Here is a 55,752-nt window from a genome sequence, read left to right as displayed (position 1 = left end):
CCTGGGTGCTCAACTCAGGGGCGTTGGCCGAGAACTGCAGCCTGTGCTCGATGAGCTCCTTCTTGCCGGTGGACGGGATCGCCCACAACTTCGTGTAGCCGGGGGCGTCCGACTGCAGCTCGTACCGCAGCTTGGTGTTGTCGCTCATCAAGGACACGCTCATGCGGACCTGGCTGGTCTGGCTGGGGAGCGGCGTCTGCAGACGTACCTGCTGCGCCTTGGTGCCGTCGAACGTGAGCGTACGGTCTGCGTCGAGCACTATGCCGGACTCCGCGCCGTACACGGCCTGGCGGACCTGCCCGTAGTCGGGCGTGAACCGGTAGGTGGACGACTCGAAGGCGTACTCGCCCCGCGGCAGGCTGAGCGTCATGGTGCCCGCGGTGCCCAGGAAGTAGTACATGTCGGCCGGCTTGGGGTTCTTGAGGTCGAACACGTAGACCATGCCGTATGCCGCAGGGGCTGGCGTCGTGTCCCGGTCCTTCACCGAGATCGTGACGTCGAACCGCTCCACGTCCTGCACGAACCCGACGGCGGTCGTGACAACAGCCTTGCCGTCGGCTGACGTGGCGACGACGTGTTCGCCGTACGAGCCGGTGGCCATGGTGCCGCCGGTCAGTGTGACCGGTACGTCGGCGGTGCCGTGGGCGGGGACCATCACCGAGTCCGCGCCGAGCTGGAAGGTTCCGGCCGGGACCGCGGTACCGGCTGCTTTCTGCGCCAGCGACAGGGTGATCGGCTTGTCGCCGTTGTTGGTGTAGGTCAGTTGCTTAGCGACCGGTGCGGTCGAGCCGAACGGGCGCATCCCGAAGTCGACGACACCTGACGCGGACACCTCCTGACGGAAGGCGCGGCTCACGTCGACGCGGCCGGCGCCCTGCAGGTAGACCGACGTCTCGGCGGTGGTCTTCGCCGTACTGACCAGCTGGTTCTTCAGCTGGGCGGGGGTCCAGTCCGGGTGCTCCTCGGCGAGGATCGCGGCCGCGCCCGCGACGTGCGGCGTCGCCATCGACGTACCGCTGGCCGTGGTGTAGTTGGCGTCCACCGGTGTGCCCATGGTGGTACCGGCCGCGCGGGCAGCGACGATCGCCGAGCCGGGGGCGGTGATCTCGGGCTTCAGGGCGCCTTCGGCCAGCGGGCCGCGGCTGGAGAAGTACGTGACCGCGTCGTTCTGGTCGACAGCGCCGACCGTCAGGGCCGAGGCCGCGTTGCCGGGTGAGCCGACGGTCGAGTCGGCCGGGCCCGAGTTACCCGCGGCGATCGTGAACAGGACGCCGGTCTGCGCGGTGAGCGTGTCGACGGCAGCGACCAGCGGGTCCTCATCCCTCGGGCCTGCTGATCCACCCAGGCTCATCGAGACGACCTTGGCACCGGAGTGCGCGGCCCAGTCCATCCCGGCCAGGATGTCCGACTGGGCGCCGGAGCCCGCGTCGGACAGCACCTTGCCGATCACCAGCTCCGCGCCCGGCGCGACACCGCGGTACTTGCCGCCCGACGCGGCACCGCTGCCGGCGACCGTGGAGGCGACGTGGGTGCCGTGACCGTGCCCGTCCTGGACCGACTCGCCCGGTACGAAGCTCTGACTGGCGACCACCTTGCCGGTCAGGTCCGGGTGGTTCAGGTCGACGCCGGTGTCCAGGATCGCGACCTTGACGCCGGTGCCGTCGTACCCGGCCTGCCAGGCGTCCGGGGCGCCGATCTGCGGCACGCTCTTGTCCAGCAGGGCGTGCATCTTGCTGTCCAGCCAGATGTGGTCGAGGCCCCCGGACAGCCGCGGCCCGGCGTCGTCGACCGAGTCCCAGAACGTGGCCGTCTTCGCCTTGTCCGCGGTGACGGCGGCGCCGCGGATGCTGGGCAGGCTGCGCTTGATCTTCGTGCCGGACGGGGTCTTGGTCTTGCCGGAGTACTTGACGATCAGCGGGATGGCGCCGCTGTGCGCGTCGTCGTACCCCTGGGCGATCAGGCCGGTGACGTTGAACAGCTTCTGGTCGAGCTTCCCGGACGCGATCAGCGGCTCCGCCTCGGGCGGGATGACGTACACGTCGTCGCCGACCGCGTAGCTGCGGAAGCTGGCCGCGGATCCGGCGTGCGGGGTGACCGCGACCGACGGCTTGCCGGCCGTCTTCGTCACGGTGACGACATCACCTGTGACCAAGGTGACCTTGGCCGCGGGCTGCTGGGACGCGCTGCCTGCCTGTGGGGTGACCGCAGCCTTGAGCGTCGCCGCGGCCGGGAGTGTCGCCGCGGCCGTGGGTGTCGCCGCGGCCGGGGGTGCCGGCGGCTCGGCGGAGGCGATCGCGCTGCCGGGCACCACGAGGGTGGCGGTGAGCGCGACGCCGAGCAGCATCGATCTTCTGGTTGCCATGGGGGGTGGCCCTCCTTCTTCCGGATTCCGTTCCGGTGCCGCACAGCCTCGCCAAGGCGGCCGGAGTGCCGCTACGGATCCGCTTGGCGATCACCCGACATGTCAGGTCGCCGCCGAGCTGCCGCTACTCAGCGTAGTTATCCACATACTTGAGGTCATCGGTCCGCGGGAGGGTGAAACGCGGCACTCTCTTGGGCAAGGAGATCGGCGGCGAAGGGGACGGGATGGGAGATCTGGACTGTGAACCGGCGGACGTGACCGCGCTGGTGGCGTACCTGCGCGACATCGGGCAGCACGACCTACTGACCTTGGAGGAGGTGAACGAGCATTCGTACTGGATCGAGGCCGGTGTGCTGGCGGCGGACCGGCTGAGCGGCGACCCGGGCCCGCACGACCCGGGCGACCTGCGCCAGGTCGTCGCGCTCGGGCAGCACTCGTGGCGCCGGATGATCGAGGGCAACCTGCGTCTGGTCGTCTCGCTCGCCCGGCGATACGGCGGGAAGGGCATCTCGCTGCTCGACCTGATCCAGGAGGGCAACATCGGGTTGATGCGCGCGGTCGAGCGGTTCGACCACCGCCGCGGGCACCGCTTCTCGACGTACGCGATCTGGTGGATCCGCCAGTCGATCGGCCGCGCGATCTCGGACCGTTCGCGCCTGGTCCGGATGCCGGCCCAGGCGTACGCCGACGCGTCCCGGGTGGCGTCCGCGCGCCAGGAGCTGACCCAGGAGCTGGGCCGCGACCCAGGTGCGCCGGAGCTCGCGCGAGCGACCGGCCTGAGCATCGCCCGGATCGAGCGGGCGCAGGCGTGGCGGACGCAACCGGAGACCCTCGACCTCGACGACACGGACCCGGTGATCGACGACGACCCGATCGTGCTGCGCGCCGCGCTCCGCCGCGACCTCGCCCACCACCTGCAGTTTCTCGACGACCTGCACCAGACCGTGCTCCACCGGCGGTATGGGCTGCACGGTCACATCCCGTCCACACCCGAGGAGATCGCGTCGCAGCTGGGCCTGAACACGGCGAAGGTCCGCGCGCTCGAGCGTGAAGCGCTCCGGCAACTCCGGCGCCGGGCGCTGCCTCAGCTCCGTGACTACGTCGCCTGACCGGCTCCTTGGCGCGACTGGAATGATGTGGGTGTGAGACTCCTGCGTACTCCCTGGCCGCGCGAGCTGGGCGAAGCCGTGTCGGCCACCGCCCGCGAGTCGACCGGCAGGAAGGAAGACGTCCTCGCCGCCGTCCAACTGACCACCGGCCGCTGGGTGGCCGGCACCCGCGCGGCCGTCTACCTGCCGTCGGATTCCGCGGACGCGGACCGCCGGGTCGGGTGGGAGAAGATCGAGCGCGCCAACTGGGACTCCGAGGCCTCGGTGCTGCACGTCTACGAGACCACCGACTTCGGCACCCCGCTGCGCGCCACCGAGCTCAAGGTCGACGACCCGGGCCGCTTCGGCCAGCTGCTCCGCGAGCGCGTGGACGCGAGCATCGTCGTCCAGCGCCACGTCCCGCTGGCCGGCAAGCGCGGCGTACGCATCGTCGGCCGCCGCAACCCGGCCGCCACCGACGCCGCCGTCACCTGGAACATCGTTCTGGACAAGGGATTGGAGCCCACCCAGCCCGGCATCGTCGACGCCGCCGAGGCGGCCCTCCGGCAGGTCCGCGACGAGTTCGGAATCTGACCCGGCAGCGTCCCGAATCCCGTTTTTGTAGTTCGCCGCCCGCCTGCTAACCTACTCAGGTCCTCGGGGATCGAGGACGAAGCACCACCCCGATCCCGCGTAGCTCAATTGGCAGAGCAGCCGGCTGTTAACCGGCAGGTTACTGGTTCGAGTCCAGTCGCGGGAGCAACAACCAGCCGGGCCTCCACTCGAGGAGCCCGGCTTTCTCATGTCACCCGGCCCTCTCGATGACTAGGTTCAGCGCATGAAGCGGTGGGGATGGGCAGGACTGGCCTGCGGGCTGCTGATGTCAGCCGGATGCGGCACCGAAACCGCAACAACGGCCGGCGGAGGACCGCCGTCCGTAAGCACGCCGGCGCCGAGCGTGGCGCCCAGACCAACGCCGACGCCTCCCCCACCCACCTGCCCGGCATCTGGCGCCTCGATCACCGTCGGCCCGGTCGAACCCGCGCTCGGCCATCGAGCCGTCGTACTCAAACTGACGAACTGCCGAACCAAGCCCCTGACCCTCAACGGCTACCCGCAGGTCGCCGTCCTCGACGCCCGCCGCCGACCGATGAACGTCACGATCACCCACGGCACGTCGTACATGGCAAGAGACCCCGGCCCAACCCCGATCCGCCTCCACAAAGGCGAATCCGCACTGGCGGCCGTCTCCTGGTCCAACACGGTCGAGGTGGCCGAGACCATGGCCCCAGGCACCTACCTCGCCATCGCCCCACACACTGGCGACCGCCCAACCACCCGACCCCTCGCCACCGACCTGGGCACCACAGCCAAACTCACCCTGACCGCCTGGTGCCTGAAATTCCCCAGCTGACCCCAAGCTCCACGAGGAGGTGCTACTTCTCCTTCTTCCGGTCGATCGCCCGCTGGATGCGGTGCTGCGGCTGACCGAGAATCTTCGCAAGCAACGGCACGCGGTACTTGTACGCCGCGATCGCGCCCACCACGAGCACCAGGAAAATGAACCAGCCCATCGGTGTTCCCTTCGTCCGGACCTGCCTCCATCATGCCCGGTCCACCCCACCCACCCCTCAGTCAAACCCCTGACCCACCCCTGGTTTCACACCCCACCCCCACCCACCAGATACGATCTGCCGCACACGGGGCGGTAGCTCAGCTGGTTAGAGCAGGGGACTCATAATCCCTGGGTCACGGGTTCGAGTCCCGTCCGCCCTACAGCGCGAAATGTATGAGTCCGGGTCATCCTTGACAGGTTGGCTCGGGCTCTTGCTTTACGTGGCTCCGGTAGATGCTTGACGGTGGCTTCGGTTGTTTCTTGACACTCGACTCATGCTGATGGCGGTGCCCGCGCGACAACGCACCACCGAGCTGTCGCTGCTGCAACGCCTCGAGATCGCCAACGCACGCAACCGTGAACTCGCCGAAGACAACCAGCGACTCCGCCAACAGGTCGCCCAGGCCCTCGGCGAGCTCCGGGCAGCAGGACGTACTCGGTTCGCGACTGACTAGCACCGGCTCGATCAGCGGGCGGCCACCGCGGTCAGCCTTGCGGTTACCGATCCGCACTGCGACGCTCGCCCAATGATCAGCAGCGTCGCATTCGCTCTGCTGGTGGGCGCACTTCCCCTGCAGTCCTCCGGCTTGGTTGCCAGTACGGCGTTCTAAGGTGTCAGCCGACCGGGAGCCAGGCGGCGCGGATCTCTTCTGGGGATAGGGTCGCAGCCAGGGACTCGTCGACGATGCGGCGTTCGGTGATGTGTTGTTCCTGCACGCGTGCCCGAAGGGCGCTTTCGGATGCCTCCAGCAGCGGTATCAAGCGGAATTTCCACCGTCCGCCTTCGCGGTAGAACGTGAAGGAGACCGGGTTCTCCTTGCCGTCCAGCTTCATCGACACTGTGCCGATGTCGCCGGAGACCTCGACCGTGCCCGCGGACAAGCGCTCCACGGCCGCGGCATTGAGTTGCCCTCGCCGCACCGAATGGGTAACCAACTGAGTCGTCGACCAACTCCGGATACTCTCCTTCGGGACCGTCGCCCGCAGGAAGATCACGGCCAGTTGGTCACTCATCCTGGCTCGCCTGAGATACGGCTCAGGTGCGGTCAAGGCCAGCTTCCTGATCGCTGCGAAATACTCGAGGCTCTCCGCCGTCAGCGATGCCGCCACCGTCTTGCCGTCCTTCGCCAGCAGGGCCTGGCGATACGAGGAGAACGCCTGCGCCACAGCGGCCTTGTCCGCAGCCGAACCAGAGACAGTCGACTGCGGCGTTTGCGCCGGCTCTGCTCGCTCCTCACCGGAACAGGCAACCAGCGCAACGCACAGGACTCCGGCCGTAACCAACCGACCCACAAACCGCTCAGGCACCCGAGCCTCCCCAGATAGCGCCCCACCGCCACACCAGCAGCCAGGAACCACATTGATAGGCCCCATCGGACTCGAACCGGCAGCCCCAGCTCAAAGCCGCGCGCAACGTTACAACGTCCATCTCCAGGCGCCACCACCAACCTTGCAGAGCCGCGCGGGCTCCCTGATCGCGGCCCAACAGAACGGAAAACTCGAACCGCTGCCCTGGCCACGCCGCCGCCGGAGCTGTACGACCCGTGAACTGGTCGCGCTGGCCCAAGGCATGGAATCAACAGTCGGCGAGTCCTACGAGATCGACCTCTGGGCGGCACAGCAACTGCCATCTGAGCACGTCGCGCTGCTGGCCGACCTCCCAAATCCCGTGATCCTGGACGTCGAGGCGGTCCTGCTTACGTCGGCCTCACGAACCAGGACCGCCTCGATGAGGACATCGTCCAAGGCGAAAACTCCCAGGTCACGGCAGCGCCCACGCCGGCGGCTCCAGATAACGATCGATTTGCGACACCCAGCAACTTCTCAAATCGGTGCTCGCGTTGATGACGTGACGCGGTTCGCGGCGTCCTGGCTGGGGGGTTGGATCGACCCGCGTCACCTTCGGTTTCGTGACAATTCCAGCCGTAGACCTGTATCGCACCTCCTCGTTCGGCGTGACAATGAGAGCGTTGGATCACTTGGGCAGCGAGCCCGCCCTTTTTCACCCCGGACGACCCGTTCCCATGGATCCGAAGGGGGAAGCGCTGTCATGGCAAAGGAACAGCTCGGCGTGATCCAGATCAGCAAGCGGATCATCCGAATCGGGCACCAGGACTATCCACTCGCGAACATCTCACGGGTCCAAACGCTGAGGATTCGGTACGGCGGCAGACTCGCCACGCTTGCCCCGTTGCGGGGGCTCATCGTTGTGGTCCTCGTCGCCCTGGTGCTCATCGCCGCCCTGGCAGTGCTACCCACGCTCGACCTGAACGCCGACTTCGACGTCGATACGGTGGCAACCGACATCGCGGGTATCATCAGCGCCCTCGCCGCTCTCCGGATTATTTATCTCCTGCTGGTGTTGTTCTACCGATTGTTCATCAGGAAACAGCGGTACGCGCTGATTCTCGAGACGGCCGGCACGCAGTACACCGCACTGTCCGGCACCGATCCCCACGAGATCACCCGGATCAAGAACGTGATAGTCGACGCCATCGAGAATCCCCCCGAGAGCGTCCGCAACGTCAGCATCAACGGAGACGTCGTCGTCGGTAACAAGGCCGGCAGAGACCAATATCTTCAAGGCGGTTCCGGCAACAGCATGACCATCGACAGATAGTCGTGAGGAGAGAGGCGGGGAGATGTCGGACTACGTATTCGGGAACAAGGCCGGACGGGACCAGATCATCCAGGGCGGCGAGCACAACACCCTCAATGTGTCCCGGGGTGGCGTATCCCAGGACGACGTGGACACCGCCGTGGCGGAACTGCGCGCGTTCGTCGCCGAGCTGACCCGCGCAGGGATCGTTTCCCCAGACGGCAGCGTCACTGACCCTGGCGCGGTCGTCGCCGCCGTACAGTCACACCCCAGACGCCTCAAGGCCCTCACGACCGCCCTCGCCGCCGGCGCCAAGGACACAGTCCTCGCGGCTGTCAAGAGCGGAGTAGCCACCCTGATCGTCGCTCTCCTCGGCCACCCGTGAACCACTGTGTGTGGGCACGCCAGGTCAGTCTTGGACAATCCGTCCAACCGGACCGCCGGGCGGCGGCGCGCTGCTCGCTGACAGCGCCGTGACGACTGTCACCGCGGCAGTGTGTCGACGTGGTCATCGACCCAGCTCGACTTCGGGGTCATCGCGCGTCCTCGGCTTTCTCGAGCGCGGTGATCGCGCGGTTGAGCGCGGACCGGGCGCCGCGCAGTTCGGCGAGCACGTCGACCTGCCGCGTGACCGGCTCGGTGCGCAGTGCGAACGCGCCGACACCTTGCCGGGTTTCGACGAGACGTGGGCCGAGTCGGACGTACGAAGTACGTCGGCATTCCGATGAGCTGGGGCGGTGGCGTACTGGTCCCACGTCCGGGGGCGTGGGACCAGTGTCGCCTCTGCTCAGGCCTGCGCCCGATCAGTGGTGCATGCAGATCGACGCGGGATTGCTGGTCTTGCAGAAGTTGGCGCGGAACACGATGTTCTTGCCCGTCCCGTCCCAGAAGATGTCCAGGTCGTTCTTCTTGAAGAAGTTGCGCACGACCGCGACGTTCTCCGGGGCATCCGAGCCGGCCAGCGATCCGTTGAGGACCGCGAGACCCGCTGACGGGATGTCGCCGGGCTTGGACGCGTTGTTGCCGACGATCTTGTTGCCCTTCACCAGCACGTGGTCGGCACCGAGAACGATGACGCCGTTGCCGGACACAGCCGGTCCGCCTTCCGGATCGGCCGGGCAGAACCGGTCGTTGTCGGTGACCAAGTTGCCGATCAGGGTCCACGCGCCGGCCGGACGGTTGACGCCGTCCGGAGTGGTGCCGTTGGGCCCGGTGTCGAGAACCAGGCCACCGATGCAGTTGGCCCGCATCACGTTGTGGGTCACCAGGCCATGCCGTGAGTCGCGCATGAACATGCCGATCGAATAGCCCTTCAGCAGGTTGTGCGCCACGTACGCTTTCGCGTTGTCGGTGTCTCCGACATACAGGCCGGCCTCGCCGCCGTTGCCGAGCTCGGTGTTGTGGGTGAAGACGACACCCATGGACTCGAACGCTGCCGCGCCGTACTCACCGTGCCTCAGACCGGTGTGATGCGACACCTCGATCCCGCGCTTGGCTTCGAACGCCACCACGCCGATGCCCGGGTGGCCGTCCGTGGTGAGGTTGCTCACCTTGGACCTGCGGTCCGGACCCGCGAACGCGAAGCCGGAGACCTCGTCCGGTGTCGCCCAGCAGGCAGACTTCGTGAACTTCTTGGGTGGTTTGACGACCGTACGACCCTGGCCGGCGCCGACGATCGTGAGTCCCTTGCCGACGACGCAGACCGCGTCGTAGTACACGCCCTTCTTCAACTTGATGGTGTCACCTGAGCGGGCCTTGTCGACCACCTTCTGTATCGAGTGGCCCGGTTTCACCACCCAGGTCCTCGAGTGGTGCGTTCCGGTGGCTGACGCCGTCCCCGCGCTCGCGACGATCAGCCCGACGACCGCGACCAACGTGACGACCAGCCACCGACCTGGTCGTCGCGTCGGCCCACCGCCGCGCGAGCTGCGTCCTGTTCCTGCTGAAGATCTCGACCACGGCTGAACGCGCATGGTCCCTCCCTGTGCCTCGATGGGCATGGTGGCCGCCCAGGCCAGAGCCCGGTGACCGCAGACGGTTAGCCGCAGTGCGAACAAATGGCGACCCCCCGCCATCGCCCAGCGACCAAGGCCAGGCGGAAGGGCGGGCACGGCCTACGCGTAGAAAGCCTGCAGTGTGCAGCCGAACAGTCCGACCCCCCAACACCGCGCAACAGCTACCCACCCCACTTCGGACCCTACGCAAGGAGGGCGCAAAGTCAACCCTTGAAGGGTTCTGGCCCCGTTGACATCGATGCGCAGGACTGCAGTTCCACGCCGGCTCCAAGCTGGGCAAGGAGTGGTTGCGGCTGCGAGGCCGGTACGCCACTGGATCGGCCTGTCGCTGGACCTCCCCGTGAACAAACGCTGGATGCAGGACAACGGCGCGCAGCTCCTCGCCTACTTCGTCGCGGTCTTCGTCGCCGCGCCGCTGGCACTCATGGCCGGAATCCCGAGGGCACCGTGGCGGCCGCCGGTGTGTTGGTCACTCTCCGAAGAGGAGTGGAGCGGTGCCGGGTTCGGCTGTGTGGCGGAAGTAGGTGGGGTCGGCGAAGGTGGCCGGCACCTTGCCCAGGCCTTGGATGACTGTGGCAGGGCCGTTTGCGTGGCCGATGGCGTACAGGTAGCCGGATCGGGTGTCCTTGTCGATGCCGAGGAGCAGGGTGCCGTACTGACCGCACTTCTCGGCGATCAGCGCGTCGAAGGCCTGCCAGGTGGAGCTGCGGACCATCTTCACGACCGGCTTCATCGGCGAGGTCAGAGGGAGCCTGATCGTGTAGAGGGCGCCGCCGCGGGTGGTGGCCAGGAAAGTGTCGTACGTCGCGGTCTGGCTGATGAGCGCCATCGTCTTGACGGCCGAGAAACCGGGCGCGGACTGCGGGTTGGTCCAGCCGAAGCCGCCCTTGCTGTCCCAGCGGGTAAGTGTGCCGTTGGAGCGCAGTGCGTAGTGGTTGACCAAGGCCCAGGGGTTCGTGTCGTGCGGGTAGCTCGTCTCGAGGAAGGTGGCGTCTCCCCAGCCGCCGCCGACGCGGAAGTTGTGCGCCTGTGTCCGGTCGACCTCGCCGGACTCGGTGAGGAAGTAGGTGCTGTCGTACAGCCCGGAGCCGATCACCACATGACCGGCGTACGCGCCGCCGAAACCGGGGACGTCAGGGTCGTTGAAGAACACGGTGCTCAGCCTCGGCAGGCCCTCGGGAAAGAGGTTGGTGTACCGGGGTCTCTCCTGCACCGTCGGCGGCGAACCGGCCGTGATCACCCAGTGGGTGTGATCGCCGGCGGCGGTCACCGACCCCGGCTCGACTTTGCAGGCCGCGGTGGCGGTCGCCCCGCCGGCCGCCGCCCCGCCCGGAGCCGCTGCCAGCAGCCCTGTCACCAGCACGGCGGCGGCCGTCATCCGCCCCGCAGTCCCGAGTCGTTTCGGCATGTTGCCCATCGCTCCCCCACCCAGCCCTTCGAGTCGCAGTAGCAGTCCTGCCCACTGTGATACTCACCAGACCCGGAAAGTTACGCGATCCGCGGGTTCGGGCGGTCGAGGAGGAAAGTTTGCATGGGGCCTTTGCCTTTGACTTCGATGGTGCCTCGGGGATGCGTAGTGAAGTCGGGGCCTAACGCCGCGGCGGCTCGGGCGGTGAGTTGGATGGCCCCTGCCTGGCCGTGGGACTCCATGCGGCTGGCGGTGTTGACGGTGTCGCCCCAGAGGTCGTAGATGAACTTGCGGCGGCCGATCACGCCGGCCACGACAGGGCCCGAGTCGATGCCGATGCGGATCGCCAGCCATTCTTGGCCGGGTTGTGCGGCGAGGCGGATTACCTCGTCGCGGAGTGCGAGGGCCGTGCGGGCGACTGCGGCCAGGTGGTCGGGCCGCGGGTTCGGAAGGCCGCCGACCAGCATGTACGCGTCGCCGATCGTCTTGATCTTCTCGACGCCCTCGGCGTCGGCGATTCGGTCGAAAGCGGAGAAGACCTGATCCAGAAGCGTTACCACGTCGGCCGCGGCCATCACCGCTGAGTGGGCCGTGAAGCCGACCAGGTCGGCGAACAGCACGCTGACCGAGTCGTAGTGTTCGGCGATCACTCCTGGCTCGGTTTTGAGGCGCTCGGCGATCGGCTCCGGGAGGACGTTCAGCAGCAGGTGTTCCGAGCGTTCCCGTTCCGCCTCGAGGGCTCGGTGGGCGCGCTCGCGTTGCTCGACGAAGTAGCTGAGCATGACGTACGCACTCACCATCGTCCCCGCGACGTTCATCACCAGGAACGTGACCACGAAACCGGACGGCAGTTCCGACGGCGACTCCGCAAGCCTGGAGTCGACGAGGCCGAGGATGAACAGCTCGATCAGGAACGCGATCAGCCACGGTACGGAGCGCCGGATGCCGAGCAGCGCGAGCGCGGCCAGCGGGGTGAAGACTGCCCAGAGGATCATCGCGCTCGAGGCGACGAAGCCGCCGAGTGAGACTTGCAGCAGGGCCGGCAGGATGAGGAACGCGAGCAGTTGCGTGGTGCGGAAGATCGCGAACCGTCGCGTGCGCGCCAGAACCGCCAGCCCGACGATCGTGACCAGCTGGTAGAGGGCAGGGATCGCGGCCGAGACCGGGTCGCCGTACGCGAGGTAGGTCGTGACCCAGATCGTGGAGATCACGGTGATCAGCAGCGACGAGAAGATGAGCGTGCCTTGGCGGAGGCGCTCGTCGTGCGTGTCCTCCGGCCGCGCGCCGAGGTCGGCCAGTCGCTCCAGCCAGCGGACACCGGTCCGCCCAGGGCCACGCCCGCGGACGCCAGCCTGGAGCCAGGAACCGGTCACCTCAGCAGCGTAGGCTCGCAAACCGCCGTCGACATCCTCCGAAGCCGCTTCCACGGCATGCTGGGGCCTGACGAAGGAGTGGTCATGGAGTGGAGGGATCTGCCGTACGAGGCTTCGCCGCGGGGTGGGGAGGTCGAGATGTTGCAGTTCGCGTTGGATCGGGTGCGGCAGCAGTTCGCCTGGAAGACCGGTGGGCTGGGGGCTGAGCAGTTGCGGCAGACGCATCCGCCGTCGGCGATGACGTTGGCCGGGTTGATCAAGCACATGGCGTTCGTCGAGGACGGGTTCACGGCGCGGGCAGCCTCGCAGCCGCTGGCGGCCCCGTGGGACACCAGGAGCTGGGTCGAGAACGATCGGTGGGGCTGGGAATCCGCGGTCGCTGACGATCCGGAGGAGTTGTATGCCCTCTGGTACGGCGCGGCCGCGCGCTCGCGTGCCGCGTGGCAGGTGCTGAGCGCCGACGGCGGGCTGGAGGTGGTCGTCGAGGATCCGGACCCGGCGTGGTCGGCAAACCGGCGGATGATCGCCTTCGACCTCCTCGAGGAGTACCTGAAGCACACCGGCCACGCCGACATCCTGCGTGAGGCGGTCGACGGCCTGACGGGAAACGATCCTGCCTGACGGCAGCGCCCGCGCCCGCCGCCAGCTAGATGGCGCCGGAGATGGCTCGGTTGCGGAGTTCGGCCTTGTAGGCCTCGAGGGCGATGAGTTCGCCGAACATGCGGTTGTACTCGTCGGGGCGGTCGATCGGGTTCGTCCTCTGGAGCTTGGACTTCAGGTCGAGGATGCGGCGTGCGCAGGTCAGCTCCTGCAGCCGTGCCAGCAACGCGAGTGCGTACGGCTCGTCGGGCTCGCGGCCGAGCCGGAGGGGGTCCACGGCGAGCGCGCCGACGACGGCGGCCGCGGGGTCGTTTCCGACTGCGTCGCGGACGGCTACCACCCAGGCCTCGCCGGGCGGCGCGGCGGACGGGCCGCCGGTCTTCGCCATCGCGGCCCGGATCGCCGCCAGCCACGGGTGGGTGAAGTCGTGGTCGTCGAGCTCGTCGAACGCGACCCCGACCAGCGCCGGGTACTGCATCGCGACCTTCAGCACGTCCCACTCGATCACGAACCGCTGGTCCCGCGGCGACGGAACGTCGTTCCTGACGACCTGCTGCGCGACGGGCGGCTGGTTGCCGGCCGCCTGCCCCGGCGCCCCGGCCTTGGACGCTGCGCGGTACACCTCCGCGCGGACCTGCTCCTCGTCCATGCCGAGCCGCCCGGCCAGCTCCAGCGAGAAGGACGTCACCTTCGACTTGTCGCGGATGCGAGCGACCAGCGGCGCCGCCTCGCGCAACGCGTCGATCCGGCTGTCGGCCCGGTCGAGGTCGTAGCGGGACAGGATGTTGGTGAGGACGAAGCGGTACAGCGGCACCCGGCGGCCGATCAGCTCGCGCACCGCGGCGTCGCCCTTCTCGAGGCGGAGGTCGCAGGGGTCCAGACCGTCCGGTTCGACCGCGACGTACGTCTGGGCGGCGAACGCCTGGTCGCCCTCGAAGGCCTTCAGCGCGGCACGCTGGCCGGCCGCGTCACCGTCGAAGGTGAAGATCACCTCGCCGCGGAACTGGTCGTGGTCCAGCAGCAGCTGCCGCAGCACCCGCGCGTGGTCGTCGCCGAACGACGTGCCGCAGGTGGCGACCGCGGTCTGTACGCCCGCGAGGTGACACGCCATCACGTCGGTGTAGCCCTCGACGACGACGGCCTGGCGGCCCTTCGCGATCTCGCGGCGGGCCAGGTCCACGCCGTACAGGACCTTGGACTTCTTGTAGATCGGCGTCTCGGGGGTGTTCAGGTACTTCGCTTCGATCCGGTCGTCGTCGAACAGCCGGCGCGCGCCGAACCCGATCACGTCGGACGACGCGTCCCGGATCGGCCACATCAGCCGGCCGCGGAACCGGTCGTACAGCCCGCGCTGCCCGTCGGCGGCCAGGCCGGACGCGACCAGCTCGGCGTTCGTGAAACCGCGACCGCGCAGGTGGCTGACCAGCGCCTCGCCGCCGCGCGGCGAGAACCCGACCCCGAACCGCACGGCCGCGTCCTTGTCGAAGCCGCGCTGGTCCAGGAACTGCCGCCCGAGGGAGGCCTCGGCGGCGCCGAACAGCTGGTCGACGTAGAACTCGGCCGCGACCTTGTGCGCCTCGACGAGCCGCGGCCGCTGGTTCCCCGGGCCGCGCTGCACCGGCGCGCCGGAGTCCTCGTAGCGCAGCTGGATGCCGACCTTGGAGGCCAGCGTCTCGACCGCTTCGGAGAACGTGATCTGGTCGACCTTCTGGATGAAGTCGATGACGTCGCCGCCCTCTTGGCAGCCGAAGCAGTAGAAGAAGCCACGGGACGGCGTGACGTTGAACGACGGCGACTTCTCGTCATGGAACGGGCAGAGGCCCTTCAGGTTGCCCCCGCCGGCGTTCTTCAAGGTCACGTACGAGCCGACGACGTCGTCGATCCGGGCTCGCTCGCGCACCAGCGCGATGTCCTCTTCCTTGATCCGGCCTGCCACGCCGTGAGTCTACGATCATCGGCAAGCAAACACGCCCGCGGGACGACGAACGGGTCCTAACCGAGCAGGGCCGAGTCGAGGAAGGCGATCACTCGCTGCTCCCATTCCGCGGGCGCGACCTGCAGTCCCGCGGTGTGCCCCGCCTCAGGTACGACCCACAGCTGGACGGAACCGGGTGAGCCGGCCCCGATGTACCGGCCGGCGTACTCCTCGTCGGGCAGCGCGCCTCCCGCGATGAGCAGGATCGGGCGTGGCGCGGCCGCCGCGGCGGCGTCGCGCAGCGAGATCGGCTGGTCGGCCGGCGTCAGCAGGTCGGTCACGCCGTAGGTCAGCCACTCGATGCCTTCCTGCAACGTCCCCCGCCAGCCGTACTGGTCCGAGAGCCACGCACGGTCCGCGGTACCGCGGTTGGTCGCGCCCTCGGCGACGACGGCGCCGATCCGCGTGTCCGCGGCGGCCGCGCCGATCGCTTCCTCTCCGCCCATCGACAGCCCGAGCGCGCCGATCCGGGAGCGGACGTCCGGCCTGCTCTGTAGATAGGACACGGCCGCGCCGACGTCCTCGTCGCCGTACCAGCCGAAGTCCATCGCCCGGCCCGCGCTCCGTCCGTGGCCACGGGCGTCGAAGAGCAGGACGCCGTATCCATGCCGCGCCAGCACGGCGGCTTGGCCGAGCGCGTCCGAGCGGGTGGATCCGGCACCGTGGAGTACGGCGACCGCGGCACCGTTGGTCGAAGGGATGTACCAGCCCGACAGCTTGACGCCGTCGCTGGTCTCGAACGTTGCATCGGTGTAGCTCAGTCCCCAATGACCCGGCGTCGTCGCCCCGACCGTGCTCCGGGGCACCTGCGTCGCCGCGACGGCCTGCCCGACCGACATGACGGCAACGAGCGTAAACACCAACAACGCCGGTACGACGAGGAGCCGCCACCAGCCACGCACCCGCCGTACCAGAACGACTGCGGCGAACCCGGTCAGCAACAGCCCGGCCACCAACGCGACCAGCCCGATGACCGCGCCGACTGCAGAGCCTGCCGTGAGATGCGGCAGCCCGAGTCCGATGCCGACGGAGAGGCTCACCGTGCCGGCCACGAGCGCGAGGACGGCGGACAGCACCGGCTCGGTACGGACCCCCACCGGCCGCGGCGTTGCCGTCTTCGTTGCCACCAGCACCCACCTCTTCGGAGTCACCGTACGAAGCGGGCTTCCGGCAGAGCAGGGCCGGAGGTCCCGTGCTGGACAGTCCTCTGCGGCTGCCGTTCGGTGCCATAGGTTGGTTGTCATGCCACGCACCCTGCGACCAGGTCAGCGCGCCGAGCTCTACGTCGTCGATGTGACCTCGGGCGAGCATCGGCTCGTCCACAGCTCCGGCACCATGCTGTTCGAAGCGCCCAACTGGACGCCTGACGGGCAGCTGATCGTCAACGGCGACGGGCGGCTCTTCCGCGTCGGCGACGGACTCGAGGAGATCGAGCTCGGCGGCGTGCCGGCGATCAACAACGACCACGTGGTGAGTCCGGACGGGCGCACCGTGTACGTGTCCGCGAGCGACGGGCACCTCTACGCCGTGCCGATCGGGGGCGGAGCCGGCCGGCGGGTGACCAACGATCGGGGGCAGGGGTTCCACCACTACCTGCACGGGGTCTCGCCGGACGGTACGACGCTCGCGTACATCGGGCTGGAATGGGTCGGCGAGCGGCGGATCACCAACGTCTGGACGATTCCGAGCGCGGGCGGCGCGGATGTCCAGGTGACCGACGACGAGTTCGCCGACGACGGCTCGGAGTACGGGCCGGACGGCGACTGGATCTACTTCAACTCCGAGCGCGCCGGGCACGCGCAACTGTTCCGGATCCGGGTCGCCGACGGGCACGCGGAGCAGCTGACCGACGACGAGCGGGTCAACTGGTTCCCGCACCCGGCGCCGGACGGGTCGGCGATCGCGTACGTCAGCTTCCCGCCCGGCACCGAAGGCCATCCCGCCGACATCGACGACGTACGGCTGCGGCTCCTGACCAGGGACGGCGAGGTCCGCGAGCTGACGAGCCTGTTCGGCGGCCAGGGCACGATGAACGTGCCGAGCTGGTCGCCGGACAGTGCGTCGTTCGCCTACGTCACCTACCCGCTCTAGACGTCGGCGAGGTCCACCGAGGTGTCGGCCAGACGGGCCGGGTCGACCTGCTTGCCGGAGCGGATCAGGCTCTGCACCGCGTCGATGGCGCCCCACGTGTTGACGTGCATGCCGGCCAGCACGTGGTGGTCGTCGGAGAGCCAGAACGCGACGTAGGCGCCGGACTTCGGGTCGCCGCGCAGGACGACCTGGTACGACGTGCCGCGCGGCACCTCCCCGGCGTACTCCATCCCGAGGTCGAACTGGTCGGTGAAGAAGAACGGGATCGCGTCGTGCGCCACGTCCTGACCGAGCATCGCCTTGGCGGCCGACGCGCCGGTGTCCTTCGCGTTCTGCCAGTGCTCGACCCGGACGAACCGGCCGAACAGCGGGTGGTCCCAGCGGACCACGTCGCCGGCGGCGTACACGTCGGCGACCGAGGTCTGCAGGTCCGCGCCGGTGACGATGCCCGAGCCGTTGTCGCGGGTCGCGACCTCGATGCCGGCCTCCTCGGCGAGCTCGGTGTTCGGCTGGACGCCGACCCCGACCACCACCAGGTCCGCCGGAATCACCTCACCGCCGCTCACCCGCACCCCGGTGACCTTGTCGGTCCCCTCGAAGCCGTCCACGCCGGTGCCGAAGCGGAACTGCACGCCGTGCTGCCGGTGGAACTCGGCGAACAGCTCACCGACCTCCTCGCCGAGCACCGACGCCAGCGCGGTGGACTGCGGCTCGACGACCGTCACCTCGCAGCCGCGCTCGCGGGCCGCCGACGCCGCCTCGAGGCCGATCCAGCCCGCGCCGACCACGACGACGCGCGGCTTCGCGGCATACGCATCGGTCAGCGCCTGCGCCTCCTCGGCCGTCCGCAGGTAGTGCACACCCGGCAGCTCCGCGCCCGGGACGTCGAGTGTGCGCACACGACTGCCCGTCGCGATCAGGAGCTTCGTGTACGGCACCTGTGAGCCGTCGTCGAGCGTGACCGTGTGCGCAGCCGGGTCGATCGCGGTGGCCGTGGTCCCGAGGCGGAGGTCGATGTTGTTGTCGTCGTACCACTGCTGGTCGTGCAGCTGGGCGGACGAGGTTTCGTCCTTGCCGAGCAGGACGCCCTTCGACAACGGGGGTCGCTCGTAGGGCAGCGACTGCTCGCTGCCGATCAGCACGACGGCGCCGCTCCAGCCGTCCTTCCGAAGGGTCTCGGCGGCGGTCGCCCCCGCAAGACTCGCACCGACGATCACGATCTGCTCTGCATCAGCCATGCAACGAACCTTAGTCCTCGCCGACCCCTTGCCGCGGTCCCCGCGAGTCGCTAGCTTTGCGCGGACATAATACGTCCTATGTCCTCCTTGGGAGAGCCATGCGCGTACTCACACCGGCCCGTCTCGCGGCCGCCGCCCTGCTGCTGTTCAGCAGCCTCACCGCCCCTACCGCTCACGCCGGCGAAGCCGCCCCCTTCGTCGAGGACAAGGTGCTGTTCCAGCAGAAGACCGAGGGCTACTCGTGCTTCCGGATCCCGGCCGTCGTGCACGCGACGAACGGCGACGTTCTCGCGTTCGCCGAGGGTCGCGTCGCGGACTGCGGCGACGACGGCGACATCGACATCGTGCTGCGCCGGTCGACCGACGGCGGCAGGACGTGGGGCCCGTTGCAGGTGGTGTCCGACGGCAACGGCAGCACGCACGGCAACCCCGTGCCGATTGTTGACAATCAGACGGGCCGGATCGTCCTCGTGTCGACGCACAACGGTCCGGAGCCCTGCACGAACGGCTGCGACCGCGACCCGTACGTCCAGACCAGCGACGACTTCGGCGCGACCTGGACCGCTGCTCGCGAACTGACCGACGCGAAGCTGCCGAGCTGGAACTTCTGGTACGCCACCGGCCCGATGCACGGCATCCAGCTCCAGCACGGCCCACACGCCGGCCGGCTGATCGTCGGCGCGAACTTCGAGACCTACGACGGCGTGGGGCCGCATGTCTACGGCACCCACCTGCTGTACTCCGACGACGCCGGCGAGACCTGGCACATCGGGGCGGCGACGTCCCGCGACGACGGGACGGTGATCGCGCAGGAGGTCACTGTCGTCGAGCGAAACAACGGGCAGATCTACGCGCTGGCGCGGGAACGCGGCACCGATCCCGGCAACCGCGCGTACGCGATCAGCAGCGACGGCGGCGCGAGCTTCGACGCGCCGTTCCGGACGATCCCCCGGTTGGCGATGCCCGACGTCCAAGGATCGCTGCTGCGGTTCGGCACGCACCGGATCCTGTTCTCGGCGCCGGCCCATCCGGCCGCGCGCGAGGTGATGACCGTGCGGTCGTCGTACGACGAGGCGCGATCGTTCGGCACCTGGGAGCAGGGCAAGGTCTTCTACTGGGGCCCGTCGGCGTACTCGGACATGGTCCGGCTCGACGGAGATCAGGCCGGGCTGCTGTACGAGGCCGGCGTCGCGAACCCGTACGAATCGATCCGCTGGGCGCGCTTCAACGAGGCCTACCTGTCGACGCCGAACGGGACGCCGCCGGGGATCCCCGGTCCGCCCGCACCGGGGCCGTTGACGCCTGACACCGGCCCGGCGCACAACCCGGCGTACGTGCGCGGCGGCGCGACTGTTGCCGCCGGCAAGTTCGGGAACGGGCTCGCGCTGGACGGCGTCGACGACTATGTCGAAGTGCCGTACGACCGGTCGATCGATCTCGGCGCAGACGACTTCACGCTGATGACGTGGATCCGGTACAGCGCGACGACCGGTTCGCACGCGATCCTCTGGGCGTACCGGACCGGCTCGGGCAGTACGCCGCAGGTGTGGTTGCGGGCGGAGCCGGAGAGCAAGCGGATCCGCGCGCTGTTGTCGGTCGATCGGTTCAACGTGACGGTGCAGTCCGCGTCGGCGTACAACGACGACCAGTGGCATCACGTCGTCCTGCAACGGGCCGGCGGGAAACTGCGGCTGGTGATCGACGGCGCCGAGGTGGGCTCGGCGACGGCACCGGCCGGCTCGGTCACGGCGGGCAAGGAGTTCGGCGTCCAGGGCATCCACGTCGGCCAGCGCGTCGACGGCGCCAACCGGTTCCACGGCACCCTCGACGAGCTCCGGGTCTACCGCCGGGCGCTGTCGGACGCGGAGCTCACACAGATCCGCCTGACCAACAAGCCCAGCGACAACCGGCTGGGACTCGACCTACCGTTCGACGAGGTGGGCGTGCCAGGCCTGGGCTGAGGGGTCGGTGAGGGAGGCGACCTGGTCGATGACGACGCGGAGGCGGGCGTTGTCGTCGGCCGCCTCCGCGAAGTCGGACCGGAACGGCGCGTCCAGGTGCCGCGGCGCCGTTTTCCACAGGGCTTCCACGAGCTCGGTGAGGAGTTCGCGCTGGGTGGCGCGGCGGGCCTGGCGTTCCGGGGAGTTGAGGACGTGGAACATGCCGACGCCCTTCAGCAGCCCGATCTCGGTACGGACGCCGTCCGGGACAACCAGATCGGCCTCGTAGCGGATCAGCCCGGAGCGGCCGAAGACGGCATGGGTCGCCTGCTCGGCCGCGGTGGCGAACCGACCGATCAGCTGACTGGTGAGGTCCTTCAGCCCGCCCAGCGCCCGCCGGCTGTCGTCGAACGCCGCCCCGGGCCAGTAGTGCAACGACTTCAGCCGCGCCCAGCCCTCGTCCAGCTCGGCATCGGTTGCCTCCGGCAAGTACATCTGCCGGACCGTCTCCCAGTACGGCGCCGGCTCCGCGTCGACCGCGGCAAGATCGATGTGGTGCGCGACGATGCCGTCCTCGACGTCGTGCACCGAATACGCCACGTCGTCGGCGAAGTCCATCACCTGCGCCTCCAGGCAACGCCGCTCCCCCACGCCCGGACGCAACCAGGTGAAGACCGCGAGATCGTCGTCGTACACCCCGAACTTGCGCTCGCCGGCCCGCCGCGGCCACGGGTACTTCGTGGCGGCGTCGAGGGTCGCCCGGCTCAGGTTGAGCCCGACGCTGCGGCCTTCGGCGTCGAACGTCTTCGACTCCAGCCGGGTCAGCAGCCGCAGCGTTTGCGCGTTGCCCTCGAAGCCGCCGATGTCCGCGGCGACCTGGTCCAGCGCACGCTCGCCGTTGTGCCCGAACGGCGGATGGCCGAGGTCGTGCGACAGGCAGGCGGCGTCCACGATGTCCGGATCGCAGCCGAGCGTCGCCGCCAGCTCACGGCCGATCTGCGCGACCTCGAGGCTGTGCGTCAACCGGTTCCGGACGAAGTCGTCGCTGCCTGCCGTCACGACCTGCGTCTTGGCCGCCAGCCGGCGGAGTGCCGCACTGTGCAGCACCCGCGCGCGATCACGAGCGAAGGCCGTCCGTCCCGGCCTCTTGACCGGCTCGGCGACCCATCGCTCGGCATCATGCTCGTCGTACCACTCGTGCTGCTTCCTCATCACCGCTCACAGTAGCGGCGCCCACCGACAGTCGGGGCCGGACCGCGTCAGCCCCAACCGCCCTGAACCATCGTCTGGAACTTCCACTCGCCGGCGACCTTCACGAGCAGGTCGCCGTAGCGGATCGGCTGGGTGTGGCCCTGGTACGTCATCGTGCCGTCGCTGATCACGAACACCAGGTCCGCGGACAGGAAGTGCGGCGTCCGCGTGGTCTCGAGCCGCACGTCGGCGGCGCCGCTCATCACCTGCGCCATCTGCGCGACGTACGCCGCCCGGCCGAGTTGCTCGGCCCGCCCGTTGCCCTTGCCGTCGTCGGACACCTCGTTCAGCGGGAACAGCGCGACGTCGGCCATTCCCTCGTAGTCCTGCTCGGCGGCCAGCGCGTCGTACCGCTCGAACCACGCGAGCACGCTCGCCACGTCCGCCGCGCCCGGCTCGAATCCACCCGTTGTCGGCACGTTCTCGGTCAATCCCGCTCCTCACTCGCTGAAACTTCGTACAGTGTACCCAGTTTAACGGCAGGACCGAGCCCGAAGTTCCAGGCGTCAGCGAGAAACGCAGTACCGGGTCCAGATGACGCCGTCGCGGAACACCTCGGTGCCGGCGTGACGCAGGTCGAGACGGCCGGTGTCGTACCAGCGGTCGCCGCCGATCAGCACCGGATGGACGAGCAGGGCGAGCTCGTCGACCAGGTCGAGCGCCAGGCAGGTTCTCAGCAGCACGCCGGACGAATCGACCCGCACGGTCCGCACCCCGCGGCGACCGAGGACGTCCAGCGCCTCGGCAAGGTCGACCCGGTCGTAGCCGGTGATCAGCTCGGGCGTCGTCGCATCCGGCGGGCGCTCCGGCGTCTGGTCGGCATACAGCGCGAGGACGCCGGACCAGTACCCGAGCTCGCGCAACAACTCCCAGCTCCGGATCCGGGCTCGCTCGTCAACCACCGCGAGCAGCGGACCCTCCGCGCGGGGCCCGCGCCGCGGAGCCGCGAGCAAGGCGTGCTCCTGGGCGAGGATCGCGCCGGCGTCGATCAGCGTCACGTCCTCCTGCCACAGCGTCGCCAGCGCATAGAACCGCGCGAGGTCGACGTCGAATCCCGACGTCACCCCGTCCAGCGAGACCGCCAGCTGAGCCACCACATGAGGCCGCATACCGCCCAACCTAGGGACGGCCACCGACAGAATCTTGTTGCAGAGACTTCTCTGCAGAGACTACGCTGCATTCATGCGACGGATTGATGCCCGGAGTCTGCGCGGACTCGCCCACCCGCTCCGGATGCGCATCCTGGAGGCGATCGAGCTCGGCGGGCCGGCCACGTCGAGCAAGCTGGCGACGCGGCTCGGCGAGAACACCGGGACGATCAGCTGGCACCTGCGGCTGCTCGCCGAGCACGGCTATCTCGAGGAGGATCCCGACCGCGGCACCAAGCGGGAGCGCTGGTGGCGCATCCCCGGCCGCACCTTCCTCGACCCGGCCGAGTTCCTCGACGACCCGGAGACCCGGCGCGCGCTCGACGTGTACCTGCGAGATCTGGTCGAGCGCTACTACGACCGTGTCCGGACGTACGTCGACGAAGACTGGCCTGCCGAATGGCAGCACGCAGCCGGGCTCTCCGACTGGCGCGACCTTCGCCTGACGCCGGAGCAGCTGCACGACCTCAACGAGGAGATCGGGGCCGTCATCGACCGCTACACCGAAACCGCCCCGGCCGAAGGATCGGAGCGCGTGATCGTCCAGCTGCAGTCGTTCCCGCGCCGCTCATGAGTCTGCTGCGCACGCATCGCGACTTCCGGCTGTTCTGGGCCGGCGAGACGATCAACCGCTTCGGCAGCGCCACCTCGTCGGTCGCGCTGCCGCTGGTGGCGATTTCGATGCTCGACGCAACGACCTTCGAAGTCGGCCTGTTGACCGCGGCCTCCTGGGCGCCGTGGCTCCTGATCGGACTGCCGACCGGCGCGTGGATCGATCGGGTACGGCGGCGTCCGGTCATGCTCGCGTCCTCGGCGGTCTCGGGGCTCCTGCTCGCCGCCGTACCGCTGGCGGGCGAGCTGCTGACGATCCAGTTGCTGCTGGTCGTCGCCGGACTGGTCGGAGCCGCGGGAGTCGTGTTCCAGACGGCGTACACCGCCTATCTCCCGACACTGCTCGATCCCCCGGCTCACGCCGAGGGCAACGCCAAGCTGCACGGGAGCGCGTCGGCCGCGCAGATCGCCGGTCTCGGGTGCGGCGGTCTGCTCGTCCAGTTCGCCGGGGCGGCAAACGCGTTGCTCGTCGACGCAGCCAGCTTCCTGGTCGCCCTCGGCTGTCTCGCGGCGATCCGCTTCCGGGAGCGTCGCACGGACGTCCCACGCCGGGCCGGCGCGATCCGGGAAGGCATCAGACTCGTCGCGCACGACGTCTGGCTGCGGACCCTGACGATCTTCGGCGCGGTCTCGAACCTCGCCCTGATGGGCTATCAGGCGATCGTCGTCGTCTTCCTGGTTCGCGAGGCCGGGCTCACCGCGGCGACGGTCGGCACGCTGGTCGCGGCCGCGTCGAGCGGCGGCGTCGCCGGCGCGTTCGTCGGCCGCCACACCCTACGGTTCGGTACGGCGCGGGCGCTGCTGCTCTGCGAGCTCGGCCTGCCGACGCTTGCGCTGCTCATCCCCCTGGGCGCGCGGAGCCCGTCGTTCTATCTGGTCGGCGCGTTCGGCGTGAGCCTGGGTGTGGTCGGCGGCAACGTCGTCAAGGCGACCTTCCTGCAGTCCTACTGCCCACCCGATCTGTTCGGGCGGCTCACCGCGACGACCGCGTTCGTCAACTACGGCACCATTCCGCTCGGCGCACTGCTCGGCGGGACGCTCGGTCAGTACTTCGGCCTGACAACGGCACTCTGGATCACGACCGCCGGCGTACCACTGGCGGGACTCGTCCTGCTCGCGTCACCGATCCGTCGGCGCCGCGACCTCCCGACTCACCAGGGCACCGGCGTGCCGGGGACGACGGCCGACGCCAACCGGATCCGCACCGCCTGACGCGCGCGGTCGTACCCGTTCTCGTCGTTGTGCAGGATCGAGGCGAGGTTCGCGGCCTCGTAGTACGCGTTCAGGTCGAACGCGAGCTGCGCCGGGTCGTCGGCGAGCTCGCCGCGCTCCACAGCCTCCGCGACCGCGGTCTCGATCAGATCCATCCACTCCTGGTGGACGGCGGCGAGGTACTCGTGCACGGCGCCCCCGCGCGCGGAGAACTCGTGCGAGACCTTCTGGAAGAAACAGCCGCCCGGGAACACGCGGCTGCGCGAGTAGTCCAGCCAGTGCCGGCTCAGCGCCCAGACCCGCCCGAGCCCGGGCTCGATCTCGTACGCCGGGACCACCACGTTGTCCGCGTAGATCCGGCGCGCGGCCCGGACGGTCGCCAGCTGCAGCTCCTCCTTGGACCCGAAGTGCGCGAACAGCCCGCTCTTGCTGATCCCGAGCTCGGTCGCGAGCCGCCCGATCGACAGCCCCTCGAGTCCGTCGACCGACGCGATGTCGACCGCACGACGCAGAACAGCACGACGCGTCTGGTCACCCCGCGCCAACCGTCCGTCCACCTTCTCCACGAGTCCCGATCCTAAGTCCATTGACTGCTACGCTGACGGAAACTAATAATACGACCGTTCGTATAGTTTCCGGAGGGGTTTCCATGCAGAAGCTGGTCAGCGTCGGATTGCAGACAATCGGAGTGTTGTCGCCACGACTCGGCGGACGGCTCGCGTTCAAGCTCTGGCGCCGCCCGCTCGCCCGCGGCCGGGTCCGCGCGGACGAGCAGCTGGTCCACGACGCCGCGCGGGTGGAGATTGTCGACAATGTGAAGACCTACGCGTGGGGCGACGGACAGCGCCCGGTGCTCCTGGTCCACGGCTGGCGCTCCCGCGCCTCGCGGTACGCCGGATTCGTCACGCGTCTGCTCGAGCTCGGCTACAGCCCGGTGTCGTACGACGCTCCCGCGCACGGGGACTCCGACGGCGAGGTGGCGTCGATCCTCGGCCACCAGCGGATCATCCGCGCGCTGGAGGAACGCCACGGGCCGTTCGAGGGCGTGATCGCCCACTCGCTCGGCGTACCGTTCGCGCTCTACGCCGTCCGGGAGGGCGTCGCGGCGAAGCGGCTCGTGATGATCAGCGGCATCGCGGACTTCGGCTACCTGGCGGACGCGTTCTGCGCCGTGCTCGGACTGGGCCCGAAGATCAACCGGGAACTGCGGCGGTCGATCGAGCGCGGCTACTTCGACGGCGATGGCGGGATCTGGACCCGGTTCTCGGTCACCACCGGGAAGGCCGAACTGCTGGTGATCCACAACGACGAGGACGACGTCGTGGACCCGGCGCAGGCCGGCCTGCTGCTCCGCAACTACGGCGAGCGGGCGCACTTCCTGCCGACGACCGGCCTCGGCCACCGCAGGATCCTCTCGGACCCCGCGGTGATCGCCGAGGCGGTCGCCTTCCTCCAGGACTCAGCCCAGGACTCAGCCCAGGACTCAGATGTCCCTGAAGGTCTCGATCTGAGCGCCTAGCGAGTTCAGCCGGGTGGCGAGGTCCTCGTAGCCGCGGTTGATCACGTAGACGCTGCGCAGCACCGACGTGCCCTTCGCGGCCATCATCGCGATCAGCGTGACGACGGCCGGCCGGAGCGCCGGCGGGCACATGATCTCGGCGCCGGAGAAGTGCGTCGGCCCCTCCACCATCACCCGGTGCGGGTCGAGCAGCTTGACCCGGCCGCCGAGCTTGTTCAGGTCGGTCAGGTAGATCGCGCGGTTCTCGTACACCCAGTCGTGGATCAGCGTCTGCCCGGTGGCGGTCGCCGCGATCACCGCGAAGAACGGCAGGTTGTCGATGTTCAGGCCCGGGAACGGCATCGGGTGGATCTTGTCGATCGGGGCGTGCAACTTCGACGGCCGGGTGGTCAGGTCGACGAGCCGGGTGCGACCGTTCTCGGCCAGGTACTCCGCGCTGCGCTGGTAGTCGAGCCCCATTTCCTCCAGCAGCGCGAGCTCGATCTCGAGGAACTCCACCGGCGCCCGCCGGATGGTGATCTCGGACTTCGTCACGATCGCGGCGGTGAGCAGGCTCATCGCCTCGATCGGGTCCTCCGACGGCGCGTAGTCGACGTCCACGTCGATGTCGGGCTTGCCGTGCACGGTCAGCGTGGTGGTGCCGATCCCGTCGATCCGCACGCCCAGCAGGTCCAGGTAGAAGCACAGGTCCTGGACCATGTAGTTCGGGCTGGCGTTGCGGATCACCGTGACGCCGTCGTGCCGTGCGGCGGCCATCACCGCGTTCTCGGTCACGGTGTCGCCGCGCTCGGTCAGCACGATCGGCTTGCCCGGCGCGATCGCCCGGTTGACCAGCGCGTGGTACTGCCCGCCGGTCGCCTTCACCTCGAGGCCGAACGGGCGCAGCGCGGTCAGGTGCGGCTCGACGGTGCGGGTGCCGAGGTCGCAGCCGCCGGCGTACGGCAGCTCGAAGGCGTCCTCGCGGTGCAGCAGCGGGCCGAGGAACATGATGATCGAGCGGGTCCGGCGGGCCGCGTCGGCGTCCATCGAGCCGAGGTCGAGGTGCGCGGGCGGCACGATCTCCAGGTCGCCGGCGTCGTTCAGCCAGGTGGTCCGCACGCCGATCGAGTTCAGCACCTCGAGCAGGCGGTTGACCTCTTCGATGCGGGCCACCTTGCGCAGCGTCGTCCGGCCCTTGTTCAGCAGCGAGGCGCAGAGCAGCGCGACACCGGCGTTCTTGCTCGACTTGACGTCGATCGCGCCGGAGAGCCGCCGGCCGCCGGCCACGCGAAGGTGGACCGGGCCGCCGCCGAGAGAGACAATTTCGGAGTCGAGTGCTTCGCCGATCCGGGCGAGCATCTCGAGGGTGAGGTTCTGATGACCCTTCTCGATCCTGTTCACCGCACTCTGGCTGGTGTTCAGCACTTCCGCGAGCTGCGTCTGCGTCCAGCCGCGATGCTTGCGGGCGTCCCGGATGAGATTTCCGATCCGGCTCAGGTAGTCATCGGTCATGCCCCGGACCATATCTCACATATGAGATATCACTGCATCGACCCGCCGGTGCCAGCGTAGCGAACGTCACTCGAGGACCGGACAGGACCCGTGCGACCTGGTGAAACGCCCGCAGCCTACAGTTACCCCCAACTCCCGCCGCCACCCGGAGAGGACCCACCAGATGCCCGACGACACCTCCGCCGGCGTGGTCAGCGAGTTCGAGGCTGAGTCATGGCCGCTGGAGGCGGCCGCGGACAGCTTGCACCAGGTCATCGACGGGTTCCACAACGGCGACACCAGGCCGCTGGTGATCGGCGACGGCGACCAGCCGGTGCTCGTGGTGCTCGCGATCGCCGACCTGGCCGACTTCCGGGCCCGGATCGCGGAGCTGCTCGGCAACCCGGTGGACGCCGGCTGGCTGCGGTACTACCTGCGCTCGAACTTCGACATGAGCTCGGAGCGCCTCGTCGAGCTGCTCGGCGTCGACGCGGACCACGGCCTGTCGTCGCTGGCCAGCCAGGTGAACGTCGAGCAGGCCGCGACGCTGATGCCGGACCACCTGCGCCGTACCGAAGCCGGCGGGAACCCGCTGATGCTGATCGGCGACGGGACGATGGCGACCGCGGCACTGCTGTCCTTCCAGGCCTTCCAGGTGCTGCTCGCGATGGACGGCGACGGCAAGACCGAGGACGACTCCTGCGCGCACGACGACGAGGAGAAGCCGACGACGCCGCTCGAGGCGCTCGCCGAGCGGATCGGCCCGGTCTCGACGCAGCTGGTCGCGCAGATCAACGCCGGCCACGAGCCGGGCCTCCCGCGGTACGAGCTGCACTTCGAGGACGAGCTGATCGAGCACCTGCGCGATCTCGAGGCGCGCGCGCAGAAGACGCCGGGCGGCGGGGCGTACGACGAGCTGAACGGCCTGCTGCACCAGTTCGACCGGATGCGCAGCGGCCTGGTCCAGGCGGAGGCGGCCGACGAGCCGGACGAGGCGCCGTACCTCGAGGCGACCGATCTGAAGGCGGCGATGCCGGACATCCGGGACGCGTTCCGCGAGGGCGCCGACGATCCGTACCTGGTCGGCCTGGACGGGCGGCCGGTCGCCGGGCTGATCTCGTTCGACCTGTACGAGGAGCTGCAGAAGGTCTCGGTCGACCTGGGCGGCACCGACGAGGCGCCGGTGCTCCCGCTGCCCGAGCCGCGCTGGGAGAACGGGCCGCGGCTGCTGCCGTTCGACGTCGCGCTCGAGATGTGCGAGGCGGTCATCGAGGACCTGACCAACGGCGAGGCCTCGATGCTGTTCATCGCCGACGAGGACGACGAACCCGAGCTCGTCCTGGCTCCCCTGGCCTGGCTCTGGGCGTACGTCGACCACCTCGACCTGGAAAACGCCGAGGCCTGACAGCCGGGCAGCTCGCCTCGCTGCAGCGTCAGCTGAACGGGAAGAGCGGCTGCCACTCGGCGAGGGTGCTGATCTCGTAGACGCCGGCCGGGGTGTAGGGGTCCTTGGCGAGGATGTCGCGGACCTCGGCCTCGTCGGCGACGTCGTACACGAGCAGCGCGCCGGTCTGGTCGGTGAACGGTCCGGCGGCCACGAGCTTGCCGGCCGCCTTCAGCTCGGCGAGGTACTCGCGGTGGGCCGGACGGACCTCCATCCGGCGGTCGGTCTCGGCGACGTCGAAGCGCAGCTGCACGACAAATTGGGCCATGCGCAGAACTCTACAAGGCCCTTGGAAACAAGAGGATTTGGTGCGGGAGAGGGAGTCACGAGCCGCCACAGCGGCTGGTTCAGGTCAGACCCGAAAGTCGACGAGTGATCTCCCTTCCCGCCCGGATATTCTCACCAGCCGACCGCCCGCTACGCAAGGGTTTGGTTAAGGGAATTTCCTACGGATAGTTGATTCAGGTAACGCTTCGTGATCGAACCCCCGGCCGCGTCGATGTGAGCGCCGATGCAGTCGTACAGTCCGTCACGCCGGTCCGTTGTCAAGGCCCGATGACCCGAATACGAGGACAGAAGTTCGAGATATTCGGCCGTCGAATAGTCCGCATCCCAGACGAACCTGTGGGACTGCACAGACCCGAAAAGCCCTGTTTCCGCAAGGTTTGCCGGATCCTCGGGTATGTCGTCCGCGGCCGGCAGCCCGTCCACCGTCGGGTCGTCGGTGAACCGTTCGTAGCAGGACTGCACGTCGGCGAAGAACTGCTCGGACCCACCCGCGACATGGTGCGTCGACACGACCGCCAACGCTCCGCCGGGCCGCAGCAGGTCCACGCAACGCTGGATGCGCGTTCGAGCATGGCGGCGGTTGCCTGGCCGGTGCCGGGGCCGATCTCCAGGACCTTCGGGCGGCCGCCGACGATCCGCGCGAGCTCGTCGAAGAGCTCGCGCGGGTACGACGGCCGGACGCGGTCGTACAGTTCTGGATCCTCACCGAACGTCGTACGTAGGCTCACCGCCGCACGGTAGCGCGCCCCGGCGTCAGTCCAGCGTCGCCCGGCCGGCCTCCAGGCGCGCCACCGGGATGCGGAACGGCGAGCAGGAGACGTAGTCGAGGCCTGCCTCGTGGAAGAAGTGGATGCTGTCGGGGTCGCCGCCGTGCTCGCCGCAGACGCCGAGCTTCAGGTCCGGCTTGGTGGCCCGGCCGCGGTCTACCCCGGTGCGGACCAGCGCGCCGACGCCTTCGCGGTCGATCGACTCGAACGGCGACACCGCGAAGATGCCCTTCTCCAGGTACCGCGAGAAGAACGCGCTCTCGACGTCGTCGCGGCTGAAGCCCCAGGTGGTCTGGGTCAGGTCGTTGGTGCCGAACGAGAAGAAGTCGGCCGCCTCCGCGATCTGGTCCGCGATCACCGCGGCCCGCGGCAGCTCGATCATCGTCCCGATCGGGATCTCCCCGGCCATGCCGGCCTCGGCGAGCACGCGTTCGACCTCGTCGCGGGCCAGGTGCAGCTCCTGGATGGCGCCGACCAGCGGGATCATGATCTCCGGCCGCGGGTCCTTGCCGCGCCCGCGCAGCTCGACGGCCGCTTGCGCGATCGCCCGGACCTGCATCGCGAACAGACCGGGGATCACCAGCCCGAGCCGCACACCGCGCAGCCCGAGCATCGGGTTCTGCTCGTGCAGCCGCTCGACGGCGGCCAGCAGCTTGGCGTCGTGCTCCGGCTCCTCGCCGCGCTCGCGCGCCACGGCGACCTTGACCGCCAGCTCCTCCATCGACGGCAGGAACTCGTGCAGCGGCGGGTCGATCAGCCGGATCGTCACCGGCAGCCCGTCCATCGCGTCCAGCAGCTCCACGAAGTCCCCGCGCTGCAGGGGCTCCAGCTCGGCCAGCGCGGTGTCCCGGTCGGCGTCGTTGTCGGCGAGGATCAGCCGCTCGACGGATTCGCGCCGCTCCCCCAGGAACATGTGCTCGGTCCGGCACAACCCGATCCCTTCGGCGCCGAACCGCCGCGCCCGCGCCGCGTCGTCCGCGGTGTCCGCATTCGTCCGGACGCCGAGTCGCCGGACCTCGTCCGCATGCGTGATCAGGCGGTGCACCGACGCGACCAGCTCGTCGCCGGCGTCGGGCGCCAGCGTGCCCTCGAAGTACTGCACGACCGGGGACGGCACGACCGGGACCTCGCCGCGGAACACCTCGCCGGTGGTGCCGTCGATCGAGATCAGTTCACCAGCCTCGATCACGGTGCCGTTCACCTTGATGGTGCCCTGGGCAACATTCACGTCGAGCTCCTCGGCGCCGCAGACGCAGGTCTTGCCCATGCCGCGGGCGACCACGGCCGCGTGCGAGGTCTTGCCGCCGCGGCTGGTCAGGATGCCCTGCGCCGCGATCATGCCGTGCAGGTCGTCCGGGTTGGTCTCGCGCCGGACCAGGATCACCTTCTCGCCGTTCTCCGCGGCCTCGACAGCGGCGGCCGACGTGAACACGACCTTGCCCGACGCCGCACCCGGCGACGCGCCGATCGCCTTGGTGATCCGGTCCTTGCCGGCGTCGGCGTCGAACCGCGGGAACATCAGCTGCGCGAGCTGCGCGCCCTTGACCCGCCGCAGCGCCTCGTCGGTGTCGATCACACCCTCGTCGACCAGGCTGGTCGCGATCCGGAACGCGGCCGCCGCGGTCCGCTTGCCGACCCGGGTCTGCAGCATCCACAGCTTGCCGCGCTCGACGGTGAACTCGATGTCGCACAGGTCGCGGTAGTGGCCTTCGAGCGTGGCCATGATGCCCATCAGGTTGTCGTACGACGCCTTGTCGATCTGCTCGAGGTCGGCGAGCGGGACCGTGTTGCGGATGCCCGCCACCACGTCCTCGCCCTGCGCGTTCTGCAGGTAGTCGCCGTACACACCCTGCTGGCCGCTCGCGGGGTCGCGGGTGAAGGCGACGCCGGTGCCGGAGTCCATGCCGAGATTTCCGAACACCATCGAGCAGATGTTGACCGCCGTGCCGAGGTTGCCGTCGATGCGTTCCTGGCGGCGGTAGAGGACCGCGCGCTCGGCGTTCCAGGAACCGAAGACGGCCGCGATCGCGAGGTCCATCTGGGTCCGCGGGTCCTGCGGGAACTCGCGGCCGGTGTGGTCGTGTACGGCCCGCTTGAAGGTCTCGACCAGCGCCTTCAGGTCGTCGGCGTCCAGATCGAGGTCGGTCCGTGCGCCCTTCGCCTCCTTGGCGGCGTCGAGCGCCTCCTCGAACACCTCGCCGTCCATGTCGAGCACGGTCTTGCCGAACATCTGGATCAGCCGCCGGTACGCGTCCCAGGCGAACCGCGGGTTGCCGGACTGGTGGGCCAGCCCGTTCACCGAGTCGTCGTTGAGGCCGACGTTGAGAACGGTCTCCATCATTCCGGGCATCGACGCGGCCGCGCCGGAGCGCACCGAGACCAGCAGCGGGTCGTCGGCCTGGCCGAGCTTCTTGCCCATCTTCTGCTGCAGCAGGTCGACGTGCCGGTCGATCTCCTCGGCCAGCTCAGCCGGCACCGCGCCGGTCTCCAGGTACGCACGGCAGGCGTCGGTGGTGATGGTGAACCCCGGCGGCACCGGCAGGCCGAGGTTGGTCATCTCGGCGAGATTCGCGCCCTTTCCGCCGAGCAGCTCCTTCATGTCCTTGTTGCCTTCGGCGAAGTCGTAGACGAGTTTCGGCACGGTCACTCCCTGGGTTGCAGGCGGGTGTTTGCAGCGTGTTTCAGGCACGGGAAGATGGCCCGCTGGCCCGTCGACTCCGGCGGCGGGGGCGTGCTTTCAGAGTAAGCCCAAAAATCAGTCCAGTTGAACACTGGTCTCACTATCGCGACGTGACGCTTCCCACAGCTCGAAGGCCGGAAAACCCTTACAGCGTTGACAACGCAGGACAACCGACCCTGTTTCCAACGATTCCCAGTCAACCAGCGATCCGCCCACAACGCAGCGGACCTTGGACCGGGATGTCCCGGGTCCAAGGTCCGCTCTTCTCTGTTGGGCTACAGCTTGCGGCGAGTCCGGAGGTAGTCGCCGACCACCGCGGCGCCCAGACCGTCGGCGTCCGGCGCGACGACCCGCCCGCCGCTGCGGCGGGCCAGCAGGTCGACGAACGCGTTCAGCCGCGGGTCGTCGCCGAGCCGGAAGACGGTCAGCGAGGCGCCGAGCTTCGCGAGCCGGTCGACCTCGAAGATCGTCTTGCGGAGCGTCGCCGGCTCGGGCGGGTACGAGAACTCCGCCGTACCGTCGGGCTCGAGGTGCGCGGTCGGCTCCCCGTCCGTCACCATCAGCACGACCGGTTGCGCATCCGGGTGCCGCCGCAGGTGCCGGCCGGCGAGGAGCAGCGCGTGGTGCGCGTTCGTGCCCTGCTCCCAGGTGCCCTCCATGCCGATCAGCTGTGGCAGCTCGACCACCCCGGCGTACCGGCCGAAGGTGATCAGCTGCAGCGCGTCGTTGCGGTACCGCGTCGAGATCAGCTGGTGCAACGCGAGCGCCGTCCGCTTCATCGGCAGCCAGCGGCCCTCCTGCACCATCGACCACGACGTGTCGACCAGCAACGCCACCGCGGCCCGGGCCCGGTGCTCGGTCTCCGCGATCTCCACGTCCGCGACGTCGAGCTTCACCGAACCGCTCCGCGAAGCAGTCCGCAGTACGGCGTTCCGCACGGTGCGCGGCACGTCCCACGGCTGGGTGTCGCCGAATTCCCACGGACGTGATGACCCGCTCAACTCACCGGCCGCGCCCGCGTTGGCCGCGTCCCGTTCACCGGATCCGCGAGCGGTCCGCAGTACGTCGGCCAGCGCGGTCTGCCCCAGCTGACGCAACGCCTTGGGCGACAGCCGCAGCGAGCCGTCCGGTGCCCGCTCGATCAGCCCCTGGTCCCGCAGTTGCCGCTCCAACTCGCTCAGCCGGCGCGCGTCGACGGTCGCCTCGTCGCCCAGTTGACGAGTGAGCGCGTCGAGATCGATGTCCTCCAGCCGCGCCCCCGGATACGACTGCGCCAGCTGTTCGGCCAGCGCGTCGAGCTCCGCGAGATCGGACATCGCCCGGGCGCCGTCGGCGAGACCGAGCGGATCGTCACCACTCATCTGCTCCGACCCGTACCAGTCCTCCCCCGGCCGCAGCGCCTGCAGCTGGGCGTCCAGCTGCGACAACTGCTGTGCGAGTTGCGGACTGCCGAACGCCTGCTGCGACAGCTCCATCAGCTCCGCCCGCTGCTCGGGCGTCATCGAGTTCAGCATCCGCTGCGCCGCGGCCGCCCGCTGCGCGAGCACGTCGATCAGCTCGTCGACGTTCCGCGGGTTCTCCGGGAAGAACTCGCCGTGCTTGGCCATGAACTCGTCGAACAGCTCGGGTACGTCGGGACGCCCCTGCGCATGCGCCGCGAGCAGCGCGTTCAGGTCCGTGAGCATCTCGTTGATCCGCTCGACATCCTCGGGCGTCGTCTGCTGCAGGGCCTCCTTCATGCCCTCGAACCGCGACCCGAGCAGCTCCTTCCCGAGCAGCTCGCGGATCTCCTCGTACTTCTGCCGCGCCTCCGCCGACTCCCACTGATAGTTCGCCAGCTCCCGTACGGCGGCCGCCGTACCGGACGGGAGTGCGTCGAGCTCTGCTTCCTTGAACCGCGCGTCGTCGGACGGGTTCGGGAACAGCTCGCGCCGCTCCGCCTCCAGCGCCTCGTTCAGCAACCGCTGGACGTCCTGCAGGGTGCCGTCGAGGTTGTGCCGCTGCTGGATCTCGCGGCGGCGCTCCCACAACCGGCGGGTCAGGTCGTCGAGGCCCTGGGTGTTGCGGGTGCCGCGCCGGAGCAGTTCCTCCAGCGCGGACCGCGGCGACGAGCCGTTCATGACGTCCCGGCCGATCTCGTCCAGGGCGTCCCGCAGGTCCGCGGGCGCCTGGAGCGGATCCGGCCCGTCGTGCCACGGCCCGTAGGACCAGCCTTCCGGGATGGACGCCGACATGTCAGGCCCCGTAGATCGTGGTGTCGTTGTCGGCGTCCTTCGCCACCCGTTTCGACAGGTAGAGCATCTCCAGGGCGAGCTCGACCGCGGCGGCGATCCGGCCGGAGGAGTCGTCCGGCTCCACGCCGGCGCGCGCGGCGACGTCGTGCAGGACCGGCAGCTCGGGCAGCGCGGCCAGCACCTCCCGGCCGGGCACCCGCTCACCCGTCGTCACAAGGTTGCCATCAGCAACAGCGTGGGCCAGCGGGGTGAGGTCGAGACCCGCGAACCGCTCGCGGGCGGTGTCGGCGACGGACCGGCGCAGCAGGTACTCGAGCAGCTCGATCTCGCGCCCTTCCTCCCCCGGCTCGAACTCGAGCTTGCCCCGCAGTACGGCGGGCACCGCCTCGAGGTCGACCGGCCGGGCCACCGCGGGCTTCTCACCGGTGATCGCGGACCGGCGCAGCGCGGCCGCGGCGATCGTCTCGGCCGCGGCGACCGCGAACCGGGCGGACACCCCGGACCGCTGGTCGATCGCCGTCGACTCGCGCAGGTGCCGGACGAACCGGGCCAGCACCTCCAGCAGCGGCTCGCCGACCTCGGCGGTGAACTCGGCCTCCTGCCGGATCACGTCCACCTCGGCGTCGATGTCGAGCGGGTAGTGGGTCCGGACCTCGGCGCCGAACCGGTCCTTCAGCGGCGTGATGATCCGGCCGCGGTTGGTGTAGTCCTCGGGGTTGGCCGTTGCCACCAGCAACACGTCGAGCGGCAGCCGCAGCGTGTATCCGCGGACCTGGATGTCGCGCTCCTCCATCACGTTCAGCAGCGCGACCTGGATCCGCTCGGCGAGGTCGGGCAGTTCGTTGATCGCGACGATGCCGCGGTGCGAGCGCGGCACCAGCCCGAAGTGGATGGTCTCCGGGTCGCCGAGACTGCGGCCCTCGGCAACCTTCACCGGGTCCACGTCGCCGATCAGGTCACCGACCGACGTGTCGGGGGTGGCGAGCTTCTCGGCGTACCGCAACGAGCGGTGCAGCCAGGCGACCGGCAGGTCGTCGCCGAGCTCGGCGGCCCGGCGGCGGGAGGCGGGCGTGATCGGGTCGAGCGGGTGCTCGGGCAGCTCGGCGCCCTCGATCACCGGGGTCCACTCGTCGAGCAGACCGACCAGCGTGCGTAGCAGCCGGGTCTTGCCCTGACCGCGCTCACCGAGCAGGACGACGTCGTGCCCCGCGAGCAGGGCGCGCTCGAGCTGCGGGATCACCGTGCGGGTGAAGCCGACGATGCCGGGCCAGGGATCACGCCCGGCCCGGAGTTCTTTCAGCAGGTTGTCACGGATTTCGGCCTTGATCGACCGGGGAAGATATCCGGCGGCCCGGAGGTCACCGGCCTTACGAGGAAGTTCAGCAGGTGCACTAGTCACCCTGATGACGTTAGCTCGGTCACCCCAAATCGCGAGCGGTTTATCTCACCGCCTGGGCGTGACCCGGCCCGAGGTGAACACGTGCGTGGGCCGGAACGTGACCGGCACCCACGGATGCGCGGGCGACTCGCGGGTGACGAAATGGTCGCCGTCGGCCGGCGCGGTCGGGCGCAGCTCGTACTCGTGCTCGGGGTCCTCGGAGAACAGCAGCCGGTCGCCGGTTGCGGTGTAGACCATCACCAGCTCGTCGTCACGCTTCGCGACGTCGAGCCGTACGCTGGCGCGTTCGTACCGTCCTGCGTGACGGTCGTCGACGGGTACGTCGATCGGCTGCGGCGCGGGCGGATGCGCGACCCCGGCGTAGTGCGTGAACATCTCGGACGCGAGTGGCTCGAAAAGGCGGGTGCCGTTGCCCGAGTTGGTCAGCAGACACATCACCAGCCGCGCCTCCGGATCGATCCGCAGGAAAGCCAGCTGCGAGATCGTGGACCCGTCGTGCCCGAACAGCCGGCGACCGGCCCAGTCGTAGATCCGCCAGGTCAGGCCGAGGTCGACGAAGCCGCCGATGCCAGCTGCGTACGGGACCTGCGGCTCTTGCATGACCGCGTACCGCTCGTCGGTCAGGTGCATCCGGGCGAACTCGAGCAGGTCGGCCGCGCTCGCGCTGATCGTCCCGGCCGGCCCGATGCTGCGCGGCAACTGCCACGTCTTCACCCGCGAGCCGTCGGTGGCCAGGTGACCGACCGCGGCGCGTTCCAGGATCGCCTCTTCCGGCAGTGTCACCGTGTGGGCGAGGCCGAGCGGCTCGACCAGGCGGGCCTTCAGCGACGCGTCCCAGGTCCGGCCGTCGAGCACCTCGATCAGCCGGCCGAGCAGGACGAAGCCGGCGTTGCAGTACGAGTACGCCGTACCGGGCTCGAAGAGCTGGTCGACGCCGGCGAGCAGAGCGACGTACCGCTGGAGGCAGTCGTCGCCGCGACCGGTGTCGGTGAACAGGTCGCCGTCGATGCCGCTGGTGTGGGTCAGCAGGTGACGGATCGTGATCCGCCGATCGACCGGCGCTTCGGGCAACAGTTCGACGATCGGGTCGTCCAGCCGCAACCGCTCCTCGGCGGCCAGCTGCACGATCATCGACGCGGTCCACGGCTTGCTGATCGAGCCGATCTGGAACAGGGAGTCGGCCGTGGTCTCAACGCCGGTCGCCGCGTTCAGGACGCCGTACGGCGCGATGGTCGTCTCGCCGTCGTGCCAGATCCCGAGCACCGCGCCGGTGACCTCGGCCGCCACCGCCAACTCGCTCAACCGCGCAGACCAGTCAGGCATGCGCCCAACCTACGTGCTGATCGGCCGCCGATCGTGGTGGGGCGGTACCGTCTGGCGCGTGGACGGGATTCCGGATGTGATCGCCCCTGGGTTGCGGGTGCTGTTCTGTGGGATCAACCCGGGACTGATGTCGGCGGCGACGGGGCATCACTTCGCCCGGCCGGGGAACCGGTTCTGGCCGGCGCTGCGCCTGAGCGGGTTCACACCCCGGCAGCTGCACCCGAGTGAGCAGCAGGAGTTGCTCAGCTACCGGCTCGGGATCACCAATGTCGTCGACCGGCCGTCGGCGAAGGCGGCCGAGCTGACGCGGGCCGAGCTCATCGCGGGCGGCGAGAACCTGGTCAAGAAGGTCCTCGACGTCCAGCCGGAATGGCTGGCGGTCCTCGGCGTCACGGCGTACCGGGACGCCTTCGAGGAGCGGGCGGCGACAGTGGGCAAGCAGGACCGGACGATCGGCACGACCCGAGTCTGGGTGCTGCCGAATCCGAGCGGCCTGAATGCCCACTACACGTTGCCGAAACTCGCGGAGGCGTTCGCGGAGCTCGAACGGGTCAGTTGAACGCCTTGCGCAGGGTCGAGATCGCCAGCTCGATCGCAGCGTTCGCGGCGTAGGTGTCGCGGAGCGCGTCCAGCATCACGAAGTCGTGGATGATCGCCGCGAACCGGACCGCGGTCGTCGGCACCCCGGCTTCGAGCAGCTTGGCCGCGTACGCCTCGCCCTCGTCCCGCAGTACGTCGGCCTCACCGGTGATGACGAGCGCCGGCGGCAGGCCCTGCAGCTGCTCGGTCGTCGCCCGCAGCGGGGACGCGGTGATCTGGTTGCGCTCGTTCTCGTCGGTCGTGTACTGGTCCCAGAACCACTTCATCCCGTCCAGCTGCAGGAAGTACCCTTCGGCGAACTCCCGGTACGACGCGGTGTCGAAGGACGCGTCCGTGACCGGGTAGAACAGCACCTGCTGGACGAACTTCACGTCGCCGCGCTCCTTCGCGAGCAGCGTGACGGCGGCCGTCATGTTCCCGCCGACGGAGTCGCCCGCGATCGCCAGCCGCTGCGCGTCCAGGCCGTGCTCCTTGCCGGAGGCAATGATCCAGCGAGCCACGGCGTAGCTCTGCTCGAGCACGTGCGGGTAGCGCACCTCCGGCGAACGGTCGTACTCCGGGAACACCACCGCGGCGCCCGCGCCGACGGCGAGCTCACGCACCAGCCGGTCGTGGGTGTGCGCGTCGCCGAACACCCAGCCGGCACCGTGGATGTAGAGGATGACCGGCAGCACACCGGTCGCACCCTGCGGCTTGACGATCCGCGCCTTCGTGCCGTCCGCGGCGGTCACCCACTCCTCGTCGACCGGGAGCTTCGGGTAGTCGGTGGTCTGCGCCTCGTCGACGGCCTTGCGGCCCTCCTCGGGTGACAGCTGGAACAGGAACGGGGGCTTCGCGGTCGCATCGGCGAAAGCCTGGGCGGCGGGCTCGAGAACGGTCATGGTCATCCTCCTGTCGATCGCGGAGAACGCTCGTTCTCCGGTGCGTTTGCTACTGTAGGAGAACGATGGTTCTCCGCGCAAGGTGGCGCGGGTCACCCCGGGAGGCGGGAATGGTTCTGGACACGGCGACGGCGCAGCAGCAGGTGCTGGACGCGGCCGACGCGCTGTTCTACGAGCGTGGTGTGCAGGCGGTCGGGATGGACGCGATCCGGGCGGCGTCCGGGGTGTCGCTGAAACGGCTCTACCAGCTCTTCCCGTCCAAGGACGCCCTCATCGAGGCGTACCTGGACCGCCGGGACGCGCTCTGGAAGTCGATGCTCGCCGAGCACGTCGAGGCGCAGACCGATCCGCGCGAGCGCATCCTCGCGGTGTTCGACTTCCTCTACGACTGGTCGAGCCAGCGCGACTACCGCGGTTGCGCGTTCATCAACGCGTTCGGCGAGCTCGGCGCGGTATCGCCGCGGGTCGCCGAGATGGCCTCGCGGCACAAGGAAGGGTTCCGGCAGGCCCTCACCGAGCTCGCCCAGGAGGCCGGCGCGGACGATGCCGACCGGCTCGCGGACCACCTGATCCTGCTCAGCGAGGGCGCGATCACCCGGGCCGCGATCTCCGGCTCGGCCGACCCCGCGTTGCGCGCCCGGGAGGCCGCAACCATGATCCTGGACGCGTCGACGAAGGCCTGACACCACCCATTGGGCAGGATGGGCGCATGCGCCTGCCCGAGCTGTTGCGATCGATCGACGGACTCTCGCGCGGACAGCGCGTACGCCTGCTCGCCGACCGGGCGCCGGAGCTGACCGGGCTCCTCGACGAGCTGGCTCGCGGCCCGGCCTTCGAGCGCGTCCTCGGTCTGCAGATCGCCGAGGTCACGCGCCAGGCGGCGTACGTGAGCCGGATGCTGCGCGACCCGGATCCGGCCGTGCAGAACCGGGCGCTCGCGGCGGTCGCCCGCGGGGTGCCGGTCACGGACGACGAGCTGCGCATCGCGTACGACGACGCGCCCGCGGCGCTGCGGTCGAAGCTGGTCTCCCTGGTACGGCGACAGCGGCGCGAGCACCTCGCCGTACGGCTGATCGACGAGCACCGCGCGCGGTGGGGCGACGTGGCGGCGACCGCACTGCTCGCCGCAACGGACCAGGAGACTGTGGCGCGGCTGCTTCCCGAGCTGGCGTACTGCGTGACGCCAGGTGGTTGGCGTCAGCTCGCGAAGCACCACTCGGACGCAGTACTGGCGTTTGCGCGCCGGACGCTCCCGGCTGACGACGAGTGGTGGCAGGGCGTCGGCCACGGTGTCACTGCAGCGCTCGACGTAGAGCTGATCAAGCAGGCCGTCCCCGCACACGACCTCCCGATCGCAGTGCTCGACGTCCTCGGTCCGCTGACGGACCGGGATCCCGAGGGCGTGCTGCAGCTGCTACTGGCACCTGACCGGCGCCGTACGGTGTCGCGGGCTCTCACGCCGGCGTTCCGGCGTCGTCTGCACAGGTACTCCGATGAGGACCTCGTCAGTCTCGGCCGGGTCCTCTGGCCACAGCTCGCCGGTGTCCTGGGCGTGCTGCCACCGTCCCGGCGCGCTGTCATCTTCGCCGCGGTCACAGAACATGTCGACCTGGGTCAGGCGCAGCTGAGTACTGAGCTGTTGGAGGCACTGCCACACGCTGTGCGTGCTGAGCAGACACGCCGGATGCTGACACTGCCAGCCAGCTCAGATGGGGCGTGGCGGCGCAGTGTCGCCGGTCATCTGCCCTTTGACGAGGCGTTTGCGCTGCTCGAGCCGGACGTCCGTGATCCCGATGCGGCAGTGCGCAGTTCGGTGTACCAGGCAGCGATCCGGTCCGCCGGGTACGGCAGGCAGCCGGAGCAGGTCGTGCAGGCTGTCACGTGGGTGGCCGGCCGGGTCCGCAACGACCAGGACACGGTGCGACTCAACGCCGTACAGGCTGTCGTGGAGTTGCCGCCGACGCTGTTGACGGACGCGCTGCTCGAGTCGCTGGACTTGTTGCTCACCGATGCGCTGGCGGCGCGAGACGTCTCTTGGGCGACGCGGCGGGCGTTGACGCAACTGGCCGAGCACGCCGTCGTCCGCGGCGCCGTCGATGACCGGCCCGGCGTACTGGAATGGGGGCTGCAGGCGCACGCGCGGTTGTCCGAGAACACGGGCTCGCTCAGCCTGTACGGCCTGGTCAATGGTCTGCCGCGCGGGCGTGAGGTCCAGGTGTACGACGTACTGCGGCCTTCGATCGAGGCGGCGGCGAAGCGGAACGAGTTCGGTCTGGCGCTTGCGGTGGCGGGAGCCTTCGGCCGTCGCGCGTGGTCGTTGGAGCCGTTGCAGGAAGTGCTGGAGCAGGCGGTCTGGTCGAACCAGGAGTACACCGTGCAGTCCGCGTGCCGGTACTGGCTGGACGCACCGGCTACGCGCTCGGCCCGCGTTGAGCAGATCATTGCTCGCGACGTACGGATGGCCCGCTGGCATCCGGTGTGGTGGGTCGTCACCGAATTGCGCACCGACCTGCTCGACCAGGTGTTCGCGGCGGCGGACCGGATCCGCCGGTTCGACCGGAACAGTGCCGCGTGGGAGGTGCCGAGCTACGCGCTGCGGCAGTGGTTGCCACGACAGCAGGCCCGGTACGCCGAGTTGCTGGTCGGCGTCGCACGTGACGAGCGGATGCCGGAGTGGTACCGGGCGTTGGCGGTGAAGACGCTGGGGCGCGTGCCGGTGGCGGGGCGGGCCGCGTTGGACGAGTTTCTCGCTAGTTCCGACGTACTGCTGCAGGAGGCCGCGCTGGCCGCGTTGGCGTGGACGGAACGACCTGACTTGGCTATGCCGCTGCTGCTCGCGCATGTGGGGGACGATCGCGCGCGGGTTGCTGTTTACGCCGCTGCCCGGGCGGCGCGGTTCGTGCGGCCGAGTCGGCTGCCCGGGCTGCTCCAGCCGGTGCTTTCTGGCGACGGTGTGAAGATCACGTCGCGGAAAGGGGCCGTGCGGCTGCTCGGTGAGCTCAGGGCGCCGGGGGCCGGCGCCGTACTCACAGAGACGTGGTCCGGTGCGCATCGGGATGTGCGCGCGGCTATTGCGCGGACTGTGTCGCAGTACTTGCTGTACGACCCGGCGGCGTGGGCTGTGTTGGAGCAGGCAGTTCACGATTCGCCGGCTACCGCCACGGCGTTGACTGCACGGCGCCCGTACGACGTACCTGTGGTGTATCGCTCGCGGTACGCCGACCTGCTGATCGCCGTGACGACACGGGCCGAGCCTGAGGTTGTCGGGGCGGCCTTGCACGCGCTGCGGGGGTGGGCGCGGTACAACTCCGCTGCAGCTCGGGTGTGTGCGGACTTCATCAGCCGGCTGGAGTTGCGAAGTCGCGTCTGGCGGGACGCGGTCTCGGCTTTGGTCTCCTTCTTGGCTACCGATGCGCCCGCGGGGCTGGACGAGGTGGTCGAGGCTGTCCGGCTGCTGGTGCGTCTCGAACGGGATCCATCGCTGCCGGACGCGTTGCCGGACCGGGATCACCCGGCGCGGCAGCGGCTCACGTATCTGGTGCGTCAGCTGTCTGCTCACTTCGCCAACCGCTCCGCCGACGTCCGCAGCCACCTGCGGGCCGTCGCTTCTGAGCTTGTCGGCGCGGACCTTCTCGAGCTCCGTCTGCAGCTCCTGGTCCTCTCGCATGACGACTTCCGCGTCCTCGCCAACGAGCTCCGCGAACTCGTCGCCGACGACGTCCTCGCCGCGGCCACGGCCGCCGAGCTCGTCCGCGCCCGCCTGTCCGCAACAGAACCGACCTGGACACCCGCCGCCGTGCTCCCCGTCGCCGAGTCCCTCGTCCGATCCCCCGACCTGGCATCCGGCCTGCTAGCCCACGCCGTCCTCACCACAGCCAGCCCCCGAGCCGGCTGGCCACCCGACTGGCGAGCCCTCCTAGTTGCCCTCCGCAACCACCCGACACCACCAGTCCGCCGCCACGCCCTCGACCTCACGACATCCGAGGAGTAACCAAACTCCCACCTCACACACCTCACGCCCCCTCACCGAAGCTGGCATCGACACACCTCGCTGGGCCGGGCGTCGGGGCGGTGCGGGTGCGGATCAGGTGGGTGGATTCTCCTGTTCGGCCTCGCGGGCGCGTTTGCGGCGTTTGCCTTCGTGCATGGCGGCGACGCGGGCGACCGGGATGGCGCGGCCTTCCTCGAGTACGTCGTCGGGGATGGCTTGTGGCGCGGGGAGCTGTTCGGCCCAGGGGTCGCGGTCGGCGAGGAGGGCGGGAGCGTTGCGGACGGTGAAGTCGCGCGGTGCGACGTTCTCCAGGTCGTCCCACCCGACCGGGTACGACACCGTCGCACCGGGACGGACTCGCGGGCTGTACGCCGCGACCACCGTCGCACCGCCTGACCGCGTCGAGTCGACGAACACCTTCCCGTGCCGGTCCTCCTTGATGTACGCCGTGGTCGCGATCGACGGATCGATCTTCTCGGCGCGGGCAGCGATCGCCCGCGTGGCGGCCGCCGCGTCCTCGATCGTCACAGTGTCGACAATCGGCACGATCACATGCACGCCCTTCGCGCCGCTCGTCTTCACCGCCCCCGCCAGCCCGGAGTCGGTCAGCGCCTGCCGCACCAGCAGCGCGGCCTGGACGGCCATCGCGAAGGTCTCCCCCTCCTGCGGATCGAGGTCGAGCACCAGGTGCGTGACGCGGTCCCAGCGCTCGGCACGCATCAGCGTCGGGTGGTACTCCACAGCGCGCTGGTTCGCGAACCACAGCAGCGTCCGGCGGTCGTCGCACAACGCGTACGAGACCTGGCGTTTCGACGCCTCCGCCCACACCTGCACGGTCTGCACCCAGTCCGGCGTGTACTTCGGGACGTTCTTCTGCATGAACTTGGGCTGTCCCGGCCGGATCCGCACGACCGACAACGGCCGCCCGCGCAGCTCCGGCAGGATCCGTTCGTGCACGGCGTCGAGGTAGTCGACCAGGTCCCGCTTCGTGGCGTCAGCCCCGTCGAACAGCGGCTGATCCAGATTGGTCAGGTCGACCCCGTCCCGCGTCTCATCCGGCTTGCTGGCCATTCTCCGAGCTTAGAAGGCGCACCAGTGCATCGAGAACCACCTTTCCTCTCCGGGTTGCAACGCCTGCGGGGGCGCGGTGTGCTGGAACAGCGCGTCGCGAGCGCCAGGTCGGGATCGTGCGGGATTCGTTCAAGACGCGGACGGCGTACCGCTCGTAGCGTCGCGGCATGATTCTTGTGACCGGTGGGCTCGGCATGATCGGCGCCCATACCGCCCGCGCGCTGCTCGATCTCGGCGAGGACGTCGTCGTCACGTCGCACCGCCGAGGTGATGTGCCGTCGTTCCTCGACGGGAAGGTCGTGGTCGAGTCCTTGGACGTGACCATCCAGGCCGCGTTCCTCGCGCTCGGGGAGCGGTACGCCGTCAGCGACATCGTGCATCTCGCCGGCAGCGTCCCGGCCGACGATCCGGTCGCGTACTTCCGGACCGACATGACCGGGCTGTTCAACGCGCTCGACGCGGCGCGGGTCTGGGGCGTACGGCGGTCGAGCCGATCACCACCCACGCTCTGCAGGGCACCGGCGTACACCCCGTCGTACTGCGGATCGGGTCGACGTGGGGGCCGCTGATGGATCCGGAGTCCCCGTTCAACTTCATCCCGCCGTACGTCAGCGCCGTACTGCGGGGCGAGACGCCTGCACCGCTGTACGCCGAGGACGGCGGCGACTCGTGCTATGCGCCCGACGCAGGCCGCGCGATCGCCCTGCTCATCACGGCCGACCGGCTGAACCACACGACGTACAACGTCTCCAGCGGTCGGCCGATGCGCAACGGCGACCTCGCCGACGCGCTCAACGTACCGAGCAAACCCGGCGGCCAACCGGGCCCGCACCTGGATATCAGCCGCCTCACCGCGGACACCGGTTTCATCCCGCAGTACGACACGGCCGAGGCCGTCGCCCACTACGTCGCCTGGCGCTCCGAGAACTCCCGCTGACAGAACCGGGAACACCAAATGGTGTGTGGGGACAAGGTATTACTTGTCTCACGTCACCATCACTTGTCGTCGGTTCGTGGGGATGGGTGGTTGGGTGTTCGGTGTGAGGCTCGTTCTGCTGTGTGGGAAGTCGTTCTCCGGGAAGAGCACGGTGGCGCGCGTGCTGGCGCCGCGACTGGGGGCGCGGGTCGTCAGCCTCGACGAGATCAACGTGCGGCGCGGGCTGTGGGGCGGTGACGGCATTCCGGTCGAGGAATGGATCCGGACCCACGAACTGGCGTCGGACGAGGTTCTCGGGCTGCTGACCGCCGGGACGTCGGTGGTCGTCGACGACACCAGTTCGCCGCGGTTCCTGCGGGACGGGTGGCGGTCGCTGGCGGCGGGTGCCGGTGCCGGATTCACCTTGCTGTACGTCGATGTGGACGACGCGACCGTACGGCGGCGGCGGGCCGGGAACCTTGTCGATCCGCGGCGGCGGGACGTCGGGGTCGACGTACTGGAGGAGCACCTTGCCGGGTTCGAGCCACCGGGGGACGACGAGGGCGCCGTACGGGTGAGATCCGTCGAGGACCTGGATCAGTGGTGGAGGGTCGGGCGGTAGACGAGCTCCTGGGTGTTGCCGTCGAGGATTCGGGACTCGAGCAGTTCGAGGTCGAAGTCGGCGGCTCCGCCGAAGATCGGGTCCGAGCCGGTGCGGCCGGAGATGACCGGGAAGATCGTGACCTGGACGCGGTCGACGAGGCCGGCGGCCATCAGCGCGCGGTTCATCGCGAGGCTGCCGTGCGAGCGCAGCGGCAGGTCGGACTCCTTCTTCAGCCGGGCGACGACGTCGACCGCGTCGCCGTGGGCGAGGGTCGCGTTCGCCCAGTCCAGCGGGCCGTCGAGCGTGGTCGAGACGACCGTCGACGGCATCGCCATCATCCGGTTGTTCACCGGGTCGTCGACCTTCGGCGCGTCACTCGAGCCGAGAATCTCCCGGAACAGGCGGAACGTGTTGGCACCGAGCACCAGCCGCTGATCCAAGCTGTACGAGTCCAGCCGCCGCTCGAGAAACTCCGGCCCGGCCTTGCCCCAGTAGCCGCCCCAGTCCCCGTTCTCGTCGTACGAACCGAACCCGTCGAGCGTGCAGAAGATGTCGAAGGTGTAGGTCGCGGTCATGATGCCCTCCTCGGTCAGGCCGGTGCGCTCTTTGTCCATCCAACGAATGCCGAACCCGAGATCCGACACCTACCCCAGCAGATTTCTTTGCAGACGGGACGGGCAGCGGGCCGGGACCCACACTCTTCAACCGACCACACCTGATCTCGTGCAAGCACATCCACCATGTATCCAGACAGCGAGCCTCACCGCCCGCCGACCTCGCCGTCCGGGGCCGGGACGGCTGCACCCGTTTCGCACATCCAAATCACCCAGGCGGCAGGGCTGAGCACCGGTCAACTTCGCCGACGCGGTCAGGTTGCGCTGCGAGCCGTACACGCCGCCGAAGGCGACCACAACAGTCGCCGCGACGCGCGGTCCGTTCGCCGGCGTCCTCCCCAGGTGGGACAACAACAGCCGTCTTGCACCCCCGCACCCCGCACCCGTGCCCCGTGCCCCCGCACCCCCGGTACCCCTGCACCCCTGCACCCCAGCACCGCGGCACCGCGGCACCCGGCACCCGCTACCCGGCACCGACCACGATCCACCGCACCGCAGCGATCAGGTCACACTGCGCACGCCGCCGGAGGCGGCCAAAGAACAGTCACCGCGAAGCGGTGTCCTTTCGTGGCGCTGAGCACCGATCCACCTCGCCGCGGCGGTCAGGTCGCGCAGCGGGATCCGTACGCCGCCGGAGGCGGCCAAAAGGACTGTCGCCGCGAAGCGGTGTCCTTTCGCGGCTGTCCGTCCGGGAGGGATCAGCCGCCGGAGACGCCGATTTCTGCGTCGGCGAGGTCGGCCGTCAGGCCGTCGGTGTCGTCGAGCCAGCCTTGTGGGAGGACGATGTGGTCGCGGGGGCTGCCTTGGCGGCCGCGGGGGGCGCCGAGTTCGGCGACCGGGAACGGGACGTTGCGGTCGAGTTCAGCCAGCAACTCGTCCAGGCGGGCGAGTGAGTCGACCATGCCGAGCGCGGCGCGGAGTTCGCCGCCGGCCGGGAAGCCCTTCAGGTACCACGGGACGTGCTTGCGGAAGTCGCGCAGGCCGCGCTGCTCCCCCATCAGTTCCGCGAGCAGTTCGCCGTGCCGGCGCATCACGTCGGCGACCTCGCCGAGCGTCGGCAGGTTGAGCGCCTCACCACCGGAAAACGCGACCGCGAGATCGCGGAACAGCCACGGCCGACCGAGGCAGCCGCGCCCGACGATGACGCCCGCGCAGCCCGTCTCGGCGACCATCCGCAGGGCGTCGCCGGCTTCCCAGATGTCGCCGTTGCCGAGCACCGGGATGTCGACGTGCTCGACCAGCGCGGCGATCGTGGACCAGTCCGCCTGCCCCGAGTACGCCTGTGACGCCGTACGACCGTGGAGCCCGATCGCCGCCGCACCCGAGTCCGCAGCGATCCGCCCCGCGTCCAGGTAGGTCTGGTGGTCGAGGTCGATCCCGATCCGGGTCTTCATCGTGACCGGCACGCCGTACGGCGTCGCGGCGTGCACAGCCGAGCGCAGGATCGCGCCGAGCAGGTTCCGCTTCCACGGCAGCGCCGCGCCGCCGCCCTTGCGGGTCACCTTGGGGACCGGGCAGCCGAAGTTCAGGTCGATGTGCGCGACGCCGTACCAGTCGCAGAGGATCTGCACCGCACGCCCGATGTACGTCGGGTCGACGCCGTACAGCTGCACCGACCGCACGGTCTCGCGCGCGTCGAACGTCAGCATGTCGAGCGACTTCTGGTCGCCTTCGACGATGCCGCGTGACGTGATCATCTCGCACACGTACAGCCCGGCGCCCTGCTCGGCGCACAGCCGCCGGTACGCCGCATTCGTGATGCCGGCCATCGGCGCCAGCACCACCGGCGTCTCGATCGTCAGATTTCCCAGGTGCAGCATGTCAGGCCTTCGCCACCAGCACCTGTCCGTCGCCGGAAACCTGTGCTTTGTAAGGCTGTACGGCGTTGGCGGTGGTCGTCACGTCGCACGCGATCGGCTCGCCGGAATGCTTGACGACGGCAACATCGTCCATCGTGCACGTCACCTTCGCGGCGTCCGTGACGGTCCGCAGCACGGCGTCCACGACCTTGGCGCGAACGATCGCGACCGACTGCGAGGTGAACTTGTACGACGCCGAGTACTGCTTGGCGTCGACCGTCAGCGTGCCGGTGTAGGGCTTCCCGGCGTACGTCACCGTGCAGGTCAGTTCGTGCTTGCCGGCGGTCTCGACGGTGTCGATGCCGGGGCACTTCACGGTTGTCGCGGCGGCCTTCCCGGCCGTGACCTGGGCCTGCTTCGCGATCGCGAACGTGATCCGCTCGGCGAGCGGCGCGTCGGACTCCGGTTCCCCGGTGACCTTCGGCGTCGGCCAGGGCTTCGACGGTGTCGGCAGCGCGGTCAGCGTCGGTGTCGACGCGGTCGGGATCGGCGCGCTCGACGGTGGCGCGCTCGTGGCGGGCGCCGTCGGCGACGTCCCCGCCTCGGGCTTGGTGTCCGAGCAGGACACCAGCGCGAGCAGCGCCACGGCGACCAGTCCGAAGACGGCCAGATCCCGAATCGGCTTCATCGTCAGCAACCCACCAGGTGCTGGGCGAGATACCCGGTGACCTCGGTCAGGGCGACCCGCTCCTGCTTCATCGAGTCCCGCTCCCGGATCGTCACGGCGTGGTCTTCGAGGGTGTCGAAGTCGACGGTGATGCAGTACGGCGTACCGATCTCGTCCTGGCGGCGGTAGCGGCGGCCGATCGCGCCGGCGTCGTCGAAGTCGACGTTCCAGTTCTGCCGGAGCTCGGCGGCCAGGTCGCGCGCCTTCGGCGAGAGGTCGGCGTTGCGGGACAGCGGCAGCACCGCGGCCTTGACCGGCGCGAGCCGCGGGTCGAACCGCAGGACCGTCCGCTTGTCGACGCCGCCCTTGGCGTTCGGCGCCTCGTCCTCGGTGTACGCGTCGAGCAGGAACGCGAGCACGTTGCGGGTCAGGCCGGCCGCGGGCTCGATCACGTACGGCGTCCAGCGCTCGCCCTTCTCCTGGTCGAAGTACGACAGGTCGGCGCCGGAGTGCTTGGAGTGCGTGGTCAGGTCGAAGTCGGTGCGGTTCGCGATGCCCTCGAGCTCGTCGAACTCCTTGCCGCCGAAGTTGAACCGGTACTCGATGTCGACGGTGCGCTTGGAGTAGTGGCTCAGCTTCTCCTTCGGGTGCTCGTAGAACCGCATGTTGTCCGGGTTCAGCCCGAGGCCGGTGTACCAGTCCCAGCGCGCCTTCAGCCAGTACTCGTGCCAGTCCTCGTCGGAGCCGGGCTCGACGAAGAACTCCATCTCCATCTGCTCGAACTCGCGGGTCCGGAAGATGAAGTTGCCCGGGGTGATCTCGTTGCGGAAGCTCTTGCCGACCTGGGCGATCCCGAACGGCGGCTTCTTCCGCGCGGTGCCCATCACGTTCGCGAAGTTGATGAAGATGCCCTGCGCGGTCTCCGGGCGGAGGTAGTGCAGGCCCTCCTCGGACTCGACCGGGCCGAGGTAGGTCTTCAGCAGGCCGTTGAACATCCGCGGCTCGGTGAAGGTGCCCTTGTTACCGCAGTTCGGGCAGGCGATCTCGGCCAGCTCGACCGCTTCGGGATCCTTGTTCTTGCGGCGGGCGAAGTCCTCGCGCAGGTGGTCGTCGCGGAACCGCTTGTGGCAGGACTGGCACTCGGTCAGCGGGTCGACGAACTCGGCCAGGTGGCCGGAGGCCTCCCAGACCTGGGTCGGCAGGATCACCGAGGAGTCCAGGCCGACGATGTCGTCGCGGCCGGTCACCATCGTCCGCCACCACTGGGTGCGCACGTTGTTCTTCAGTTCGACGCCGAGCGGCCCGTAGTCCCAGGCCGACTTGGTGCCGCCGTAGATCTCGCCGCACGGATAGACGAAGCCCCTGCGCTTGCTGAGGCTGACGACGGCATCGACGGTTTCCACGGGCACTTTTCGACTCCAGAACGGGCACAGAACGGGTACAGAACGGCTACTGACAGATCTACGGAAGGAACCAGGCTATCGGTCCGGGGTGGCCCCGATCGAATCCGTGCTAACTCGGCAGATCCTCGTACGCCGACGGCTCGTCGAGAGCCTGGGACAGCAGGGGCACCGCGGCCACCTTCACCTCATACGGCGACAGCGCGCGCCGGTAACTCCCGATGTTCTCGAACTCGAGCGTCAGCGCCAGCAACTCGGGGTCGTCCACGTTGCGCCCCACGCGTGCCGCGACGAACCCTTTCTGCTTCGCCAGCACGTCGACCGCGGTCCGCATCCGCTCCCCGAAGCCGGCCTGCTCGGCTTCTCCCACCCGAAACCTGATCACCACGAACACGGGCTCAACCATAGGACCTGGAACAATAGAGGTATGAGCACCCCCAGCAGTCCGTTGCGGCAGCGGATCACGAAGATCAGCTATCCGTACGTCGCCAAGCTGCACGCCGCGCCCAAGTTGACGTTGCCGGGGATCACGTTGGTGCTGGCGCTGGTCGGAGTGTTCGCTCCGGTGCCGGTGGGGGTGCCGGCCTTGGTGTTGCTGGCGTTGCTGCTGGGGTGGCTGGCGTTCCTGTCGTGGCCGGCGGTGACCAACGGGCCGCGGTTCCTGCGGATCTTCTCGATCCTCGTGATCCTGCTGTTCGCGGTCTCGCGGATCGCGACCGGCTGAGCCGCGCGGTCCTTCAGGGGCGGCCGAGGCTGTCGTAGGCCGCGTCGACCGCGGCCTCGCGGAGTTCGGCGACCGGCTCGTGGTCGATCATCACCGCGCAGTCGGACAGCCCGCCGAGCGCGACCATGCACCGGACTGCGTCCGACAGCGACGGACTCGCGCCGACCAGGAGCTCGGCGAGCGTCCCGCGCCATTCCATGAAGCGGTCGGCGAGCTTCAGCTCGTGCAGCACCGACAGGTCGCGGATCGCGAGCCGGATCAGCGCACGGTGCTGGTGCGCGAGGTCGAAGTACGAGCCGAGCAGTTCCCGCGGCGCGACCGGTGCGGCCGCCCGTTGCGCCGCGGCGTACGCCTCGAAGTCCGCGATCATCGGCTCGACGAGGCTGTTCAGCAGGTCCTCACGGGACGCGAAGTGGTAGTACAGCGCGGGCTTGGTGACGCCGAGGCGGTCGGCGATGTCGCGCAGGCTGGTCTGCTGCATGCCGCGCTCGGCGAACAGCTCCAGCGCGGCCTGCTGGATCCGCGCCCGGGTGTCGCCCGTCCGTCGTCTCGGCATACCCCGAAGATTAGCTGACCTTCCGGTAAGTAAGCCATTGACAATCGCGCCTCCGTTTACTTACCTTCCGATAAGTAAGGAGGTTGTCATGAAGGTTCTGATCTCGGGTGCCAGCGTGGCCGGTCCGGTGCTCGCCCACTGGCTGCACCGGTACGGCTTCGAGCCGACGCTCGTCGAGCGCACGCCGGCCGGCCGCCACGGACTCGGCGGCCACGCCGTCGACCTGTTCAGCTCCGCCGCCGACATCACCCGCCGGATGGGGTGCTGGGACGCGATCGAGGCGGCCCGCACGCGACTCGACGCGATGACGATCGAGCGGTTCGGCAAGCGCCCGGTCGAGGTCGACCTCAGCCGGATGTACGCCGGGATCTCGAGCCGGCACGTGGAGATCCTCCGCGGCGAGCTGACCCGGATCCTGTACGCCGCCACGCGCGACACCGCCGAGTACGTGTTCGGCGACTCGATCGCGGCCGTGCACGACGACGGCGCCGGTGTCGACGTGACGTTCGAGTCCGGGACGCAGCGCCGTTTCGACCTGGTGATCGGGGCCGACGGCCTGCACTCCAACGTCCGGCGGCTCGCCTTCGGTCCGGAGGAGCCGATGCTCCGGCCGCTCGGCGGTTACCTCGCGGTGTTCTCGATGCCCGACGTCTTCGGTCTCGGCAACCACACACTGTCGCACTTCTCCGTCGGCAAGCTGGTCGGCATCTACGGCGTGCACCAGACCGGCCAGGTTCGCGCCGGGTTCCTGTTCCGCGCGCCTGAGTTGCGCTACGACTACCGCGACAAGGACGAGCAGAAAGCCTTGCTGGTCAAGGAGTTCCGTGACTACGGCTGGAAGGTGCCTCAGTTGCTGGAGCACCTGGTGCCGGCCGAGGACTTCTACTTCGATTCGATCGCACAGATCACTCTGGACACCTGGCACCGCGGCCGGATCGGCCTGGTCGGCGACGCGGGCTACTGCCCCGGTCCGGCAGTCGGCGGCGGCACGAGCCTTGCGGTCATGGCGGCGTACATCCTGGCGGGTGAGCTGGCCGCGGCTCGTAGCGATCTGCCGTCCGGGCTCCGCAACTACGAGCGGACCATCCGGCCGGTCGTCGAGCAGAGCCGACGGTTCGCACCGAAGGTGATGCGCACGATCATTCCGGCCGGTCCCCTGGCGTTGCGGCTGATGCCGACAGCAGCCGCCACGCTGGCGAAGCTGCCCACATCGGTGCAGCGCTTCATCTGGTCGCAGAACTCGGTGGGCAAGGCGCTCAGCTCGGTCCCGATGCCGGACTACTCAGACCTGGTCCAGCCCGAGCGCGGTCAGCCGGTCACGTAGCCACGCGAGCTCCTTGGCGATCCGTTTCGCCAACGCCTGTTGGGTTCTGGGCGCACGCGGCCACACGTACACCTCCGACTCGAGGTGGTGCGTGAGGGGATGCCCGCCGCCGACCAGCCTGGTCAGACACTCGTCCAGTACGCCGGTTGTCGCGCTCAACGGATCCGGTGGCGCGGCATGGGCCGCCAAGTGCGCATGCATCCGCCAGGCCGCGTGACCGGACAGTTCGTTGGCCTGCGCCACGTCGTCGACACCAGGGCCGCCCCACTCACGCACCTGCCGCAGGTACTTCGGTCTGCCGAGCTGACCGAGAGCGTAGCGACCGGACGCGTCCGACGGGTCCACGAGCGTCGGCGCGAGGGACAACTGCGCCTTGACCACATCCACGCCCGCACGCCACAACAGCTCGAACGACTCGGCCGGCTCCTCGAACTGCACTGCGAGATGACAGGTGTCGAGCCCCAGCCCGATGCGCGACCCACCGCCGTACGGACTGGCGTAGCGGTCCAGCCAGGCGGCGGCCTGACCGATCATCTCGAGGACACAGCCCGGCTCGGTCTCGACGGCGATCCGGATCGTCCGGCCGGTCCTGGTCTCGGTCCGGGCGAGGTGCTGCTCGACACGGTCGATCGCCTCGCGCGCGGCCCGGTTGCGGTCCCTCGACCACGGCACCCGCCAGCCGAGCGGCACGGTCGAGATCGATCCGTACGGCGCGTCCGCGGGCAGCAGCTCGGCCAGGACGTCGATCAGGTCGAGCGTGTAGCGGAGCCGTTCGGGATCGGTCCAGTCAGGGCAGTACAGCTTGGTGCCGACGACCTTGTCGCTGAACTGGGCGTGTGGTGTGCCGTTCAGCGTGACGACTTCCAGCCGGTTCCGGTGCAGCGCGCGGCGGAGCTTGCTGAGCGCGGACGGCGAGTTCGCCAGGCGATCGGCGAGCCGGTGCGGGAACCACAGGCCGACGCCGAGGACCGGTACGCCGAGCGCCTTCCGAACCGCGCCGGCGCACGCATCGAGCCCGGCGACCAGCTCGTCGAGCTCCGCGGCCGGATGCACGGTCGCGCTGTACCCCAGGTGGACGGTCGAACCGTCCCGATGACGAAACCTCATCAGCACTCCTCACCCCGTGCAGCCACTGAAGGTAGTCGCAGGCGGACTCTCCGTGACCTAGCAGCAGCGTAAGAGCCTGAAGGCTCAGGCGGAAGGGCTGATTTTCGGTTAGTCCTGCGAGGCCACCAGGTCGCGGGACCGGTCGGCGACCGCCATCGCGGCGAGGGCGGTGGTCAGCGGGACGGCCGCGATGATCCCGAGGCTGCCGACCAGGCCGCGGACCACCTCCATCGCCACCGACTCGGTGGACAGCACCGCCCGGCCGGGAAGGTCCTGGATGGCGAAGATCAGCAGTATCGGCAGCGCGGCGCCGGCGTACGCGAGGACGAGCGTGTTGACCACCGAGGCGACATGGGTCCGGCCGATCCGCAGGCCGGCGCTGACCAGCTCGCGACGGTTCGCGGACGGATTCGCGGCCGACAGCTCCCACACCGCCGCGGCCTGGGTGACGGTCACGTCGTCGAGCACGCCGAGCGCGCCGATCACCATCCCGGCGACCAGCAACCCGGTCAGGTCGATGTCCGGCGCCAGCGCCTTGGCCCCGGACGCCCCCTCGGACGCCAGGCCGCTCAGCTGGCAGAACTTGGTGAAGAACCAGCCGAGCAGCACGGTCAGCCCGAGCGCGGCCACCGTCCCGGACAACGCGATCGAACTCTCCGCATTGATCCCATGCGTCAGGAACAACGCGATCGCCATGATCACCGTGCCGCCGACGACCGCGACGAGGAGCGCATTCTCGCCCTTCAGGATCGCCGGCAGGATGAACTGCGTCAGCATCACCGCGGTCACCGCGAGCGCGATCAGCGCCGCGAAACCGCGCCAGCGCGAGAGTGCGACGACGGCGACCGCGAAGATCGCGGCCAGCCACAACAGCGGCTTGGTCCGGTCGTGATCGACATAGGAGTACCGGTCGGCGACCTCCGGTGCGTCCTGGACGCCGAGCATGATCGTCTGGCCGACCTTGACCGGGATGGACGTCTGGCCGGCCTTCGGAACCTGCACCGGGATGACCGCGCCCTTGTCGGCCCCGGTGGTCAGCTCGACCGTCGCCTCGTCGCACTGGTCCTTCACGTTCGGGCAGGCCTTGACGGCGGTGACCTCGCCGCGGGCCGTGGCGGTCTGGTACGACGCGACCTTCACGTCACCGCCGGGCCACATCACGATCATCGCCACCACGGCGGCCAGCAGCAGCGGGACCAGCACCGCGGCGACCACGATCCGGACCCGGCGAGCGACGATCGCGTCGGAGTTCACCACCGACGTGTCGACCACATGATCCCCGTGCCCATGACCGTGTCCGTGCCCGTGACCCGGCGGAATATCGAGCGCCCGGCGCAGGTTGCGCTTGGAGTCGGCACGTCGTCGCCCGACGTTGCGGCTGGCCAATCTGAACTCCCTGTTTTGACAATCAGTTCCAGTTAAATGAAAATGATTGTCATGAGATCTGGTCTTCGAGCTGTTGTCGCCGGCGCCACCGCCCTGGCCGCCCTCACCCTGGCCGGGTGCGGCGGCTCCGCCAACGACTCCGGTGGCGGCAAGCTCGACGTCGTGGCTTCGTTCTACCCGCTCGAGTTCATCGCCCGCACAGTGGGGGGCGACGCGGTGCACGTGACCACCCTGACCGCGCCCGGTGTGGAGCCCCACGACCTCGAGCTGACCCCCAAGCAGGTCGGCGAGATCGCCGAGGCGAAGCTGGTCCTGTTCGAGAAGGACCTGCAGCCCGCCGTCGACGAGGCCGTCGAGCAGAACGCGAAGGACGCCGGCTTCGACGTCGCCCCGGCCGCGCAGCTGGAGGCGACCGGCGCCGACTTCGAGGAGCACGGGGAAGGCGCCGAGGCGGCCGCGCA

At 69.2% G+C, this 55,752-nt stretch carries 54 protein-coding genes and 2 tRNA genes (2 of these 56 only partly in view); 25 read left to right on the top strand and 31 right to left on the bottom strand.

Translation table 11 applies throughout. The features are described 5' to 3' along the window. A protein-coding gene (locus tag AB0I12_RS21590) for a S8 family serine peptidase (RefSeq protein ID WP_359932441.1) crosses the window boundary here: on the bottom strand, positions 1–2,362 show its 5' portion. It extends 1,391 nt beyond the left edge of the window; 2,362 of the gene's 3,753 nt are visible here — the first part of the coding sequence; it begins with the start codon at positions 2,360–2,362; its stop codon lies beyond the left edge, outside the window. 224 nt (positions 2,363–2,586) lie between these two features. Between AB0I12_RS21590 and AB0I12_RS21585 the strand changes: the two genes are divergently transcribed. The 4 genes from AB0I12_RS21585 (at position 2,587) to AB0I12_RS21570 (ending at position 4,864) form a co-directional block, all read left to right on the top strand. Beyond that, positions 2,587–3,471 carry a sigma-70 family RNA polymerase sigma factor gene (locus AB0I12_RS21585; protein WP_359932438.1) on the top strand — a complete coding sequence of 295 codons (885 nt, stop codon included), beginning with the start codon at positions 2,587–2,589 and terminating at the stop codon, positions 3,469–3,471. 33 nt (positions 3,472–3,504) lie between these two features. After that, positions 3,505–4,044, top strand: a complete 540-nt coding sequence (locus tag AB0I12_RS21580; RefSeq protein WP_359932435.1) for a hypothetical protein — start codon at positions 3,505–3,507, stop codon at positions 4,042–4,044. A 93-nt stretch (positions 4,045–4,137) separates the two neighbouring features. Continuing rightward, a tRNA-Asn gene (locus AB0I12_RS21575) sits at positions 4,138–4,210 on the top strand. 78 nt (positions 4,211–4,288) lie between these two features. Next, a complete protein-coding gene (locus AB0I12_RS21570) occupies positions 4,289–4,864 on the top strand; it encodes a DUF4232 domain-containing protein (RefSeq protein ID WP_359932432.1) in 576 nt (191 codons plus the stop codon). A 22-nt stretch (positions 4,865–4,886) separates the two neighbouring features. Here the strand turns inward: AB0I12_RS21570 and AB0I12_RS21565 are convergent, their stop codons facing one another. Beyond that, entirely contained in the window at positions 4,887–5,024 is a 138-nt protein-coding gene (locus tag AB0I12_RS21565) for a hypothetical protein (protein ID WP_359932429.1), read from the bottom strand. 128 nt (positions 5,025–5,152) lie between these two features. Between AB0I12_RS21565 and AB0I12_RS21560 the strand changes: the two genes are divergently transcribed. Both AB0I12_RS21560 and AB0I12_RS21555 read left to right on the top strand, forming a co-directional pair. Continuing rightward, positions 5,153–5,226, top strand: a tRNA-Ile gene (locus AB0I12_RS21560). 114 nt (positions 5,227–5,340) lie between these two features. Beyond that, positions 5,341–5,520 (top strand): hypothetical protein, encoded by a 180-nt coding sequence (locus tag AB0I12_RS21555; RefSeq protein WP_359932426.1) that lies wholly within the window; start codon positions 5,341–5,343, stop codon positions 5,518–5,520. A gap of 160 nt (positions 5,521–5,680) precedes the next feature. Here AB0I12_RS21555 and AB0I12_RS21550 read toward each other — a convergent pair whose 3' ends face one another. Next, positions 5,681–6,373 (bottom strand): hypothetical protein, encoded by a 693-nt coding sequence (locus AB0I12_RS21550; RefSeq protein WP_359932424.1) that lies wholly within the window; start codon positions 6,371–6,373, stop codon positions 5,681–5,683. A 742-nt stretch (positions 6,374–7,115) separates the two neighbouring features. Between AB0I12_RS21550 and AB0I12_RS21545 the strand changes: the two genes are divergently transcribed. Beyond that, complete coding sequence (locus AB0I12_RS21545) at positions 7,116–7,685, top strand: DUF6232 family protein (protein WP_359932421.1); 570 nt, start codon at positions 7,116–7,118, stop codon at positions 7,683–7,685. A gap of 22 nt (positions 7,686–7,707) precedes the next feature. Next, on the top strand, positions 7,708–8,049 hold the full coding sequence (locus AB0I12_RS21540; RefSeq protein ID WP_359932418.1) for a hypothetical protein: 342 nt from the start codon (positions 7,708–7,710) through the stop codon (positions 8,047–8,049). A 148-nt stretch (positions 8,050–8,197) separates the two neighbouring features. Here the strand turns inward: AB0I12_RS21540 and AB0I12_RS21535 are convergent, their stop codons facing one another. Both AB0I12_RS21535 and AB0I12_RS21530 read right to left on the bottom strand, forming a co-directional pair. Then, on the bottom strand, positions 8,198–8,419 hold the full coding sequence (locus AB0I12_RS21535) for a hypothetical protein (protein WP_359932415.1): 222 nt from the start codon (positions 8,417–8,419) through the stop codon (positions 8,198–8,200). A gap of 48 nt (positions 8,420–8,467) precedes the next feature. After that, positions 8,468–9,430 (bottom strand): hypothetical protein, encoded by a 963-nt coding sequence (locus AB0I12_RS21530; RefSeq protein WP_359932412.1) that lies wholly within the window; start codon positions 9,428–9,430, stop codon positions 8,468–8,470. A 55-nt stretch (positions 9,431–9,485) separates the two neighbouring features. Here AB0I12_RS21530 and AB0I12_RS21525 point away from each other — a divergent pair, with 55 nt between their 5' ends. Further along, the gene (locus tag AB0I12_RS21525) at positions 9,486–9,629 is read left to right on the top strand and encodes a hypothetical protein (protein ID WP_359932409.1); all 144 of its coding nucleotides are present in this window, start codon (positions 9,486–9,488) and stop codon (positions 9,627–9,629) included. 519 nt (positions 9,630–10,148) lie between these two features. Here the strand turns inward: AB0I12_RS21525 and AB0I12_RS21520 are convergent. Beyond that, positions 10,149–11,087, bottom strand: coding sequence for a hypothetical protein (locus tag AB0I12_RS21520; protein WP_359932406.1), 939 nt, complete (start codon positions 11,085–11,087; stop codon positions 10,149–10,151). Positions 11,088–11,167: 80 nt separating this feature from the next. Beyond that, positions 11,168–12,460, bottom strand: coding sequence for an adenylate/guanylate cyclase domain-containing protein (locus AB0I12_RS21515; protein ID WP_359932403.1), 1,293 nt, complete (start codon positions 12,458–12,460; stop codon positions 11,168–11,170). An 84-nt stretch (positions 12,461–12,544) separates the two neighbouring features. Here AB0I12_RS21515 and AB0I12_RS21510 point away from each other — a divergent pair, with 84 nt between their 5' ends. After that, on the top strand, positions 12,545–13,081 hold the full coding sequence (locus AB0I12_RS21510; protein WP_359932400.1) for a DUF664 domain-containing protein: 537 nt from the start codon (positions 12,545–12,547) through the stop codon (positions 13,079–13,081). Positions 13,082–13,106: 25 nt separating this feature from the next. On the opposite strand, the gene dnaG is transcribed toward AB0I12_RS21510, so the two are convergent. Together dnaG and AB0I12_RS21500 are read right to left on the bottom strand one after the other, a co-directional pair. Next, a complete protein-coding gene (gene dnaG / locus AB0I12_RS21505) occupies positions 13,107–14,996 on the bottom strand; it encodes a DNA primase (RefSeq protein WP_359932397.1) in 1,890 nt (629 codons plus the stop codon). A gap of 56 nt (positions 14,997–15,052) precedes the next feature. After that, positions 15,053–16,162: an alpha/beta fold hydrolase gene (locus tag AB0I12_RS21500; RefSeq protein WP_359932394.1), complete on the bottom strand. Its 1,110-nt coding sequence runs from the start codon at positions 16,160–16,162 to the stop codon at positions 15,053–15,055. 115 nt (positions 16,163–16,277) lie between these two features. On the opposite strand from AB0I12_RS21500, the gene AB0I12_RS21495 reads away from it, so the two are divergent. After that, entirely contained in the window at positions 16,278–17,126 is an 849-nt protein-coding gene (locus tag AB0I12_RS21495; protein ID WP_359932391.1) for a biopolymer transporter Tol, read from the top strand. On the opposite strand, the gene AB0I12_RS21490 is transcribed toward AB0I12_RS21495, so the two are convergent. Then, positions 17,123–18,364: an FAD/NAD(P)-binding oxidoreductase gene (locus AB0I12_RS21490; protein ID WP_359932389.1), complete on the bottom strand. Its 1,242-nt coding sequence runs from the start codon at positions 18,362–18,364 to the stop codon at positions 17,123–17,125. The genes AB0I12_RS21495 and AB0I12_RS21490 overlap by 4 nt on opposite strands. Positions 18,365–18,462: 98 nt before the next feature. On the opposite strand from AB0I12_RS21490, the gene AB0I12_RS21485 reads away from it, so the two are divergent. Next, positions 18,463–20,325 carry a sialidase family protein gene (locus AB0I12_RS21485; RefSeq protein WP_359932386.1) on the top strand — a complete coding sequence of 621 codons (1,863 nt, stop codon included), beginning with the start codon at positions 18,463–18,465 and terminating at the stop codon, positions 20,323–20,325. Here the strand turns inward: AB0I12_RS21485 and AB0I12_RS21480 are convergent. From AB0I12_RS21480 to AB0I12_RS21470, 3 genes are all read right to left on the bottom strand, one after another. Then, a complete protein-coding gene (locus AB0I12_RS21480; RefSeq protein WP_359932383.1) occupies positions 20,287–21,516 on the bottom strand; it encodes a deoxyguanosinetriphosphate triphosphohydrolase in 1,230 nt (409 codons plus the stop codon). The genes AB0I12_RS21485 and AB0I12_RS21480 overlap by 39 nt on opposite strands. Before the next feature lie 47 nt (positions 21,517–21,563). After that, on the bottom strand, positions 21,564–21,986 hold the full coding sequence (locus AB0I12_RS21475) for a nuclear transport factor 2 family protein (protein ID WP_359932380.1): 423 nt from the start codon (positions 21,984–21,986) through the stop codon (positions 21,564–21,566). Positions 21,987–22,061: 75 nt separating this feature from the next. Next, entirely contained in the window at positions 22,062–22,664 is a 603-nt protein-coding gene (locus tag AB0I12_RS21470; protein ID WP_359932377.1) for a dihydrofolate reductase family protein, read from the bottom strand. Between the two features lie 73 nt (positions 22,665–22,737). Between AB0I12_RS21470 and AB0I12_RS21465 the strand changes: the two genes are divergently transcribed. Beyond that, the gene (locus tag AB0I12_RS21465) at positions 22,738–23,277 is read left to right on the top strand and encodes a helix-turn-helix domain-containing protein (RefSeq protein WP_359932374.1); all 540 of its coding nucleotides are present in this window, start codon (positions 22,738–22,740) and stop codon (positions 23,275–23,277) included. After that, on the top strand, positions 23,274–24,527 hold the full coding sequence (locus AB0I12_RS21460) for an MFS transporter (RefSeq protein WP_359932371.1): 1,254 nt from the start codon (positions 23,274–23,276) through the stop codon (positions 24,525–24,527). The genes AB0I12_RS21465 and AB0I12_RS21460 overlap by 4 nt, the downstream gene beginning before the upstream one ends. Here AB0I12_RS21460 and AB0I12_RS21455 read toward each other — a convergent pair. Further along, on the bottom strand, positions 24,467–25,093 hold the full coding sequence (locus tag AB0I12_RS21455) for a TetR/AcrR family transcriptional regulator (RefSeq protein WP_359932368.1): 627 nt from the start codon (positions 25,091–25,093) through the stop codon (positions 24,467–24,469). The two genes, AB0I12_RS21460 and AB0I12_RS21455, sit on opposite strands and share 61 nt — an antisense overlap. Positions 25,094–25,176: 83 nt before the next feature. On the opposite strand from AB0I12_RS21455, the gene AB0I12_RS21450 reads away from it, so the two are divergent. Continuing rightward, the gene (locus tag AB0I12_RS21450) at positions 25,177–26,046 is read left to right on the top strand and encodes an alpha/beta hydrolase (protein ID WP_359932365.1); all 870 of its coding nucleotides are present in this window, start codon (positions 25,177–25,179) and stop codon (positions 26,044–26,046) included. Here AB0I12_RS21450 and AB0I12_RS21445 read toward each other — a convergent pair. Continuing rightward, positions 26,011–27,537, bottom strand: coding sequence for a UDP-N-acetylglucosamine 1-carboxyvinyltransferase (locus tag AB0I12_RS21445; RefSeq protein WP_355688876.1), 1,527 nt, complete (start codon positions 27,535–27,537; stop codon positions 26,011–26,013). The two genes, AB0I12_RS21450 and AB0I12_RS21445, sit on opposite strands and share 36 nt — an antisense overlap. A 163-nt stretch (positions 27,538–27,700) precedes the next feature. On the opposite strand from AB0I12_RS21445, the gene AB0I12_RS21440 reads away from it, so the two are divergent. Then, complete coding sequence (locus tag AB0I12_RS21440; protein WP_359932362.1) at positions 27,701–28,921, top strand: hypothetical protein; 1,221 nt, start codon at positions 27,701–27,703, stop codon at positions 28,919–28,921. A 28-nt stretch (positions 28,922–28,949) separates the two neighbouring features. Here AB0I12_RS21440 and AB0I12_RS21435 read toward each other — a convergent pair whose 3' ends face one another. From AB0I12_RS21435 to AB0I12_RS21410, 6 genes are all read right to left on the bottom strand, one after another. Continuing rightward, positions 28,950–29,228 carry a muconolactone Delta-isomerase family protein gene (locus AB0I12_RS21435; RefSeq protein ID WP_359932360.1) on the bottom strand — a complete coding sequence of 93 codons (279 nt, stop codon included), beginning with the start codon at positions 29,226–29,228 and terminating at the stop codon, positions 28,950–28,952. Between the two features lie 149 nt (positions 29,229–29,377). After that, positions 29,378–29,794, bottom strand: coding sequence for a hypothetical protein (locus AB0I12_RS21430; RefSeq protein ID WP_359932358.1), 417 nt, complete (start codon positions 29,792–29,794; stop codon positions 29,378–29,380). A gap of 207 nt (positions 29,795–30,001) precedes the next feature. Then, complete coding sequence (gene ppdK, locus AB0I12_RS21425) at positions 30,002–32,656, bottom strand: pyruvate, phosphate dikinase (RefSeq protein WP_359932355.1); 2,655 nt, start codon at positions 32,654–32,656, stop codon at positions 30,002–30,004. Positions 32,657–32,970: 314 nt separating this feature from the next. Next, the gene (locus tag AB0I12_RS21420; RefSeq protein WP_359932352.1) at positions 32,971–34,929 is read right to left on the bottom strand and encodes a VWA domain-containing protein; all 1,959 of its coding nucleotides are present in this window, start codon (positions 34,927–34,929) and stop codon (positions 32,971–32,973) included. Position 34,930: 1 nt separating this feature from the next. After that, positions 34,931–36,328, bottom strand: a complete 1,398-nt coding sequence (locus AB0I12_RS21415) for a sigma 54-interacting transcriptional regulator (protein ID WP_359932350.1) — start codon at positions 36,326–36,328, stop codon at positions 34,931–34,933. Positions 36,329–36,373: 45 nt separating this feature from the next. Next, complete coding sequence (locus AB0I12_RS21410) at positions 36,374–37,651, bottom strand: serine hydrolase domain-containing protein (RefSeq protein ID WP_359932347.1); 1,278 nt, start codon at positions 37,649–37,651, stop codon at positions 36,374–36,376. On the opposite strand from AB0I12_RS21410, the gene mug reads away from it, so the two are divergent. Then, entirely contained in the window at positions 37,650–38,210 is a 561-nt protein-coding gene (gene mug, locus AB0I12_RS21405; RefSeq protein ID WP_359932344.1) for a G/U mismatch-specific DNA glycosylase, read from the top strand. The two genes, AB0I12_RS21410 and mug, sit on opposite strands and share 2 nt — an antisense overlap. Here the strand turns inward: mug and AB0I12_RS21400 are convergent. Next, on the bottom strand, positions 38,203–39,132 hold the full coding sequence (locus AB0I12_RS21400) for an alpha/beta hydrolase (RefSeq protein WP_359932341.1): 930 nt from the start codon (positions 39,130–39,132) through the stop codon (positions 38,203–38,205). The genes mug and AB0I12_RS21400 overlap by 8 nt on opposite strands. Before the next feature lie 110 nt (positions 39,133–39,242). On the opposite strand from AB0I12_RS21400, the gene AB0I12_RS21395 reads away from it, so the two are divergent. Further along, positions 39,243–39,815 (top strand): TetR/AcrR family transcriptional regulator, encoded by a 573-nt coding sequence (locus AB0I12_RS21395; RefSeq protein ID WP_359932338.1) that lies wholly within the window; start codon positions 39,243–39,245, stop codon positions 39,813–39,815. A 26-nt stretch (positions 39,816–39,841) separates the two neighbouring features. Continuing rightward, complete coding sequence (locus AB0I12_RS21390) at positions 39,842–43,123, top strand: hypothetical protein (RefSeq protein ID WP_359932335.1); 3,282 nt, start codon at positions 39,842–39,844, stop codon at positions 43,121–43,123. Between the two features lie 93 nt (positions 43,124–43,216). On the opposite strand, the gene ligD is transcribed toward AB0I12_RS21390, so the two are convergent. Then, positions 43,217–44,194 (bottom strand): non-homologous end-joining DNA ligase, encoded by a 978-nt coding sequence (gene ligD / locus AB0I12_RS21385; RefSeq protein ID WP_359932332.1) that lies wholly within the window; start codon positions 44,192–44,194, stop codon positions 43,217–43,219. Positions 44,195–44,361: 167 nt separating this feature from the next. Here ligD and AB0I12_RS21380 point away from each other — a divergent pair, with 167 nt between their 5' ends. The 3 genes from AB0I12_RS21380 (at position 44,362) to AB0I12_RS21370 (ending at position 45,732) form a co-directional block, all read left to right on the top strand. Next, a complete protein-coding gene (locus AB0I12_RS21380) occupies positions 44,362–44,763 on the top strand; it encodes an NAD-dependent epimerase/dehydratase family protein (protein WP_359932329.1) in 402 nt (133 codons plus the stop codon). After that, positions 44,763–45,131 (top strand): hypothetical protein, encoded by a 369-nt coding sequence (locus AB0I12_RS21375; RefSeq protein ID WP_359932326.1) that lies wholly within the window; start codon positions 44,763–44,765, stop codon positions 45,129–45,131. Before AB0I12_RS21380 ends, AB0I12_RS21375 begins: the two co-directional genes overlap by 1 nt. Positions 45,132–45,234: 103 nt before the next feature. Beyond that, the gene (locus tag AB0I12_RS21370) at positions 45,235–45,732 is read left to right on the top strand and encodes an ATP-binding protein (protein WP_359932323.1); all 498 of its coding nucleotides are present in this window, start codon (positions 45,235–45,237) and stop codon (positions 45,730–45,732) included. Here AB0I12_RS21370 and AB0I12_RS21365 read toward each other — a convergent pair. From AB0I12_RS21365 to AB0I12_RS21345, 5 genes are all read right to left on the bottom strand, one after another. Then, positions 45,708–46,328 (bottom strand): dihydrofolate reductase family protein, encoded by a 621-nt coding sequence (locus AB0I12_RS21365; protein WP_359932320.1) that lies wholly within the window; start codon positions 46,326–46,328, stop codon positions 45,708–45,710. The genes AB0I12_RS21370 and AB0I12_RS21365 overlap by 25 nt on opposite strands. Before the next feature lie 698 nt (positions 46,329–47,026). Next, on the bottom strand, positions 47,027–48,148 hold the full coding sequence (gene dusB, locus AB0I12_RS21360; RefSeq protein WP_359932317.1) for a tRNA dihydrouridine synthase DusB: 1,122 nt from the start codon (positions 48,146–48,148) through the stop codon (positions 47,027–47,029). A gap of 1 nt (position 48,149) precedes the next feature. Further along, entirely contained in the window at positions 48,150–48,815 is a 666-nt protein-coding gene (locus AB0I12_RS21355) for a hypothetical protein (protein WP_359932314.1), read from the bottom strand. Between the two features lie 2 nt (positions 48,816–48,817). Next, the gene (locus AB0I12_RS21350; RefSeq protein WP_359932311.1) at positions 48,818–50,203 is read right to left on the bottom strand and encodes a glycine--tRNA ligase; all 1,386 of its coding nucleotides are present in this window, start codon (positions 50,201–50,203) and stop codon (positions 48,818–48,820) included. Positions 50,204–50,306: 103 nt separating this feature from the next. Next, complete coding sequence (locus tag AB0I12_RS21345; protein WP_359932308.1) at positions 50,307–50,600, bottom strand: antibiotic biosynthesis monooxygenase; 294 nt, start codon at positions 50,598–50,600, stop codon at positions 50,307–50,309. Between the two features lie 21 nt (positions 50,601–50,621). Here AB0I12_RS21345 and AB0I12_RS21340 point away from each other — a divergent pair, with 21 nt between their 5' ends. Then, positions 50,622–50,918 carry a DUF6703 family protein gene (locus AB0I12_RS21340; protein ID WP_355688907.1) on the top strand — a complete coding sequence of 99 codons (297 nt, stop codon included), beginning with the start codon at positions 50,622–50,624 and terminating at the stop codon, positions 50,916–50,918. Between the two features lie 13 nt (positions 50,919–50,931). On the opposite strand, the gene AB0I12_RS21335 is transcribed toward AB0I12_RS21340, so the two are convergent. Continuing rightward, on the bottom strand, positions 50,932–51,474 hold the full coding sequence (locus AB0I12_RS21335) for a helix-turn-helix domain-containing protein (protein ID WP_359932305.1): 543 nt from the start codon (positions 51,472–51,474) through the stop codon (positions 50,932–50,934). Positions 51,475–51,562: 88 nt separating this feature from the next. Here AB0I12_RS21335 and AB0I12_RS21330 point away from each other — a divergent pair, with 88 nt between their 5' ends. Continuing rightward, complete coding sequence (locus tag AB0I12_RS21330) at positions 51,563–52,798, top strand: FAD-dependent monooxygenase (RefSeq protein WP_359932302.1); 1,236 nt, start codon at positions 51,563–51,565, stop codon at positions 52,796–52,798. Here the strand turns inward: AB0I12_RS21330 and eboE are convergent. Both eboE and AB0I12_RS21320 read right to left on the bottom strand, forming a co-directional pair. Continuing rightward, positions 52,757–53,905 (bottom strand): metabolite traffic protein EboE, encoded by a 1,149-nt coding sequence (eboE, locus tag AB0I12_RS21325; RefSeq protein ID WP_359932299.1) that lies wholly within the window; start codon positions 53,903–53,905, stop codon positions 52,757–52,759. The genes AB0I12_RS21330 and eboE overlap by 42 nt on opposite strands. A 108-nt stretch (positions 53,906–54,013) precedes the next feature. Continuing rightward, positions 54,014–55,291, bottom strand: a complete 1,278-nt coding sequence (locus tag AB0I12_RS21320; protein WP_359932296.1) for a YibE/F family protein — start codon at positions 55,289–55,291, stop codon at positions 54,014–54,016. Between the two features lie 51 nt (positions 55,292–55,342). Between AB0I12_RS21320 and AB0I12_RS21315 the strand changes: the two genes are divergently transcribed. Further along, a protein-coding gene (locus AB0I12_RS21315; protein WP_359932293.1) for a metal ABC transporter substrate-binding protein crosses the window boundary here: on the top strand, positions 55,343–55,752 show its 5' portion. It continues 532 nt past the right edge of the window; 410 of the gene's 942 nt are visible here — the first part of the coding sequence; its start codon is at positions 55,343–55,345; the stop codon falls past the right edge of the window.

Source organism: Kribbella sp. NPDC050459 (genome assembly GCF_040655315.1).
Lineage (GTDB): Bacteria > Actinomycetota > Actinomycetes > Propionibacteriales > Kribbellaceae > Kribbella.
Note: the sequence above shows the minus strand (reverse complement) of the source record. Positions and strands in the feature narration are given on the sequence as shown.

What these genes read in the sequence shown, in the direction of transcription:
- AB0I12_RS21585 (WP_359932438.1), top strand. Translation starts at nt 2,587, where the DNA reads ATGGGAGATCTGGACTGTGAACCGGCGGACGTGACCGCGCTGGTGGCG.
- AB0I12_RS21570 (WP_359932432.1), top strand. Translation starts at nt 4,289, where the DNA reads ATGAAGCGGTGGGGATGGGCAGGACTGGCCTGCGGGCTGCTGATGTCA.
- AB0I12_RS21565 (WP_359932429.1), bottom strand. Translation starts at nt 5,024, where the DNA reads ATGGGCTGGTTCATTTTCCTGGTGCTCGTGGTGGGCGCGATCGCGGCG.
- AB0I12_RS21555 (WP_359932426.1), top strand. Translation starts at nt 5,341, where the DNA reads ATGCTGATGGCGGTGCCCGCGCGACAACGCACCACCGAGCTGTCGCTG.
- AB0I12_RS21545 (WP_359932421.1), top strand. Translation starts at nt 7,116, where the DNA reads ATGGCAAAGGAACAGCTCGGCGTGATCCAGATCAGCAAGCGGATCATC.
- AB0I12_RS21540 (WP_359932418.1), top strand. Translation starts at nt 7,708, where the DNA reads ATGTCGGACTACGTATTCGGGAACAAGGCCGGACGGGACCAGATCATC.
- AB0I12_RS21520 (WP_359932406.1), bottom strand. Translation starts at nt 11,087, where the DNA reads ATGCCGAAACGACTCGGGACTGCGGGGCGGATGACGGCCGCCGCCGTG.
- AB0I12_RS21510 (WP_359932400.1), top strand. Translation starts at nt 12,545, where the DNA reads ATGGAGTGGAGGGATCTGCCGTACGAGGCTTCGCCGCGGGGTGGGGAG.
- AB0I12_RS21495 (WP_359932391.1), top strand. Translation starts at nt 16,278, where the DNA reads ATGCCACGCACCCTGCGACCAGGTCAGCGCGCCGAGCTCTACGTCGTC.
- AB0I12_RS21490 (WP_359932389.1), bottom strand. Translation starts at nt 18,364, where the DNA reads ATGGCTGATGCAGAGCAGATCGTGATCGTCGGTGCGAGTCTTGCGGGG.
- AB0I12_RS21485 (WP_359932386.1), top strand. Translation starts at nt 18,463, where the DNA reads ATGCGCGTACTCACACCGGCCCGTCTCGCGGCCGCCGCCCTGCTGCTG.
- AB0I12_RS21480 (WP_359932383.1), bottom strand. Translation starts at nt 21,516, where the DNA reads ATGAGGAAGCAGCACGAGTGGTACGACGAGCATGATGCCGAGCGATGG.
- AB0I12_RS21470 (WP_359932377.1), bottom strand. Translation starts at nt 22,664, where the DNA reads ATGCGGCCTCATGTGGTGGCTCAGCTGGCGGTCTCGCTGGACGGGGTG.
- AB0I12_RS21465 (WP_359932374.1), top strand. Translation starts at nt 22,738, where the DNA reads ATGCGACGGATTGATGCCCGGAGTCTGCGCGGACTCGCCCACCCGCTC.
- AB0I12_RS21460 (WP_359932371.1), top strand. Translation starts at nt 23,274, where the DNA reads ATGAGTCTGCTGCGCACGCATCGCGACTTCCGGCTGTTCTGGGCCGGC.
- AB0I12_RS21450 (WP_359932365.1), top strand. Translation starts at nt 25,177, where the DNA reads ATGCAGAAGCTGGTCAGCGTCGGATTGCAGACAATCGGAGTGTTGTCG.
- AB0I12_RS21445 (WP_355688876.1), bottom strand. Translation starts at nt 27,537, where the DNA reads ATGACCGATGACTACCTGAGCCGGATCGGAAATCTCATCCGGGACGCC.
- AB0I12_RS21440 (WP_359932362.1), top strand. Translation starts at nt 27,701, where the DNA reads ATGCCCGACGACACCTCCGCCGGCGTGGTCAGCGAGTTCGAGGCTGAG.
- AB0I12_RS21435 (WP_359932360.1), bottom strand. Translation starts at nt 29,228, where the DNA reads ATGGCCCAATTTGTCGTGCAGCTGCGCTTCGACGTCGCCGAGACCGAC.
- AB0I12_RS21420 (WP_359932352.1), bottom strand. Translation starts at nt 34,929, where the DNA reads ATGTCGGCGTCCATCCCGGAAGGCTGGTCCTACGGGCCGTGGCACGAC.
- mug (WP_359932344.1), top strand. Translation starts at nt 37,650, where the DNA reads ATGCGCCCAACCTACGTGCTGATCGGCCGCCGATCGTGGTGGGGCGGT.
- AB0I12_RS21410 (WP_359932347.1), bottom strand. Translation starts at nt 37,651, where the DNA reads ATGCCTGACTGGTCTGCGCGGTTGAGCGAGTTGGCGGTGGCGGCCGAG.
- AB0I12_RS21400 (WP_359932341.1), bottom strand. Translation starts at nt 39,132, where the DNA reads ATGACCGTTCTCGAGCCCGCCGCCCAGGCTTTCGCCGATGCGACCGCG.
- AB0I12_RS21395 (WP_359932338.1), top strand. Translation starts at nt 39,243, where the DNA reads ATGGTTCTGGACACGGCGACGGCGCAGCAGCAGGTGCTGGACGCGGCC.
- AB0I12_RS21390 (WP_359932335.1), top strand. Translation starts at nt 39,842, where the DNA reads ATGCGCCTGCCCGAGCTGTTGCGATCGATCGACGGACTCTCGCGCGGA.
- ligD (WP_359932332.1), bottom strand. Translation starts at nt 44,194, where the DNA reads ATGGCCAGCAAGCCGGATGAGACGCGGGACGGGGTCGACCTGACCAAT.
- AB0I12_RS21380 (WP_359932329.1), top strand. Translation starts at nt 44,362, where the DNA reads ATGATTCTTGTGACCGGTGGGCTCGGCATGATCGGCGCCCATACCGCC.
- AB0I12_RS21375 (WP_359932326.1), top strand. Translation starts at nt 44,763, where the DNA reads ATGGATCCGGAGTCCCCGTTCAACTTCATCCCGCCGTACGTCAGCGCC.
- AB0I12_RS21365 (WP_359932320.1), bottom strand. Translation starts at nt 46,328, where the DNA reads ATGGACAAAGAGCGCACCGGCCTGACCGAGGAGGGCATCATGACCGCG.
- dusB (WP_359932317.1), bottom strand. Translation starts at nt 48,148, where the DNA reads ATGCTGCACCTGGGAAATCTGACGATCGAGACGCCGGTGGTGCTGGCG.
- AB0I12_RS21355 (WP_359932314.1), bottom strand. Translation starts at nt 48,815, where the DNA reads ATGAAGCCGATTCGGGATCTGGCCGTCTTCGGACTGGTCGCCGTGGCG.
- AB0I12_RS21345 (WP_359932308.1), bottom strand. Translation starts at nt 50,600, where the DNA reads ATGGTTGAGCCCGTGTTCGTGGTGATCAGGTTTCGGGTGGGAGAAGCC.
- AB0I12_RS21340 (WP_355688907.1), top strand. Translation starts at nt 50,622, where the DNA reads ATGAGCACCCCCAGCAGTCCGTTGCGGCAGCGGATCACGAAGATCAGC.
- AB0I12_RS21335 (WP_359932305.1), bottom strand. Translation starts at nt 51,474, where the DNA reads ATGCCGAGACGACGGACGGGCGACACCCGGGCGCGGATCCAGCAGGCC.
- AB0I12_RS21330 (WP_359932302.1), top strand. Translation starts at nt 51,563, where the DNA reads ATGAAGGTTCTGATCTCGGGTGCCAGCGTGGCCGGTCCGGTGCTCGCC.
- eboE (WP_359932299.1), bottom strand. Translation starts at nt 53,905, where the DNA reads ATGAGGTTTCGTCATCGGGACGGTTCGACCGTCCACCTGGGGTACAGC.